Annotated in this window: 42 protein-coding genes (2 of these 42 cut by a window edge); 24 read left to right on the plus strand and 18 right to left on the minus strand. The window is 44.7% G+C overall.

Annotated features, from left to right (window positions below):
• The 4 genes from QUA24_RS01580 to QUA24_RS01595 form a co-directional block, all read left to right on the plus strand.
• Nucleotides 1-1,025, plus strand: partial view of an ABC-ATPase domain-containing protein gene (locus tag QUA24_RS01580; protein WP_333226668.1) — the 3' portion only. It extends 715 nt beyond the left edge of the window; the window shows 1,025 of its 1,740 coding nt (coding positions 716-1,740); its start codon lies beyond the left edge, outside the window; it ends in the stop codon at nucleotides 1,023-1,025.
• Between the two features lie 75 nt (nucleotides 1,026-1,100).
• Nucleotides 1,101-3,461: an FHA domain-containing protein gene (locus QUA24_RS01585; RefSeq protein WP_333226670.1), complete on the plus strand. Its 2,361-nt coding sequence runs from the start codon at nucleotides 1,101-1,103 to the stop codon at nucleotides 3,459-3,461.
• Nucleotides 3,462-3,520: 59 nt separating this feature from the next.
• On the plus strand, nucleotides 3,521-4,003 hold the full coding sequence (locus QUA24_RS01590; RefSeq protein WP_333210796.1) for an SRPBCC family protein: 483 nt from the start codon (nucleotides 3,521-3,523) through the stop codon (nucleotides 4,001-4,003).
• Nucleotides 4,004-4,008: 5 nt separating this feature from the next.
• Nucleotides 4,009-4,458: an EVE domain-containing protein gene (locus QUA24_RS01595; RefSeq protein WP_333210795.1), complete on the plus strand. Its 450-nt coding sequence runs from the start codon at nucleotides 4,009-4,011 to the stop codon at nucleotides 4,456-4,458.
• Between the two features lie 84 nt (nucleotides 4,459-4,542).
• Here the strand turns inward: QUA24_RS01595 and QUA24_RS01600 are convergent, their stop codons facing one another.
• Both QUA24_RS01600 and QUA24_RS01605 read right to left on the minus strand, forming a co-directional pair.
• On the minus strand, nucleotides 4,543-5,583 hold the full coding sequence (locus tag QUA24_RS01600; protein WP_333226672.1) for a glucokinase: 1,041 nt from the start codon (nucleotides 5,581-5,583) through the stop codon (nucleotides 4,543-4,545).
• A gap of 35 nt (nucleotides 5,584-5,618) precedes the next feature.
• On the minus strand, nucleotides 5,619-7,679 hold the full coding sequence (locus QUA24_RS01605) for an amylo-alpha-1,6-glucosidase (protein ID WP_333226674.1): 2,061 nt from the start codon (nucleotides 7,677-7,679) through the stop codon (nucleotides 5,619-5,621).
• A gap of 316 nt (nucleotides 7,680-7,995) precedes the next feature.
• Between QUA24_RS01605 and treZ the strand changes: the two genes are divergently transcribed.
• The 8 genes from treZ to QUA24_RS01645 all read left to right on the plus strand — a co-directional run bounded on the left by treZ (nucleotide 7,996) and on the right by QUA24_RS01645 (nucleotide 23,562).
• Nucleotides 7,996-9,819 (plus strand): malto-oligosyltrehalose trehalohydrolase, encoded by a 1,824-nt coding sequence (gene treZ / locus QUA24_RS01610; protein WP_333226676.1) that lies wholly within the window; start codon nucleotides 7,996-7,998, stop codon nucleotides 9,817-9,819.
• Between the two features lie 233 nt (nucleotides 9,820-10,052).
• Nucleotides 10,053-12,848 (plus strand): malto-oligosyltrehalose synthase, encoded by a 2,796-nt coding sequence (treY, locus tag QUA24_RS01615; protein ID WP_333226894.1) that lies wholly within the window; start codon nucleotides 10,053-10,055, stop codon nucleotides 12,846-12,848.
• A gap of 677 nt (nucleotides 12,849-13,525) precedes the next feature.
• Complete coding sequence (dnaK, locus tag QUA24_RS01620; RefSeq protein WP_333226678.1) at nucleotides 13,526-15,433, plus strand: molecular chaperone DnaK; 1,908 nt, start codon at nucleotides 13,526-13,528, stop codon at nucleotides 15,431-15,433.
• A gap of 197 nt (nucleotides 15,434-15,630) precedes the next feature.
• The gene (locus QUA24_RS01625) at nucleotides 15,631-16,143 is read left to right on the plus strand and encodes a DUF4112 domain-containing protein (protein WP_333226680.1); all 513 of its coding nucleotides are present in this window, start codon (nucleotides 15,631-15,633) and stop codon (nucleotides 16,141-16,143) included.
• Between the two features lie 609 nt (nucleotides 16,144-16,752).
• Nucleotides 16,753-17,355, plus strand: coding sequence for a PadR family transcriptional regulator (locus QUA24_RS01630; protein ID WP_333226683.1), 603 nt, complete (start codon nucleotides 16,753-16,755; stop codon nucleotides 17,353-17,355).
• Between the two features lie 277 nt (nucleotides 17,356-17,632).
• Nucleotides 17,633-19,498 carry an efflux RND transporter periplasmic adaptor subunit gene (locus QUA24_RS01635; RefSeq protein ID WP_333226684.1) on the plus strand — a complete coding sequence of 622 codons (1,866 nt, stop codon included), beginning with the start codon at nucleotides 17,633-17,635 and terminating at the stop codon, nucleotides 19,496-19,498.
• Between the two features lie 187 nt (nucleotides 19,499-19,685).
• Nucleotides 19,686-22,889 carry an efflux RND transporter permease subunit gene (locus tag QUA24_RS01640; protein WP_333226686.1) on the plus strand — a complete coding sequence of 1,068 codons (3,204 nt, stop codon included), beginning with the start codon at nucleotides 19,686-19,688 and terminating at the stop codon, nucleotides 22,887-22,889.
• 403 nt (nucleotides 22,890-23,292) lie between these two features.
• A complete protein-coding gene (locus QUA24_RS01645) occupies nucleotides 23,293-23,562 on the plus strand; it encodes a hypothetical protein (RefSeq protein ID WP_333226688.1) in 270 nt (89 codons plus the stop codon).
• 98 nt (nucleotides 23,563-23,660) lie between these two features.
• Here the strand turns inward: QUA24_RS01645 and QUA24_RS01650 are convergent, their stop codons facing one another.
• The 4 genes from QUA24_RS01650 to QUA24_RS01665 form a co-directional block, all read right to left on the minus strand.
• On the minus strand, nucleotides 23,661-24,080 hold the full coding sequence (locus QUA24_RS01650) for a hypothetical protein (RefSeq protein ID WP_333226690.1): 420 nt from the start codon (nucleotides 24,078-24,080) through the stop codon (nucleotides 23,661-23,663).
• Nucleotides 24,081-24,323: 243 nt separating this feature from the next.
• Nucleotides 24,324-24,863 carry a hypothetical protein gene (locus tag QUA24_RS01655; RefSeq protein ID WP_333226692.1) on the minus strand — a complete coding sequence of 180 codons (540 nt, stop codon included), beginning with the start codon at nucleotides 24,861-24,863 and terminating at the stop codon, nucleotides 24,324-24,326.
• A 57-nt stretch (nucleotides 24,864-24,920) separates the two neighbouring features.
• The gene (locus QUA24_RS01660) at nucleotides 24,921-26,873 is read right to left on the minus strand and encodes a pentapeptide repeat-containing protein (protein WP_333226694.1); all 1,953 of its coding nucleotides are present in this window, start codon (nucleotides 26,871-26,873) and stop codon (nucleotides 24,921-24,923) included.
• Between the two features lie 132 nt (nucleotides 26,874-27,005).
• Nucleotides 27,006-27,203 carry a DUF433 domain-containing protein gene (locus tag QUA24_RS01665; RefSeq protein WP_333226696.1) on the minus strand — a complete coding sequence of 66 codons (198 nt, stop codon included), beginning with the start codon at nucleotides 27,201-27,203 and terminating at the stop codon, nucleotides 27,006-27,008.
• Nucleotides 27,204-27,552: 349 nt separating this feature from the next.
• On the opposite strand from QUA24_RS01665, the gene QUA24_RS01670 reads away from it, so the two are divergent.
• A complete protein-coding gene (locus QUA24_RS01670) occupies nucleotides 27,553-28,581 on the plus strand; it encodes a hypothetical protein (protein WP_333226698.1) in 1,029 nt (342 codons plus the stop codon).
• Nucleotides 28,582-28,641: 60 nt separating this feature from the next.
• Here the strand turns inward: QUA24_RS01670 and QUA24_RS01675 are convergent, their stop codons facing one another.
• Complete coding sequence (locus QUA24_RS01675; protein ID WP_333226700.1) at nucleotides 28,642-28,998, minus strand: transporter suffix domain-containing protein; 357 nt, start codon at nucleotides 28,996-28,998, stop codon at nucleotides 28,642-28,644.
• 135 nt (nucleotides 28,999-29,133) lie between these two features.
• Complete coding sequence (locus QUA24_RS01680; RefSeq protein WP_333226702.1) at nucleotides 29,134-29,952, minus strand: carbohydrate ABC transporter permease; 819 nt, start codon at nucleotides 29,950-29,952, stop codon at nucleotides 29,134-29,136.
• A gap of 495 nt (nucleotides 29,953-30,447) precedes the next feature.
• On the opposite strand from QUA24_RS01680, the gene QUA24_RS01685 reads away from it, so the two are divergent.
• The 8 genes from QUA24_RS01685 (at nucleotide 30,448) to rdgB (ending at nucleotide 38,957) form a co-directional block, all read left to right on the plus strand.
• Complete coding sequence (locus QUA24_RS01685; protein ID WP_333073769.1) at nucleotides 30,448-31,140, plus strand: aldehyde oxygenase (deformylating); 693 nt, start codon at nucleotides 30,448-30,450, stop codon at nucleotides 31,138-31,140.
• A 156-nt stretch (nucleotides 31,141-31,296) separates the two neighbouring features.
• Nucleotides 31,297-32,322: a long-chain acyl-[acyl-carrier-protein] reductase gene (locus tag QUA24_RS01690; RefSeq protein ID WP_333080458.1), complete on the plus strand. Its 1,026-nt coding sequence runs from the start codon at nucleotides 31,297-31,299 to the stop codon at nucleotides 32,320-32,322.
• A 558-nt stretch (nucleotides 32,323-32,880) separates the two neighbouring features.
• Complete coding sequence (accA, locus tag QUA24_RS01695) at nucleotides 32,881-33,861, plus strand: acetyl-CoA carboxylase carboxyl transferase subunit alpha (RefSeq protein ID WP_333080460.1); 981 nt, start codon at nucleotides 32,881-32,883, stop codon at nucleotides 33,859-33,861.
• Nucleotides 33,862-34,110: 249 nt separating this feature from the next.
• Nucleotides 34,111-34,836, plus strand: coding sequence for an SDR family oxidoreductase (locus QUA24_RS01700; RefSeq protein ID WP_333226704.1), 726 nt, complete (start codon nucleotides 34,111-34,113; stop codon nucleotides 34,834-34,836).
• A 218-nt stretch (nucleotides 34,837-35,054) separates the two neighbouring features.
• A complete protein-coding gene (gene folE / locus QUA24_RS01705) occupies nucleotides 35,055-35,789 on the plus strand; it encodes a GTP cyclohydrolase I FolE (RefSeq protein WP_333214387.1) in 735 nt (244 codons plus the stop codon).
• Nucleotides 35,790-36,008: 219 nt separating this feature from the next.
• Nucleotides 36,009-37,433 carry a phosphoglucomutase/phosphomannomutase family protein gene (locus QUA24_RS01710; protein ID WP_333226706.1) on the plus strand — a complete coding sequence of 475 codons (1,425 nt, stop codon included), beginning with the start codon at nucleotides 36,009-36,011 and terminating at the stop codon, nucleotides 37,431-37,433.
• A 515-nt stretch (nucleotides 37,434-37,948) separates the two neighbouring features.
• Nucleotides 37,949-38,341 (plus strand): hypothetical protein, encoded by a 393-nt coding sequence (locus QUA24_RS01715; RefSeq protein WP_333214393.1) that lies wholly within the window; start codon nucleotides 37,949-37,951, stop codon nucleotides 38,339-38,341.
• Nucleotides 38,342-38,369: 28 nt separating this feature from the next.
• On the plus strand, nucleotides 38,370-38,957 hold the full coding sequence (gene rdgB, locus QUA24_RS01720; RefSeq protein ID WP_333226708.1) for an RdgB/HAM1 family non-canonical purine NTP pyrophosphatase: 588 nt from the start codon (nucleotides 38,370-38,372) through the stop codon (nucleotides 38,955-38,957).
• Nucleotides 38,958-39,113: 156 nt separating this feature from the next.
• Here the strand turns inward: rdgB and QUA24_RS01725 are convergent, their stop codons facing one another.
• Entirely contained in the window at nucleotides 39,114-39,452 is a 339-nt protein-coding gene (locus QUA24_RS01725) for a P-II family nitrogen regulator (protein WP_006633346.1), read from the minus strand.
• A 354-nt stretch (nucleotides 39,453-39,806) separates the two neighbouring features.
• On the opposite strand from QUA24_RS01725, the gene QUA24_RS01730 reads away from it, so the two are divergent.
• A complete protein-coding gene (locus tag QUA24_RS01730; protein WP_333214397.1) occupies nucleotides 39,807-41,105 on the plus strand; it encodes an MFS transporter in 1,299 nt (432 codons plus the stop codon).
• A 634-nt stretch (nucleotides 41,106-41,739) separates the two neighbouring features.
• Nucleotides 41,740-43,575, plus strand: a complete 1,836-nt coding sequence (gene ilvB / locus QUA24_RS01735; RefSeq protein WP_333226710.1) for a biosynthetic-type acetolactate synthase large subunit — start codon at nucleotides 41,740-41,742, stop codon at nucleotides 43,573-43,575.
• A gap of 385 nt (nucleotides 43,576-43,960) precedes the next feature.
• Here the strand turns inward: ilvB and QUA24_RS01740 are convergent, their stop codons facing one another.
• A complete protein-coding gene (locus QUA24_RS01740; RefSeq protein WP_333226712.1) occupies nucleotides 43,961-45,076 on the minus strand; it encodes a hypothetical protein in 1,116 nt (371 codons plus the stop codon).
• A 58-nt stretch (nucleotides 45,077-45,134) separates the two neighbouring features.
• Entirely contained in the window at nucleotides 45,135-45,542 is a 408-nt protein-coding gene (locus QUA24_RS01745; protein WP_333226714.1) for a hypothetical protein, read from the minus strand.
• Between the two features lie 629 nt (nucleotides 45,543-46,171).
• Between QUA24_RS01745 and QUA24_RS01750 the strand changes: the two genes are divergently transcribed.
• A complete protein-coding gene (locus tag QUA24_RS01750) occupies nucleotides 46,172-47,446 on the plus strand; it encodes an FGGY-family carbohydrate kinase (RefSeq protein ID WP_333226716.1) in 1,275 nt (424 codons plus the stop codon).
• 89 nt (nucleotides 47,447-47,535) lie between these two features.
• On the opposite strand, the gene pcrA is transcribed toward QUA24_RS01750, so the two are convergent.
• From pcrA to QUA24_RS01785, 7 genes are all read right to left on the minus strand, one after another.
• Nucleotides 47,536-49,902 carry a DNA helicase PcrA gene (gene pcrA, locus QUA24_RS01755; protein ID WP_333226718.1) on the minus strand — a complete coding sequence of 789 codons (2,367 nt, stop codon included), beginning with the start codon at nucleotides 49,900-49,902 and terminating at the stop codon, nucleotides 47,536-47,538.
• A 211-nt stretch (nucleotides 49,903-50,113) separates the two neighbouring features.
• Nucleotides 50,114-50,497, minus strand: a complete 384-nt coding sequence (locus tag QUA24_RS01760; RefSeq protein ID WP_333226720.1) for a YkvA family protein — start codon at nucleotides 50,495-50,497, stop codon at nucleotides 50,114-50,116.
• Between the two features lie 533 nt (nucleotides 50,498-51,030).
• Nucleotides 51,031-53,142, minus strand: a complete 2,112-nt coding sequence (locus tag QUA24_RS01765; protein WP_333226722.1) for a hypothetical protein — start codon at nucleotides 53,140-53,142, stop codon at nucleotides 51,031-51,033.
• A 21-nt stretch (nucleotides 53,143-53,163) separates the two neighbouring features.
• The gene (locus QUA24_RS01770) at nucleotides 53,164-56,172 is read right to left on the minus strand and encodes a DUF6603 domain-containing protein (protein WP_333226724.1); all 3,009 of its coding nucleotides are present in this window, start codon (nucleotides 56,170-56,172) and stop codon (nucleotides 53,164-53,166) included.
• Nucleotides 56,173-56,359: 187 nt separating this feature from the next.
• Complete coding sequence (locus QUA24_RS01775) at nucleotides 56,360-56,869, minus strand: hypothetical protein (RefSeq protein WP_333226726.1); 510 nt, start codon at nucleotides 56,867-56,869, stop codon at nucleotides 56,360-56,362.
• A 52-nt stretch (nucleotides 56,870-56,921) separates the two neighbouring features.
• Nucleotides 56,922-57,191 (minus strand): hypothetical protein, encoded by a 270-nt coding sequence (locus QUA24_RS01780; protein ID WP_333226728.1) that lies wholly within the window; start codon nucleotides 57,189-57,191, stop codon nucleotides 56,922-56,924.
• 47 nt (nucleotides 57,192-57,238) lie between these two features.
• A protein-coding gene (locus QUA24_RS01785) for a tail fiber domain-containing protein (protein ID WP_333226730.1) crosses the window boundary here: on the minus strand, nucleotides 57,239-57,671 show its final stretch. The gene runs 2,471 nt beyond the window's last position; 433 of the gene's 2,904 nt are visible here — the last part of the coding sequence; the start codon falls outside the window, past its right edge — the gene reads right to left on this strand; its stop codon occupies nucleotides 57,239-57,241.

The raw sequence follows: 57,671 nt of genomic DNA on the forward strand, positions 1-57,671 counted from the left end.
TTGAGTTTAATTGTCCGAATCGCGGTTTGATGTCCGGTATGGGTATTCCCGCTGGCATTACTTTGATTGTTGGGGGCGGCTATCACGGCAAATCAACTTTACTCAGGGCGATCGAGTTGGGAGTTTACAACCGAATTCCGGGAGATGGTCGGGAATTTGTGGTGACTAATCCGGCGGCGGTTAAAATTAGGGCGGAAGATGGCCGAAGTGTGGCAGGAGTTGATATTTCGCCTTTTATTAACCATTTACCACAAGGTAGAGATACTGCACAATTTTATACTGGAAATGCAAGCGGTAGCACGTCGCAAGCTGCTAATATTATTGAGACTTTGGAAGTGGGTAGAATGCCTGTTTTATTGGTGGATGAGGATACGGCGGCGACGAATTTTATGATTCGCGATCGCCGAATGCAGGAACTCATCGCTAAGGATAAGGAACCGATTACACCGTTTATTGATAAAGTTAAACTGTTGTACGCAGATTGCGGCGTATCGACTATTTTAGTCATGGGAGGAAGTGGCGATTATTTTGATGTGGCAGATACTGTGATTGCAATAGAAAATTTTCAAGCAGATGATGTGACGGGAAAAGCTAAAGAAATTGCTAAAAATTACTCTACTACCCGTGCTGATGAAGGGGGAAAATTTTTTGGTAAAATTACTCAAAGAGTGCCAATTCCTGCTAGTTTAGATCCGAGTCGGGGACGGCGAGATGTGCGGGTGAAGGTGCGGGATGTTGATGAATTGGCTTTCGGAACTGAGGAGATTGATTTGGGTGCTGTTGAGCAAATTGTCGACAGCGGACAGTTAAGGGCGATCGCTGCGGCAATGGTTTATGCTAAGCAGCAATACATGGACGGAAAACGCACTTTGTCAGAAATCATAGATTTGGTAATGGCGGATATTGAGGCGCAGGGGATGGATATTTTATCGCCTTTTCCTGAAGGGGATTTTGCGATGTTTCGGCGGTTTGAATTAGCGGCAGCAATTAATCGGCTTCGTAGTTTGTCCGTTGTTCCTAAGTAGACTTGCTTAATATAAGTATTGTTGTCCTACTTTTGATATGCTGACGAAAGTGAGTGCAAAAACCGCGATTGAAGTATGACAGGCAATATAGGACAACTGACTGCTTTAAGCGATCGACCGTATTTAGTATTAAGCAATCAAGGCGAGGTTTTACAGTTAGAGTTAAAACAGCAGCAGCACGTATTGGGGCGCGATCGCACTCGTGCTGATTTAGTCATTCCCGAACCCTGGCGCGCAGTTTCGGGCGTTCACGCTGTTTTGCGCCAAATTGGGGATAATTACTGGATTTACGACGGTGACGGGCAGCGGCCGAGCACTAATGGCTTATTTGTCGATCGCACTCGCATCACTCCCAATGACGGTTATTGTCTGAAAAACGGCACAGAAATTAAAATCGGTCTCGATCCTCAAAATCAAGTTTTGCTGAGTTATTTTAATCCGCTGGCGAATCAGGTTGCTGTCCCTAGCAAGCAGTCAATTCCTCTTAAGAATCGGTCGGTTTTGTTGGGCCGCGATCCAAACGCTTCCCTGCAATTAGATGCGCCGCTTGTTTCTAGACGCCACGCCACAATCGACCAAGACAGCCGCGGTAATTATATTTTGCGAGACCACAGCGTTAACGGGGTTTTTGTTAACGGTCAGCGAGTGACAAATTCTGTACAGTTGTCCGAGGGAGATGCAATTCGGATCGGCCCGTTTACTCTAATTTACCGCAGCGGTGAGTTGCAGATGCAAGACTCCGGCCATCAAATTCGTTTGGATGCTGACAGTCTGGTGATTCCGAAGCGTTTGGATAACATCACTTTGGCGATCGAACCGGGGCAGTTTGTGGCTTTAGTCGGCGGTAGCGGTGCGGGTAAATCTACTTTAATGCGGACGCTTTTAGGCATCGAAAAAACTACTAACGGCGCTGTGTTTCTCAACGGTGACAACCTGCGCCAAAACTTCAATATTTACCGCAATCAAATCGGTTACGTGCCTCAAGATGATATTGTACACGCCGATTTGACAGTAGAAGAAGTCTTGAGTTATGCAGCTAAATTGCGCTTACCTCCCGATACAGATGTCAAGCAGGTAGTCGCCAAAACTTTAGAAGATATTGAAATGACTCACCGTCGCAAGGCTTTGGTAAAACTGCTTAGCGGCGGACAGCGGAAGCGGGTCAGCATCGGAGTTGAACTGTTAGCAGACCCGAAACTTTTCTTTTTAGACGAACCGACTTCAGGACTCGATCCGGGTTTGGATAAGAAGATGATGCAACTGCTGCGAAAGTTAGCAAATCAAGGCCGGACGGTGATTCTGGTGACTCACGCGACGGCAAATATCACGATGTGCGATCGGATTGTGTTTATGGGTCGCGGCGGACGCCTTTGTTACTTCGGCCCGCCTAGGGAAGCCCTCGATTTTTTCGATATCAAAACTGGCGATTTTGCCGACATTTACAACGAATTAGAAACAGGAGAAACCAACGTTCAAAGCTGGGCAGAAAAGTTTAATAAATCTCCATACTATCAGCGCTATATTGTCAACCATTTCAGCACAGGCAAGGCTAATGCAAAAATCCCTCCTGCACCTTCTGCACCAAAATCTCAATCTTTTGTAAAACAACTCGTTTTGCTCGCCCAGCGCTATTTTCAGCTTATTTCGCGCGACTTAGTTAACTTGAGTTTAGCTCTTTTAACGGCTCCGATCGGCATTAGTTTGCTGCGGCTAGCCGTCAGAGATAAAGACCCGTTAATTGGAGTGCCGGAGGCAACTTTAGCACCTTTGGCGTTGCGAATTTTGTTTGTATTTACCTGTGCGGCGATTTGGGTAGGGCTGGCAACTTCTCTGCAAGAAATTGTTAAAGAATCTGCTATTTATCTGCGCGAACGTTTGGTCAATTTAGGATTGTTTGCTTATTTAGGTTCAAAAATTTTTATACTTTCTGGTTTGGCCGTATTGCAAACACTGTTAATGGTAGGAGTTATTCTGATTGCTTTTAAATCCCCCGAACCGAGTTTTATTTCCTGGCCTGTGGGAGCAAGTATTACCACCTTCCTAACTTTAATGAGCTGCATAAGCTTTGGATTAGTCGTTTCCGCGATTGTTAAAAATAGCTCCCAAGCTAATAGCGCTTTGCCTCTATTATTGCTGCCTCAGATTATTTTTTCTGGAGTTTTGTTTAAGATCGAAGGCGCGGCGAGCAAGTTTTCTTGGCTGATGTTAAGCCGCTGGTCTGTGGGTGCTTACGGCTCTTTAGTTAATGTGAATGGGATGGTTCCCGCGCCTACTACATTACCGGACGGGAGTACGCTTCCTCAGCCGTTTGAGCCTACTCCTGTTTACGATCCAACGTGGGAAAATTTGGGTTTAAATTGGGGTATTTTGTGCGTGCATATTTTCGTTTATTTGATGTTGACTCTGTGGTTGCAGAAGCGCAAGGATATTTTATAATTATAATTACGCCTTTTTAACTCACAGTTCCTTATCAAATCAGATAGTTGGAGAGATAAATGTTAGTTAAAACCAACGCAGTAGTAGAAATTGCTGCATCGCCTGAAGTAGTCTTTGATTTTGTTACGTCCCTGTCAAATCTGCCCAAAGTCTTTCGCGGATATGGCCCAATTCCAGCAATTATTAAAGCTGAGATGGCAGATGGTGGAGAAATGCGTGAAGGCGGCGTGCGGCGGATAGAAAATGCTGACACTTCGGTGATTGATGAAGAAATCATTACTTTCAAAAAGCCAGAAAGACAAGCCTACCGACTGGTTAGAGGGTTTAAGTTTCCGATTTCTCTACTCATTGAGTCTGGTGGCGGAGATTGGAATTTCACTGCCACAGCAAAGGGAACTCGGATTGATTGGGAGTTTTATTTTATGCTGACTTCTCCGGTATTCTATCCCGTTGGGTTGTTGCTCGTTCAGATTTTTATGCAAAAAGCTATGCAGCAGTGTTTAGAGAAAATTAAAGAATATTTGGCTAACCCAAGCGAATAGATTGTATGAATTATTGGCTGATGAAGTCGGAACCGGATGTTTATAGTATTGCGGATTTGAAGGGCGATCGCACTTCCATTTGGGATGGCGTTCGCAACTATCAAGCGCGCAATTTTATGCGAGAAATGAGTCGGGGAGATTTAGTATTTTTTTACCATTCTAATACTCAAATACCGGGAATTGCCGGGTTAATGCGCGTCATTGAATCTGGGATTGCTGATCCGAGTCAGTTTGATATGAATAGCGGATATTATGACCCTAAATCGCAGTTTGATGCTCCTCGCTGGCAAACTGTGAAAGTGGAGTTTGTTGAAGAGTTTGCTAAGTTAATATCTTTGGATGAACTGAAACAAAAGTTTAGTGCTGATGAGATTTTGCTGGTGAGGAAAGGCAATCGGTTATCGGTGATGCCGGTATCTGAAAGTGCGGCTGAGAAGATTTTGAAGATGACATAACTCTACCTAAATATGGTGCGCCAGCAGAGCGTTATTTCTTCAACAATCTAGAAGCTTAAAGCTGACGCACCATACCATTATTAACTAAAGACCGGCCGCACAAACTGCGGCTCCAATTAACCCTACATTATCATTTAAAACCAATCTCACCGGCATCATTTCTAACAGCGAATCCATCCGGCCTTTGTGGGTAAAAGCTCGCATAAAACCCCCTTCTTGAATCAGCGGCAAAATTTTAGGAGCGATGCCGCCAGCTATGTACAAACCACCGTAAGGTAAAAGTGTCACAGCCATATTTCCTGCGACAGCGCCGTAAGCTTCTACAAACATTTGCATTGTTTGTTCGGAAAGCCGATCGCACTTTTTGAGTGCCGCCTGTGCAATTGTCGCCCCCGGATCGACAGTCTTCTCCGTTTTCCCGACTTCTGACTCCCATTGTTTGATAATTTCTCCTACCTCCGCTGATTCCGGGGCAAATTTTCTGTCCCGCAAAAACTGGTAAATTGCCACAATTCCCTGTCCCGAAACGACTCGCTCGATCGATATTCTGGGAATGTCGTGTTTTGCCAACAAATAATTCAGCAATTCAAACTCTAACTCCGATCGCGGCGCAAAATCACCGTGTCCCCCTTCCGAAGAAAAAACCCTCACCCCATTTACGTCGGGAATTGCAAAACAATTTCCCAAACCAGTACCTGCACCAATCACAGCAATTGGAGCATCTTGTCGGGGTTTTCCAACTTGCAAAGTCTGCAAATCTGTAGCATCCAAACCGCACACGCCGTAGCCAACAGCGACAAAATCATTAATTAAACTAACGTGTGATATTCCTAATTCCTGTTCCAGACGTTTCGCATCCAGCCTCCAAGGCAAATTAGTCAGTTTTGCAGTGTTATTAACCACCGGGCCTGCGATCGCAAAACAAGCTTTTTCAGGCAATGGCGCAAAATCCAATTTCATAGCAGCTTCCGTCAAAAACTGCTGCACCATCGGTACTAAATCGGGAAACTCCCCGCTCGGATAGCGAAACTCGTAAAGAGCATTCATTTCACCGTTAACAGTCCTTTCCACTAAGCGCAAAATAGTCTTAGTTCCGCCAATATCGCCCGCTAATAATAATGCCATAAATCTCTTTTTCCACCAAAGATAACATTCCCCATTTAAACACCCACAGTATTAATTGCCAACCAAGACCGCAGCACCTCAGCCACAGTCCAAGCTTGAGCCGTGCAACCCCGATGCGAGTGGGGGGCGTCGCCCTCAAAAATTTCGCCCAGACTGCCAACTCCGCCGGCTCTTATATGATGTACCATCGGTTCTAGGAATTCGCTCGCTTGTGCTGGGTTTTTGTATACGTGCAAGTGCGCCAAGACAAACGGGCCAATCAGCCAGCCCCAAACTGTGCCCTGGTGGTAGGCGCTGTCGCGCTGCAATTGGTCGCCTCCGTATGCGCCGCGATACTGGGGGTGCTGCGGCGAGAGGCTGCGGAGGCCCACAGAAGTCAGAAGCTGTTGAGCGCAGCCGTCCACCACGCCGCGCTGCTGGATGGGCGTCAGTAACGGTGTATAGCGGGTTTCTTGGCGCATCCCCGCTGACAAGGAGTTGGCGGAGTGAGGAGGAATCGAGTCTAGGGGCAGGGAAATGGCGAATATCTGGTTGGGCCGCAGGGAGCTATCGTGTCCGTCGGGGCCGTCCAGAACGTCGTAACAGTAACCGGTTGAGGCGTTCCAGAAGCGAGGAAATCCGGCGGCCGTTCGATCGCCCAATTGCTGGTATTCGTTGTGAGGCTTGCCGAGTTTTCGAGCAAAACTTGCCATAGCTTGTATAGCATTGTACCAAAGCGCGCTGAGTTCGATCGGCTTACCAATCCGGGGTGTCACCACCCAATCGCCGATTTTCGCATCCATCCAAGTCAGTTGCACGCCGATTTCGCCCGCGTAGACTAAACCGTCATCGGGATCGACGCGGATGTTATACCGAGTACCCTGCAAGTGCCAGTCAACAATCTCACATAACACCGGCCAGAGTTCGGTCAAAAGTTCGTCGTCGCCCGTGGCATCGATATAAGCGCGAATTGCCTCAAAGTACCACAGAGTAGCATCTGCGGTGTTGTATTCCGGTGCGCCGCCCGCATCCGGGAAGCGGTTCGGCAGCATTCCCCGATCGACATACCGCGCAAATGTCCGCAAAATCGATCGCGCAATTTCCCATCGCCCGGTACAGATTGTGAGGCCGGGTAGGGCGATCGTCGTGTCGCGCCCCCAGTCGCTGAACCAGGGATATCCGGCGATGATCGTTTTGCCTTCGGGTTCCTCCGGTAGGGGGCGGCTAACGATAAATTGGTCGGCGGCGAGCACTAAGTGATTGATCCAGTCGGGAGACTCGCTCACTTTTGACCAGTTTTGCAGCAGTTGTTGGTCATAAGTGCGACGAACTTCTAAAGCTGTACCGCCGTTGAGTTCGGTATTTTTCTCCGTGCTGGCTATCAATGTGAGAGAACTTCCCGGTGCGATCGTCATGTGAAAAGTCGCCGGGTGCAAGTGATCCTCGCAGTAGTCCAATCCGCGCCGCTTTTCGGCTGCTAGGTCAAATCCGTAATGCCAATTGTATAAAGGCGTAGAAACTCGAAAATTCGCCTCTGGTTCGGCATCCGTCAGCAGGTACAGGGGTACAGACTTGGGAAATGCAGTCACGCAAACCCCGCGTTCTAAGGTCTGTAAGCTCATCTGCCAGTCGCCGACGCTCGTTGTGTGGTGGTAGTCGCGGTAGTTGACTAGGGCTTTGACAGCGAGGGCGATCGGTTGTGAGGCGCGGTGCAGGCGGTATTGAATATATGTTGTGTTAGCACCTTGCTGCATCCAAATCCGCTTTTCCAGGATAGCGTCGGCGAGAGCAAACCTCCAAACAGGCGTCGTGCCTTCGAGGTGAAAGCTTTCGATGTATTTGTAGCCGTGGGGTTCCATCGTCGCGTCGGCCCAGCGGTTTGTATAAAGCGGATATGCGCGATCGTGATACACAGCCGTCTCGTCCAGCTTGGCGAGCATCAAAGTGCGTCCCAGCGGGGGTTTGAGGGCGGCTACCAGCAAGCCGTGATAGCGGCGGGTGAGAAGATTTGCGATCGTCCCGCTAGCGTAACCGCCGATCCCGTTTGTGACCAACCACTCGCGAGATTCCGCCGAGTCGAGATTGCAGCAGATTTCCCGTCCAAAAGCCATAACCATAAAATCCACACTCGCGCTGATTTTTGACCTATCTTTAGGTAGATTTTCGACATGATATCAACCAGAAATATTAACGATTTCAGACCGTTAATTTGGCGATCGACCCCGTGCCGATTCCTGTTCTAATTTCGACATCACCAACCGCTAATTTTGCCGCTTACCCAATTTTCCCCTTTGATGCCTCTGTCTAAAGTTAGTTGTTTGTTATATTAAGTAATATTACCGTCTAAACAGGCGCTGAACGTTAAGGGCAAGCATTTGATAGCGCGTCGGGCGATCTGACTACAAACCTATTTTATAAGGAGAACAGCTCAAAGTGAAGATAGGAGCAAATTACCTCGGCAATAACCAATGTGAATTTACCGTTTGGGCGCCCACCCTCAAACAAATCGCAGTCCAAATTGTTTCCCCAAAAAAACGCCTGATACCCCTGCAACAATCCGCAGAAGGTTATTGGCAAACCACAGCTACAGACATCGAACCAGGAACCCTTTACACTTATCAAATCGAAGGAAAAACCGACCGACCAGACCCAGCCTCAAAATATCAACCCCAAGGCGTGCACGCTCCGTCGCAAGTAATAGATGAAAATATTTTTACTTGGACTGACACAAATTGGCAAGGCGTGCCGCTAGCCGAAATGATTATTTACGAACTGCACGTCGGCACATTCACCCAAGCCGGAACATTTGAAGCAATAATTTCCCAGCTAAAACAACTTAAAGAATTGGGAATCAACGCCATCGAAATTATGCCAGTAGCCCAATTTCCTGGCGCTCGAAACTGGGGATATGACGGCGTATATCCCTACGCCGTTCAAAACTCCTACGGCGGCCCCGAAGGCTTCAAAACACTCGTCAACGCCTGCCACGAACACGGCATTTCAGTAATTCTCGATGTAGTTTACAACCACCTCGGCCCCGAAGGAAATTATCTCAGGGACTTCGGCCCCTACTTTACCTCAAAATACGGATCAATTTGGGGAGATCCCCTCAACTTCGACGACGCCTACAGCGACGGCGTGCGTAACTACTTTCTTGAAAATGCTCTATACTGGTTTCGAGACTATCACATTGATGCCCTGAGATTAGATGCAATTCAAGCAATATTTGAAGTAGGTGCAAGACCTTTTTTACAAGAACTATCCGATGCCACAGCCGATATTTCCCAAGAACTAGGACGGCAACTTTACTTAATAGCCGAAAGTGACTTAAATGATGTCCGCACTGTACGTCCCAAAGAACTCGGTGGCTTCGGACTAGACGCCCAATGGTGCGATGATTTCCACCACGCACTTCACGCCTTGCTCACCGGAGAAAACGACCGATACTACCAAGATTTCGGCAAGTGCGAACACTTAGAAAAAGCATTCAAAGAAAGCTTTGTTTACTCCGGCCAGTACGCCCCCCACAGAAAGCGGAGACACGGCAATTCTGTTAAGGATGAACCGGGTCATAAATTTCTGGTTTTTGCCCAAACCCACGACCAAATCGGCAACCGCATTTTGGGAGACAGACTATCCAAAATAGTTGACTTTGAAGGATTGAAACTCGCAGCCGGCACTGTTTTAATTTCTCCCTACATTCCCTTCTTTTTTATGGGAGAAGAATACGGAGAAGAAGCACCGTTTTTTTACTTCGTTTCCCACTCGGACGAAAACTTAATTGAAGCTATCCGCAAAGACAAACAACAAGAATTTAAAATCTTTGAAGGCCGAGGCGAGTTTCACGACCCCCAGAGTCCTGAGACTTTCGATAAGTGTAAGTTAAACTGGGAAAAACAAACCGGAGGCAAACACAAAATCCTTTGGGAATGGCACCAACATTTGATTCAACTGCGGCGGACAATACCAGCGCTTAAAAAACTCGACAAAAACAGTCTAGAAGTGTCCAGCATTGAAGCGGAAAAAATCTTATTTCTACGTCGCTGGACAGATGACAGCCAGATATTCTGCATTCTAAACTTCAACACGCAAGATGTTGCTTTTACGGCTGCACTGCCCCAAGGCAACGGTCACAAAATTTTAGACTCTGCTGATGAAAAATGGATGGGTTCAGGTTCTAGCTTGCCTGAAAAGATAACTTCAGAGCAAAAAATGACCATTAAACCGCATAGTTTTGCACTCTATGAATTAGAGTAATTAAAACGGGAGGCAGAGCTTCAAATACAGGCGTTCCCAGGCAGAGCCTAGGAACAAGCAACAGGAGGCAGAACCTCTCTCGTTCTCAGCCTCTGTCGCGGAATCTAGTCCCACAAGAAACGGGAGGCAGAGCCTATCTCGTTCCCAGCCTCTGCCGGGGAATGCAGTCGAGGAGGCTCTGCCTCATATATTAAAAAAGAAAACCCTAAACAAGCAGGAGTAAAATTAACATGATGAGAATTCCCACAACAACTTATCGGATTCAATTTCATGGAGGTTTTAACTTTGAAGCCGCCAAACAAATCCTTAGCTATCTAGAAGATTTAGGAATTACCGACCTTTACGCTTCACCGATATTTAAAGCCAGAAAAGGCAGCTCTCACGGATACGATGTCGTTGACTCAAATCAGCTCAATCCCGATTTGGGAACATCAGAAAATTTTGAAGCCCTCACATACGAAATCAAGAAACGGAACATGGGATGGCTGCAAGATATTGTCCCGAACCACATGGCTTACGACACTCAAAATTTGTTGCTGTTAGACGTATTGGAACACGGGCCAGATTCCGACTATTTCGATTACTTTGATATTGAATGGAATCATGCTTACGAACATCTCAGAGGTCGAGTGCTGGCTCCGCTGCTGGGCAATTTTTATGGAGAGTGTTTGGAAAATGGCGAGATTCAACTCAAATACAGCGAAAATGGGCTGAGCATCAATTATTATAGCTTAAAATTGCCCGTAAGAATTGAATCTTATGCTAAATTTATTAGTCATAATTTGGGGCATTTAGCCAGAGAATTAGGCAGACGCCATCCAGATTTTATCAAGTTTTTAGGAATTCTTTATTTGATTAAAAATACACCTTCAGAAACTAAAGGTAAAACCCGATACGATCAGATAGCTTTTGTCAAAGGGCTGCTGTGGGAACTCTACAACCAAAATCCCCTTGTACAGGAATTCATTGATGAAAATATCAAAGTTTTTAACGGAGAAAAGGGGAATGCCGAAAGCTTTAATCTGCTAGACGATTTGCTTTCCGAGCAGTTTTACCGTCTGTCTTTCTGGAAAGTGGGGGCAGAAGAAATTAACTACCGAAGGTTTTTTACGGTCAACGAGCTTATTTCGGTAAAAGTTGAAGAGATTAAAGTTTTTCACAAAAACCATGCTCTGATATTCGACATGGTTGATGAGGGAAAGTTTACCGGATTGAGAATCGACCACATCGACGGACTTTACGACCCCACAGAATATTTGAAACGGCTCCGGGAGAAAGTCGGAGATACTTACATTACTGTTGAAAAAATTCTGGAACACGAAGAAGATTTGCCGTCATATTGGCCGATTGAGGGAACGAGCGGCTACGACTTTTTGAATTACGTAAACGGCGTTTTTTGTCGGTGCGATCGCGAACAGCAATTTAGCGAAATATATCAGAGATTTACTCGCTTGAATGTTCCCTATGAACAGTTATTTTTAGATAAAAAAGGACTGATTGTTGAGAAAAACTTGGCGGGAGATGTAGACAATCTAGCTCAACTTTTGAAGAATATCTCCGGTCAGTCGAGACAGGGAAATGACTTTACTCGTCCCGGTTTGGAAAAAGCATTGGCGGCTGTTTTGACAATTTTTCCAGTCTACCGAACTTACATCAATCAAGACGGTTTGAGAGAGTCCGATCGCACTTACGTACAATATGCGATCGCCCATGCCAAACAACAAGCACCCAGACTCCTCAAGGAACTTAAATTTATCGAAACGGTGCTGTTACTGGAAGAAGAAGAAACTCTAACACCAGAACAAAAAGAGCAGCGTCGGCACTTTGTAATGAAACTCCAGCAGTTGACGGGCCCATTAATGGCAAAAGGCGTTGAAGACACGCTTTTATACGTCTACTATCGGCTTTTATCCCTCAACGAAGTGGGAGGAAATCCCAGTCAGTTCGGCGTGTCGCTGGGAGATTTTCACGAGTTCAACAAACAACAGCAAGTCGCTTGGCCGCACAAAATGAATGCTACAGCTACCCACGATACCAAACGCGGCGAAGATGTGCGAGCCAGAATAAACGTTTTGTCAGAAATTCCCGATGAATGGGAACAGCAAGTCAGGTCTTGGAGAGAGGTAAACTCTTCTAAGAAAGTCAACTTTGCGAATCGAATGGTTCCAGATACTAATGACGAATACTTCCTGTACCAAACTCTGCTTGGCAGTTTTCCCTTTGAGGGAATTGAAAACACTGATTATGTCGATCGCCTGAAAGATTATGTGATTAAAGCTGTCCGCGAAGCAAAAGTTTATACGGCTTGGCTGAGACCGGATAACGATTACGAAGCTGGTTTTATGACCTTTGTCGATACCGTTCTCGAACCTTCGGAACAAAATCAGTTTCTCAACAAATTTACACCTTTCTGTAAAAAAGTAGCTAATTACGGAATTTTCAATTCTTTATCTCAAACGCTGCTGAAAATCACGGCTCCGGGCGTTCCCGACATTTATCAAGGGACGGAATTCTGGGATTTAAGCCACGTCGATCCGGATAACCGCCGTCCCGTGGATTTTGAGCGCAGAATCGAGGTTTTGCGGGAAATTAAAGAGCAAGCTCAGACGGATATTTTGCAACTGGTTGAAGATTTGATTGCGACGCGAGAAGACGCGAGAATTAAGTTGTTTTTGACGGCAAGAGCCCTAGAAGCGAGAAAAAAATACTTGCAAGTTTTTCAATCTGGCGATTATCTGCCCCTGGAAGCAGTTGGCACGTTTAAAGATAATGTTGTTGCCTTTGCCAGAAGCTTTGGAGAGACTACAGTTATTGTCATTGCTCCCCGGTTTTTGACGGGAATTGTCAAACCGGAAGAAATGCCGATCGGCAAACAAGTCTGGAAAGATACTAATTTGAAATTATCCGAGCAAATGCCGTCGGTTTGGAAAGATGCAATTACAAATCAGGCGGTAGAAAGTAACGGTACTTTGGCAATTGGTGACGCTCTTACTTACTTTCCTGCAGCTCTGCTGATCGGTAAAAAATAGCAATGAAAAGCTGGAAAATTTACTAACTTTCCGAGATTCCCAGGAGGCAGACTTGAGGCTCTCCCTCAATAAAATATTGCTTCCCCGGCACAGCCTGGAAGTAAACGGGTAGGGACAGGGCAATGCCCTGTCCCTTTTTAGAATTGATGTTATATCAAATCCGTTAGCATCGGAATAGTAAATTCAAGTTCGCTGTTGACGGTTGACGGTTGACTGTTTACTGTTCACTGTTGACTGTCAACCGTCAACCGTCAACATCATAAGGAGTGTAACCGGAAATGATATTAAACCTGATTTGAAGCCAAAAAACGGATCGGCCCTACCAACCAAACAAAATTTATATACATAAGACGGCAAACACAACACAACCTATACGGTTTGCCACAATACCCGAATCGCTCCAACCCCGTACATTAGGAAGAGTAAAGAAAAGCAGTCAACAACTGTAGCGGTGCAAACCTCATGAATGCAACCGTCCCCCAAAAGGTTCGGTAAACACGCCTTCATCGCCTGGTCTAACCACCCGCAGTATAGAGATAAGCACCTATCTAAGACTGTATTAAAGCAGGACTCACTATCCGTACACCCCCCACAGGTGAAATCGCAGTCCTGAATAACCAGACTATCACACAGATAGAAAACCAAAATTTTGTAGAGATTGGAGCCGGAACACCCCTATGGGAAAAGTAGTTGGAATTGACTTAGGTACAACAAACTCCTGCGTCGCAGTTATGGAAGGCGGCAAACCCACCGTCATAGCCAACGCCGAAGGGGGTCGCACCACACCTTCTGTAGTAGCATACGCTAAAAATGGGGATCAACTTGTCGGACAAATCGCCAAGCGTCAAGCCGTGATGAACGCCGAAAACACCTTTTACTCAGTAAAACGGTTTATCGGGCGTCGGGTTGATGAAGTAACCCACGAAACCACTGAAGTTTCCTACAAAGTTCTCAAAGTCGGCAACAGCCTCAAACTAGACTGTCCCGCCCGTGGCAAGCAATTTGCCCCAGAAGAAATTTCTGCACAAGTTCTCCGCAAACTCGTAGAAGACGCCAGCAAATACCTCGGCGAAACTGTTACCCAAGCGGTAATTACTGTTCCCGCTTACTTTAACGACTCCCAGCGCCAAGCTACGAAAGACGCGGGAAAAATTGCTGGTATAGAAGTGCTGCGGATTATTAACGAACCTACAGCAGCAGCTTTAGCTTACGGGTTAGATAAAAAGAGCAACGAAACCATCCTCGTATTTGACTTAGGTGGCGGTACTTTCGACGTATCTATTCTCGAAGTAGGCGACGGCGTGTTTGAAGTGTTAGCAACTTCTGGAGACACTCACCTCGGCGGTGACGATTTCGATAAAAAAATTGTTGATTTCATCGCTAATGAATTCCAAAGAGCCGAAGGCATTGACCTCCGCAAAGACAAACAAGCACTGCAACGCCTGACGGAAGCAGCAGAAAAAGCCAAGATTGAGCTTTCAAGCGTTACCCAAGCAGAAATCAACCTGCCGTTTATTACCGCGACTCAAGACGGGCCAAAACACTTGGACACGACTTTGACGCGGGGCAAGTTTGAAGAACTGTGCTCGGATTTGATCGATCGCTCCCGCATCCCTGTTGAAAATGCGATCCGCGACGCCAAATTAGACAAATCTGCAATTAATGAAGTCGTCTTAGTTGGTGGTTCTACGCGCATTCCTGCGGTGCAAGAACTGGTTAAAAAACTTCTTGGCAAAGACCCCAACCAAACGGTAAACCCGGATGAAGTGGTCGCAGTCGGTGCAGCAATTCAAGCCGGCGTACTCTCCGGCGAAGTCAAAGACATCTTGTTGCTCGACGTTACTCCGCTGTCTCTCGGCGTCGAAACCTTGGGTGGCGTGATGACCAAAATCATTCCCCGCAACACCACTATTCCTACCAAGAAGTCGGAAACTTTCTCGACTGCTGTAGATGGCCAAACAAACGTGGAAATTCACGTTTTGCAAGGCGAACGGGAAATGGCGAATGATAACAAGGATTTGGGAACCTTCCGCTTAGATGGAGTTCCACCAGCCCCCCGTGGCGTACCTCAAATTGAAGTTACTTTCGATATCGATGCTAACGGTATTTTGAATGTAGCTGCTAAGGATAAAGGTACTGGCAAGGAGCAATCGATTAGCATTACTGGTGCTTCTACTTTGCCCAGCAATGAAGTCGAGCGCATGGTGAAGGAAGCCGAATCGAATGCTTCTGCTGACAAAGAGCGTCGCGAAAAGATCGATCGCAAAAACCAAGCTGATTCTCAAGCCTATCAAATCGAGAAGCAGTTAGCAGAATTGGGCGATAAAGTTCCCGCTGATGACAAAACTAAGATTGAAGGGTTGCTCAAAGACTTGCGCGAGGCCATTGGTAGTGAAGATGACGATCGCATCAAAACCCTAACAACAGAGTTGCAGCAAGCATTCTACGCTGTCAGCAGCAACCTTTACCAGCAAGCAGGCGGCCCAACTGACGGCCCTGGTGGCCCCGGCGGCTACGGAGACGGTGGCCCGACAGGTGGCGGCGACGACGTGATTGACGCCGACTTCACTGAAGGCAACAAATAACAGGCTAAATTAAAAGCCCCCAGCTAGAAGCAAGAAACCCGGTTTTGAACAGAAACCGGGTTTCTGTTCATTCAAAAACAAACAAAAGGCGATCGCCCAAAATCAGTAAAAATCTGCTTGAGGCATAGTGAAAAAAATTGAATATGCTTCAATAAATATCATAAACTAGCAGTAATATCGCAATCGAGAGCCATTAAATGTCACGTTCTCCTATACAAAGTTCCTCCCCAAATAACCCCAGCCCATCTCATGTAGCATCCTTGCGCCGACTGCGCCGGATCAGCCATTTACTAGACAATGCAATTCCGATTCCCGGCACAAAGTACCGCATCGGACTCGATCCTATACTGGGACTGATACCGGGCGGCGGCGATGTAATCAGTTCAATTTTTGCAGGATATGTTGTCTTCAAATCCGCTCAAATGGGAGTGCCTCAAGAGACATTAGTAAAAATGGCAGCTAATATCGTATTTGATACAGTAGCTGGTACTGTACCGGTAGCCGGAGATTTGTTGGATGTTGCTTGGAAAGCTAATGTCAAAAATATAGAATTGCTGGATGCTCATTTAGGTTCCCCTGAACAAGGCAAAAAAGCCGATTGGCTATTTGTGGCAGCGTTGCTGTTGGGTTTGATATTAATTGTCGGAGGCGTGATTTTCTTGAGTGTGATGCTTTTTGGATGGCTCTTTCAAGTAATTATAGGGCGTTAATTGGGGTTTGATGAGGAAGATAAATCACTTTCTTTGTGTCATATTAATAGCATATAATCGGGAAAAATTTTCCTGAAAAATCATCTTTGAGGATGATTACGGGAATGAAAAAACATCTGGGTCAAACTACCCATATGGTGCGTTGCTTTTTTTATGCCTCAACAAAGAGCTAACATCTCACTGATCCGTACATTACAAACAGGGCGAGTGGAAACAAACCCAACACTTTTTTTACTGCAATACTTGAGAAAAATAATAGGAGTATTAGCTACAAAAAAAACAGTGGCTGCAATCAATCTTCAATAAATAATAAAGTGTGTCAGGGTTGAAAAATTCAACCAAATCTTACCAATAAAAGTTCTGATTCTCTTGCCAAGAAGAGATATGTGGCAGAAATCTGAGATCTTGCACCATTCTCAAGAACAGGCTTTCCGGCCTGTTCCACAAGAAAAATCCCTCTGGATATTAAAAAGTATATCTTAAGTGTATTGACAAATATTATTTAATTTGCATATAGCTGTAAATATTCTTTGAAACTAGGGATTGACCCGATCGCCCTTGAGTCCGATATAGTGATATAATCCAGACTATAATATCAAATTGATATAAATGCTTGAATTATCAGCCCTTGGACTGCTACAGTTGCAACCCATGCACGGCTATCGGCTAAAGCAAAAACTGGAGCTGTTTATGAGCAGTTGCATCAGCGTCAACTATGGAGCGATTTACCCACTCCTGAAGCGCTTGGAAGAGCGAGGCCAGATTGCGACAATTGCCGAAGAAGCCGGAGATGCGGGCTGTCCGCGCAAAATCTACGGAATTACCGCCCAAGGGCGCGAACTCTGGCGGCAAAAAATGCTCGAACACCCTCAAGAAAGCTGGGTTAACAGTGGTTCCCGGTTCCAAATCAAGTTTTTCTTTTTTGGCGACTTAGAACCTGCTGAACGGCTGAAGCTATTGGAACACCGCTTGCGAGCCTGCTACACCCGGCAAGACTACATCGAAAGTCTCAAGAGCGAATATCCACTAACAGATGACTATCAATTTGCCTCTCGCGATCGCTGCAAGTCAGTGCTGGCGTCAGAGATAGAGTGGTTAACCGAGCAACTAGCCAAGGAAAAAAGTGCGATCGCCGGAGTGCGTGACTCCCCTATCTCCGCTGAATCCGCCGACTCCCAGGGAAAAATCCTTCTAACTCACCCACTCAGGTGAGTCATAAGAAGGATGTGTAATCTTCCCTGCCTATCGTAACTTTTGAGAAATAACAAAAAGCTTTCCTAAAAATAATCACTCCCTGGCTTGGCTACCTGCGATCGGACTAAAGCGCTTCACATACCCCAACCCATTAAAAAGGGACTTTCCAGATTCCATCCTGTTTAAAAGCGCTTGTCCTTATTCCCCCTCTATTTGAGGGGACACCGGAGGAATCAAAGATTCGGCCAAAGTCTCAGTAAGTCAGAAGTTAAAAAAAATCTAAGTGGTGCTGCCCATGAGTTATTCTAAATCCCCAGAATCCGTCGTTGAAGCCCAAGAGCAAAAATCTCCCACACCGGAACTGCACCCAATGGATGCAGACAGCGAGCAACGGCAGGATTCTGCAGCCATTGCCGATCGCCCCCAACCTGTTGCTAAACCCGAACTGCACCCAACCGATGCAGACAGCGATCAACCAGAAGATTTTGCAGCCGTTGCCGATCGCCCCGAACGTGCTGCTAAACCACGATCGCGCTGGCCCCTAATTGCCGCGATCGCGATCGCCACAGGCGCAGCAGGTTTCGGCTGGTACTCGTGGCAATCGGGTCATAATCGCGCACAGCAACCGGCAGCAGCAGCCCAACCCCCAGGCATACCAGTCAAGCTCGCAGCCGTACAAACCAGCTCAGTCCAAGAAGCCTCCGAATTTGTCAGCAGCTTAGAGGCCAAGCGTTCGGTAGAAATCAAACCCGAAGCAGAAGGGCTAGTCACCGAGATTTTTGTCAAATCCGGGGACTTCATAAACAAAGGACAAGCCATCGCCCGCATGAAAAGCGACAGCGCCCAAGCTGACTTGAGGCAATCTCAAGCCAACCTGATCCGCGCTCAATCCCACTTAGCCGAGTTGCAAGCAGGAACCAGGCCCGAAGAAATCGCCCAAGCTCAAGCCCAAGTCGCGCAAGCCCAAGCCAACCTCGCCCAACTGCGATCGGGCTCTCGGCCAGAAGAAATTGGTCAAGCCCAAGCCCGCGTTAGCCAAGCTGAAGCTGACCTCGCCGATGCCCAAACAGGTAGCCTCTTAGAAGACATCGCCCAAGCAAGAGCGCAAATAGAAGCAAGCACAGCCGAAGCAAAATTAGCCACCCAGCAGCTTGCCAGATATCAGGCATTGGCAAGAGAAGGTGCAGAATCTGCCAACACTCTTGAGCAATACACCCAAAAAGAAGGCAGCGCCAAAGCCAACCTCCGAGAAGCTCAAAGGCGGTTTGAGCAGCGACAAAAGAACAGACAAGCCGAGATCGAGCGCCGGACAGCAGCCTTGCAACAGCAGCGGCAAGCTTTGCGGCAATTGCAAAACGGTTCGCGCCCAGAGGAAATAGCCAAAGCCGAAGCAGAAGTTGCACAAGCCAAGAGCAGATTAGCGCAGTTAGCCAACGGCACTCGCCAAGAACAGCTCGATCAAGCTGAAGCGCAAGTTGCCGAGGCCGCCGCTCAAGTGCGCGGCTTTGAAGTACAACTACAAGAAACTGCCGTCATCGCGCCCTTCGCAGGAGTCATCGGCGACATACCAGTGAAAGTAGGTGATTACTTGCAAAAAGGTGATGCCCTTGCCACCCTGACTGAGAACCAATTGCTAGATTTGCGGTTATCAATTCCTTTGGAACGGCAGCCTCAATTACGCTTAGGGCTGCCAGTACAAATGCTCGACGCTCAAGGTAAGGCGATCGCCCAAGGTCAAATCAGCTTTATCTCCCCCAACGTCAGCGCCAATTCCCAAACAATTTTAGCTAAAGCCACCTTTCCCAACCCCACCGGCGAACTGCTTAATCTCCAGTTTGTAAAAGCTAAAGTCATCTGGAAACAGAACCCCGGAATTTTAGTTCCAGTAACAGCAGTCACTCGCTTAGGTGGGGAAACTTTTGTCTTCACAGCTCAAAAGCCGGAACAGCCAAAACCTGGGATGCCACCTTTAGTAGCGCGACAAAAATCCGTGAAATTGGGAGCCATTGAGGGGAATAATTATCAAGTTATTCAAGGTTTGAAAGCCGGGGAAAAAATTGTTACCGCAGGCATCCTTAACCTGACAGACGGTGTTCCGATTATGGCTCAAGAGGAAGGGGGAAAAGCTGGGGAAAAATTACCAGTAGGAAGCAAAAAATAAGGTATGTTGTTGCGCTTTAGCACTCTTAATTCACTTCTTAAGAGCGCACAAGCGCAACTACGTACTGTATGTGAAACTACTTGATTGCTCAGCTATTAAAAAAGGGGAAATTTTAATTTTTGACGTAAGTCTAATTAGGAATTAGAAATTACGAATTATCAACTAACAACTACCCATTACCCAAATAATGTTTGCAGATTTCTTTATTAAACGACCAGTCTTTGCTAGCGTCTGCGCCTTAATTATTATCTTGGTAGGGGCAATCAGCATCCCCAGCATACCTATCGAGCGCTTCCCCGACATTAGCCCTACCCAAATCAACGTCACAGCTAACTATAGCGGGGCGAGTGCTGAAATTGTCGAAAATGCCGTTACCAACATCCTAGAAAGGCAAATCAACGGGGTTGAAGGACTAAAATATCTAACTTCCAGTAGTAGTAACGATGGCACCAGCACCATTACAGCTACCTTTGATTCCTCGCGCAACAAAGACATTGCCGGCGTCGATGTTCAAAATCGAGTTGCAGTTGCTCAACCACAACTACCAGATGCCGTACAACGCACAGGAGTTAGAGTTACAAAACAATCTACAAGTCTCCTATTAGCGATCGGTTTATTTACAGAAAATAAAGAATACGACACCATCTTTTTAAGCAACTACGCTGACCTATATTTAGCAGATGCCTTAAAACGGGTAAAAGGTGTGGGCGACGTGCGAATTTTTGGGGAAAGACGCTATGCAATGCGTTTGTGGATAGACCCTAATAAATTAGCAGCTCGCCGTCTCACAATGCAAGATGTAACGAGAGCTCTCAACGAACAAAACTTGCAAGTTGGTGCTGGGAGAGTTGGTCAAGAACCTGCTCCACAGGGACAAATGTATCAAATTGACTTGCGTGCTGAAAGTCGCCTGAAAGAACCAGCAGAATTTGAAGAAATCGTCCTCAAAACCGAGACAAATGGAACCTTAGTTAAATTAAAAGATGTGGGTAGAGCAGAACTAGGGGCAGAAAATTACAGCTCATTTCTGCGATTTCGAGGCAATGATGCAGTAGGTTTAGGGATTTACCAACTGCCTGGAAGTAATGCTTTGAATGTTGCCCATGCCGTCAAGACAGAAATGGAAAAACTAGCTGTTGCTTTCCCTCCGGGGCTGATACATAGAGTAGCACTGGACACGACTTTGTTTGTAGAAGAGTCGATGGCAGAAGTAGTCAAGACCTTATTTGAAGCTGTCTTGCTAGTTGTTATAGTTATTTTTGTTTTCTTGCAAGACTGGCGCACAACTATTATTCCTATCATCACAATTCCAATTTCTTTGATTGGGACGTTTGCCTTTATCAAAGTTTTCGGATTTACGATTAACAGTTTATCTCTTTTTGGTCTGACATTAGCGACGGGATTAGTGGTTGATGACGCTATCATTGTAGTAGAAAATATTGACCGCCTGATCCGCCAAGGCATGAATGCCCGCGAAGCGGCTTTTGAGTCAATGCGGGAGCTTTTTAGCGCTGTAATTGCGACTTCTTTAGTGTTGATGGCGGTGTTCGTGCCAGTGGCATTTTTCCCCGGAACTACGGGAGCGCTTTATAAACAATTTGCGCTGACGATTGCTTTTTCAGTATTGCTTTCTACCTTTATTGCTATTACTCTAACGCCCTCACTTTCAGCTATATTACTGCGTCGGGGGCCGAAGTTTGGGGGCCCGTTAGGTTGGGTTTTTGACCGTTTTAATGGAGTTCTCAATTGGGTACAGCGGCAATATCGGAAATCCTTAATATTTCTAACAGGAATTAAAACTATTGTCACCCTCGTGTTCATCGCTTCTCTAGGAGTAACAGCTTGGCTTTATTTATCAGTCCCCACAGCATTCATCCCGGAAGAAGACCAGGGCTATTTTATGACAATTATTCAAGGGCCCCAGGGTGTTTCGCTGCAATACACTCAGAAAGTAATGGATCAAGTAGAACAAGAAATCCTCAAACTTCCTGAAGTTGTCGGGACTTTTTCAGTGGGTGGATTTGGTTTTAGCGGTAGCACTTCTAATCAAGGCATTATATTTACTACACTGAAATCCTGGGAAGAACGTCACGGAGAAGATCAAACTGTACAAGCGATTATTGGTAAGTTGCGGGGTCAGTTTTTCTCGATTCCCGAAGCTAGAATTTTTCCTGTGAATCCGCCGGCTATTCAAGGTTTAGGTCAATTTGGGGGTTTCCAATTTCAATTGCAAGATCGCAAAGGTAACAGCGGTTTAGATGGCTTAGTCCAGACTATGGGCGGGATTTTGAAGCAGGCAAATCAGACACCGGGATTGCAAGCGGTATTTAGTACGTTTGCTGCGAATACGCCTCAGTTAATTGTGGAGGTTGACCGCAATCGAGCTAAGGCTCTAGATATTCCCATTAATGATGTTTTCAGTACGTTACAAACGGCTCTGGGTGCTCAGTATGTGAACGATTTTAACCTCCAGCAGCGCAATTATCGGGTTTATGTTCAGGCGGATAAACAGTTTCGTGATAACCCTGAAGATATTGGGAAATTGTATGTGCGTTCTGGAAAGAATGAAATGGTTTCTTTGAGCAATTTGGTGAAGATCACTCCGGTGGTGGGGGCTCAAACTGTTAACCACTACAATTTGTATAGGTCAATTGAAATTACTGGCTCTCCTGCTCCGGGAGCGAGTTCTGGACAGGCGCTAAAATCGATGGAAAAGGTGTCGGCTCAAGTGTTGCCATCGGGTTTTGGCTATGAATGGTCGGGGAGTTCTTTAGAAGAAATTGAATCGGGGGGTCAAGCACCGATTATTTTTGGTTTGGGGCTGATTTTTGTGTTCTTGGTGTTGGCGGCTCAATACGAAAATTATGTCGATCCTTTCATTATTTTGCTATCGGTGCCTCTGGCGATTTTGGGTGCACTTTTAGCTCAGTCGTTGCGGGGTTTGGCGAATGATGTTTATTGCCAGATTGGTTTGGTGATGTTGATTGGATTGTCGAGTAAAAATGCGATTTTAATCGTGGAGTTTGCGAACCAGTTACGGGAGCAGGGATATTCAATTGCTAAGGCGGCAGTTGAGGCTTCTCAAGAGCGTTTACGACCGATTTTGATGACTTCTCTGGCTTTCATTTTGGGTATTGCTCCTCTGGTTAACCCAGAAGGTGCGGGTGCAGCGAGCCGCCGATCGCTAGGGAATGCGATCGCGGGGGGAATGGTTGTTTCTACTGTGTTGAGTTTGTTTATAGTGCCGGTTCTGTATGTGGTGGTTGTCTCGGCTCGCGATCGCTTTAAGAAGCGCGATCGCCCGCAAAATCCGCCCGAGGATGGCACAATTTTGAACGGGAAAACAACTCACCACGAGGAGATTGAACGCGATAAAGTATCGCCGTTGTAGTTGGTAAGTTGAAAAGGCGATCGTTTTGTGAGTCTCATTGGTGCGATCACCCAAAACCCCCCAATCCCGCATCAAAACCCCCAAAGTCCCCAGATTAGTCCGGGGATCAATTCTTCAATCCAAAATCCAAAATGGATTGACGGCGGCCCCCATCTGCGGCTACGCTTTGAAGTTAGAGGTTGCTTGCTTGTAGAGGAGGCAGCCCGCGTCGCCCAAAAATCTAGTTGCACTGCCCAAAGCTGCTCGTAACAGCAATGGACAGCTAACCGCCAAACTGATCACAGCAGTCTGGAGGCTAACGGAGTATCTTAACATCCTCTGTAGCCGCCCTGCTATGTGTTGAAATGCGGGGCGGCTGGGTTTTTGGGTTTTTCTAGAAAACCCAAAACCAGGAGAACATATTATGTCACAGGAATTCTTGCCTGACGACAACAAGTCCGATCGCCCAAATGACGACTCAGCAGCAGTATGCGAACAGGAAGTGGTGCTGTTAACGGTTGTCGGTTCGCCCAAGGGTGTCAGGGAAACAATACTCACTTTGTACCGACTGGGATTTGCCGAAGTCGGCGATTGGAGTCCCCTACAACGTGCGGCTAATCCGAAGCAGGTGATGAGCGTACTGATCCGTCGTTCGCGGGCTAACCGTACACCGCCGAGAAAATCTGGACGGTAAGCTGCGCTGTCCTTTTGATTGAAGCGAAAAATCTTCGTGGGGTGGGCGTCTCGCCCGCCCTAAAAATACAATTACTTACTGGGCGTTGATATTGGATTTCAGGGTAAAAGTAAGAGACTGGCGATCGCAGGCAACAATTTACTGCAAGCTTCTACCAACGTCGCCGCACTAGGTAAACCAGCAATTGTCCCTTTCAAAATTTTCATTGCCGTTTTCCCCGTCTTTTGCATTGTGCTTTCTTGGGGATTTTTCCCGACTTCTGCCAAAGTTTTTACCTGGTCCAATGCTTCAGCTTTATCATCATCAGATAAATCCGTTTCAGCCTCGATCGCTGTTTGTAACTCAGTCAATAATTCTTTGATTCCCGGTTCATCTGGTTTAGCAGAATCAGATAATTGATTAATTGTATTGGCAACAGTACCGCTGATATCACCTAAACTTAAGGCTCCTGCACCACTAGCGTTAACGGTTCCGCCTGTAATTTCTATTTTGCGACTTTGGTCGATTTGGTCACTCATAGCTTTACTCATCGATCTAGATTTCACTTCATTAGTAATCTTAACATTAACAGGTCGCCTAGCCAACAACTTTATAAGTTCATTTAGCTCCGAACTTTTCTGACGGTAAAATTATATTTCTCTACCTTTAGCTTGCAGTTCAGATTTGTACTTGGCTTCTAAATTTTTGATAATTTGCTCATAGGCCTGGATAATTCGAGTAAGACTTTCGTCATTTTGCATGGTTTGGCTCAGAGTTTATGCTTACTTATCCTCCTGAATAATATTAATCGACAGCGGTTGTTTAGCTAACATCTCTGTTAGTTCTCTCATTTCAGCTATTTGCTGGCGATATAAAGCGATTTCCTCATCTTTATATTTTAAGTCTGCCTTGTATTTTTGGGCGATCGCCCTTAGTGACGCAACATCCTCTGATTCGGATATCGACTCATCTTCTTGACTGGGATTAGCAGCGGTTTCAAGCTCTGTTAAACTTTTAGAAACTGCTTCGGAAATAGCGATATCTTGACGGTACATGGCAATCTCGCAATCTTTGGTTCGCAATTCAGCTTGATATTTATCTTCAATAGCCTTTAACAGTAGTTCGTAGTTTTGCTTTAACTCGTGATAAATTATAGCTTGCTTATCATCTGTAAAAGCATTGACAAAGATTGCAATTACTCCCTTTTCGGAATTTTCTATACTCTGGATTGACAATTCTGTGTTTTCATTCGCAATGGCAGCTTGCAATTGCAGCAGTAATTCTTTAAATTCCGGCTTTTCTGAACTTACTGATACGCTCATAGCTTTGATTTCCACTGTTATCAGAGTTTGACTAAAATTATAGCATTACTCACTTTGTCAGGAACGGCGCTCGTCTTCGAGGGCTGCGCTAACGGCTGGAGCGGGCAACTCCTCGATCGTGTTGGCTGTTGTACCGCCATTATCTCCTAAACTTAACGAACTTGCACCGGTAGCGTTAACTGTTCCACCTGAAATTTCAGCTTTGCGACTTTGGTCGATGTTGTCGCTGGCGACTTTATTCTCTGCTGTAGATTGATTGTTAATGTTAATTATAGGGTTCGATGGCTGAGGCACGGTTGAAGGATTTTCCAAATATTGACTAAACACTCCTCTCACAAAGTCTTGAAAGACACGGTAGTGATGTCTTTCTATTGCAATAATTTCATCTTTAGATTTTAATTGATCGGCTTGCCTTTGAGCTTCTAACCTTGCTTGATAAACTTCGTCCCAAGTTTGCTCGATTTTTCCCTTATCCGTTCCTTCAGGAACCTTGAGAGTCAGTAAAACATCGTTTTCTTTCTTTTCAACTCCTTGAATTGACTCCGGTGTAATGTCTGGAAATTCTCGCATTAACTTCTGAAAAGCAGCGACAAAAGCTTCGGGGTTAATCCCATCTTTGAGGAGGATTTGCACGGTTTCCATAATCTTTTTATAGAGTTTCTCGAAATCCCCCGGTTCAAAACATTTGTTGATGTGGTGAGGGCGGCGATCGCGATCGCCAGTTCCCGGTTGGGGATATTCTAGAAGATAAACAAACCGACAGTCAACGCGATCGAGATTTGTATTAGCGTCAATGTTCCAAGCTTCCAAACAAGCACCTGTAAAATAAGCCTCTGTAAAATTTGTTGCCAAGGCTTGAGTTTCAGTGAGGTTTGCCGATTCCAAATTAGCTAGATGTAAAGTTGCTTCGCTGAGGTTAGCCTGCTTGAGATTAGCCTCGTTGAAATTAACTCCTGTCAGGTTTGCTCCTTGGAGAGCCGCACCAACATAGGATTTTTTGTAGCCATTGCGAGTGATCAGTAATTCTCGGACGCGAGTATCAGCTAATATCGAATTACCGACTCGCGCGCGATCGAGTTTTTCTGTATTGCGGAAGCAAGTGCGAGTGAGATTAGCTGTTCTAAAATCTGTACTTTTGAGGGTTGCCTCAGTGAAATTGGCATCAGTTAGATCGGCATTGCGAAAGCTAGTGCCACCTGTAGTGGCAAAGGCAATGGCGATGCTGCGAATCAAGGCCTGTTTTTCATCCCCAGCCAGGGCACGCCAAGCAACGTAAATACCTAGTCCTGCTGCTGTCGCTGCCACTGCCACTGCCCCTGCCACTGCCCCTGCCACTGCCCCTGCCCCTGCTGCCCCTGCCCCTGCTGCTGCCCCTGCCGCTACCACTGCGACTACCCCTGCCACTGCCACGGCCCCTGCCCCTGCGACTACCGCTGCGACTGCCCCTGCTGCTGCGACTGCCGCTGCCCCTGCCGCTGCCCCTGCCGCTGCGACTGCCGCTGCCCCTGCCCCTGCAACTGCCGCTGCCACTGACCCTGCCGCTGCCCCTGTCCCTGTCACTGCCCTTGCGAATGCCGCTGTCGCTGCCGCTGTCACTGTCGCTGCTGCTGCGGCTGCCCCTGCCCCTGCGGCTGCCCCTGCGGCTGCCCCTCCCCCTAGACCTTGGCGGATAGTAACTATAAAGAAGATTGCCAAAACTATCAACACAACCACACCGGGAATAATGGTGTACTGTTTGATGTTACCTGGAGTGAAAAAAACTGCTACCCACAAACTAGCAAAGCCTGACATCAATCCCGATATTAACGATAGAAATAGCGAGATAGTTACTAGAAAAATTGTCCAGCGACGTTGCAGTCCGGCTTTGGCACCAGTGAAGTCAGCTTCTCTGAGGATGGCATTGGTGAAGTTTGCGCCTCGGATGTCGGCACCGATGAATTTTGCACCTGTGAGGTTTTCACCTTTGAAGTTGCAGCCTCGGAGATTTTTACCGGAAAAGTCTTTGGGCATGATTTCACGCAGGGAGATAATATTATGTCCGGTCAATTAATGACGACTACAGTGCGAGCTTCTAGCTCGCGAGCCTTACCCTTTTTCTACACAATCATTATTAGCGATTACCGAACCTAATATGATAACTATTTAATAAAAACTCAAACCATCCCAAATATCCTCTTGGGTAAGATAGGGAAAATCATCTAAAATTTCTTGATAACTCATCCCAGAGGCGAGATATTCCAACACCTCATAAACCGTAATTTTCATACCTCGAATACAAGGTTTCCCACATCGCTTACCCGGTTCGATCGTAATGATATTAGCGATGTCTTGTTCTGACATGGCGCTTTTCCTTTAGCTTATTTTCTAAATTCTAGCTTAACAAAGGGATAGAGCGCTCCTAACGTTTGGTAGTTTCCAGCATTTTATTAGTTCCTTTAATTTCCTAATTCACTTTAACTCAATCTCCCCCCAGCCAGCACTCGCCTCAAGTCCCATCAGGGGCGTGCCCGGAGTCTTTTTGAGTATCTTTTCGCCGATCGCACCTCATCGTGCAATAATGATATGACTTGCACAAAAACTCTATTAGTAGGTAAATCTTGCCTACCTTACCGCTACATATAGCGTCTCAACTGTCAACCCATGCAAGTTACCAATTAAACCGGCTGTTGCACTACACAAATTTTTCCTAATGGCTGAAGTCCCCCTAAATCCCGCAGAACTTGCAGAAGCCCTCAACGGCTTTACCGATATCAATTTCCAATTGCCAGACCCCGAAGACGAACAAATACCAGAATTTGATTTTGAAAATCAGGTTGACAATGCCTGGAAAGTGTGCGATCGCTTCGACTTGCAAACCGACATTTGGCGGGGACGCATTCTCCGAACAGTTAGAGACAGAGAAAAAAAAGGCGGCGAAGGACGTGGCACAGGGTTTTTGAACTGGCTCAAAGAAAGAGAAATTGGCAAAAGTCAAGCCTATTCTTTGATAGAATTAGCTAATAGTGCCGACACTCTGATCCAGCAAGGAGATTTAGACCCAGATTCCATTAGAAACTTCAGCAAAAGAGCCTTTGTAGAAACCGCCAAAGCATCTCCCGAAGTCCAGCAAATGGTAACAGATGCTGCAGCAAGTGGCGATCGCATCACCCGCCGCGAAGTCAAACAACTCTCCGACGAATGGATGGCAATGAACTCAGATTTATTGCCAGAAGAAGTCAAAGAAAAAGCATCTACAGGTTCTCTACCTTCCCGCTACCTCGCTCCTTTAGTCAAAGAAATGGAGAAACTTTCCCCATCTCACCAAAGCGAAATTCAAAAAGAAGTAGCAGAAAATCCCGACGTAGATACTGTCAAACAGCTAACATCCGACGCCAAGAACTTATCAAAATATCTCGACGCCGCCGCCCAAGTGCAAGCTCTCAATCAGTCTCACTTAGACATGGAAATGGCATTAGAAGAGTCTTTGCGAGTAGGCTGTTTGGGAACCACCGCCGACGTTGTAAAACAAGCCGCACAGCTAGAACAAACAGTAGTCAAACTCTACACAATTTGGAAGCGTTTAGGCAGTTTGGCAGATAGATTGTACGTGGATACAGGAGCAAGCACACCCAATTTGCGGTTGCTTTTGGGATGCTTGGACAGTCTTTCGGGAGAAAAGATAGAAGTGGATTTCGGAGACGGAGAACGCTCTATTCGCTTGCAAATTTTTAGCGAATAGCTCAACCTTGACCGCAGATAAAAGCCAACATCCCGGCTCATTATCTGCGTCGAACCCTATTCATCTGCGGTTAAAATTTCTGATTTTTTTCCAAAGATATCGGGGATGCAAATAACGCCGATATTTGGTAACTACTTCTTTCCCCAACAGCAATACGCTAATCCAAAAACAAACTTCTGCCCCAACAGCCAGAACGAAAGATAAAGTAGTTTTTTGGGTAATGTCCAGCGGCAGGAATGGCACAACAAAAAAGACTGCCAACCACGGTAGAAAAGATACGATAAATAAAAATAAACCGAGTTTTTGCATAGATTCACATAATACAGCTTTGATATCCCCTTTATCTCTTAGTCCGCTTGGAGTGAACTTCGTTTGTATAGTAGCGATTTCAATCGCCGAGTGACTACAAACTCGCATCTTGCACCAATGTCAGCAACAGGCTTTCCGGCCTGTTCCACAAGAACATTTAGTATTTGTGGAACAGGCCGGAAAGCCTGTTCTTGAGAATGGTTCAACATCTGACTACAAACTTAATTGTCAAGCATCTCCAACTCAATTCTTAATCCCCGTCGCCGCAATCCCGCGTATAAACTGTCGTTGACCGGCCAAAAACAGCAACACCACCGGCACTGTGCCAATTACCACCGCCGCCATCAACAACTGCCAACTGCTAGTAAACTGTTCCTGAAACTCAGCCAGAACCAACTGCACAGTCCGCAACTCCGGCCGCGTCGTAAACACCAGCGGCTTAAACAAATCGTTCCACTCCCCGATAAACGTAAACAAAAACAGCGTCACCAAAGCAGGGCGGGCCAAAGGTAACATCACCTGCCATAAAACCTGCCAGCGGTTAGCCCCATCCAGCATTGCCGCCTCCTCTAACTCCACGGGAACCGTCATAAAATACTGGCGCAGCAGAAAAATCCCAAAACCATTAGCAGCCGTCGGCAAAATCAGCGCCCCGTAAGTATTCAGCAGATGACCCCACTTCAAAACCAAGAAAATGGGAATCACCAAAAGCTGAAACGGAATTACCAGCGTTGCCAAAACCCCCAACACAATCGCCTGTCGCCCGCGAAACTTCAGCCTGGCCAAAGCATAACCGGCCAAAGCAGAAGTCACAATCTGAAAACCCGTCACTGCGATCGCCACTAGAGTAGAATTAAGGAATGCCAACAAAAAATTGCCCCGTCGCCAAGCCTCCTGATAGTTCGCAAAAGTCAGGCCTGTGGTCTTGACACCGACACCAGATGGTGATATTGAAACCAAGAATACAGCAGCCAGTGGCAGCAGCACCAGCGCAGCACCCGCCAGCAACAAAATAAAACTCAGCAGTTCCAGCGCTTGAGACCTGTCAAAGGATTTACCCATAAATTTGTGAATTAACCTAAAATAATAAGCCTGTGAGGTTCTCCAACCCGATCGCCTCCCTGATTCCCATACAACAACATAATAGTCGTAGAAGGAAAGAAGGAGTACCTAGGGAGGAAGTTGTGATTAGGATATAATGTTATAGATAGAGTTGGTACTGTAAAACCCTGAAAGGTGGAGACATAGACCGTATTTCTATCATCTATTTCCGGGCAAAAGATCGACTAACGACTAATTCAAGTAATTAGTAAATAGATAGCATTCTAGCGATAGTCTTTCTGGAGTGTTCGACGGCAAAAGTCCGCCAAACACGCACGCTTGACGCCAGTTTTTCCCGGAACGTCAAAGAAAAGTTCTTTGTCGAAAGCATCCTCAGCTATAATCTGTGATTTAGATGGGGTGCGTTCAAAATAGGTAAAGTGTACTGTCACTGACCCCCCATTTTAAAGGGGTTTCCAAACATCCCGGAAGCTTATATAAGGAGACTACATATCTATGCCCCAGCTTGAGGCCAGCCCAACAATTGACTTTCAAACCGAAACTTACAAAGATGCTTACAGCCGCATCAACGCCATTGTGATTGAAGGCGAACAAGAAGCTCACGACAATTACCTGACACTGGCCGAACTGTTGGCTGACAAAAAAGCAGAGTTAGTTGGCTTGTCCAAGATGGAGAACCGCCACATGAAAGGCTTCCAAGCTTGTGGCCGGAATCTTAAAGTCACGCCGGACATGGCATTTGCCAAGCAGTTCTTTTCAGAATTGCACAAAAACTTCCAGACGGCCGCGGCCCAAGGTCAGATTGTAACTTGCTTGTTGATTCAATCGCTAATTATCGAGTGTTTTGCGATCGCAGCTTACAACATCTACATCCCCGTCGCCGATGACTTTGCTCGCAAAATCACCGAAGGCGTCGTCAAAGAAGAATACAGCCACCTCAACTTTGGGGAAGTCTGGCTGCAGGCTCACTTTGAGGAATCAAAAGCCGAACTCGAAGCTGCCAACCGCCAAAACCTGCCCATCATCTGGAGACTGCTAAACTCTGTTGCAGACGATGCCCGCGTTTTGGGAATGGAAAAAGACGCTTTAATTGAAGACTTTATGATTGCCTACGGGGAAGCCCTAGGTAACATAGGCTTTAACAACCGTGATATCATGCGGATGTCAGCGCAAGGCCTCGCAGCCTAGTTAATTTGGAAATAAGGAATGGGAAAAAAATTAAAAATTAAAAATTAAAAATGGGATACCTCATTTTAAAATATAAATTTTTAATCTTCCCATCTTCCATCTTCCATCTTCCATCTTCTATCCTCCATTTTCAATCTTCCTTCATTTGACAACTTAATGTTTGGTCTAATCGGTCACTTAACCAGCTTAGAACACGCCCAATCAGTAGCTAACGAGCTGGGCTATCCAGAATATGCCGATCAAGGTCTCGATTTTTGGTGCAGCGCACCGCCCCAAATAGTTGATCAGATCACGGTAACAAGCATCACTGGACAAAAAATAGAAGGCCGCTATGTGGAGTCCTGTTTTCTGCCAGAAATGCTAGCTACTCGCCGGATTAAAGCAGCCACTCGCAAAATCCTTAATGCGATGGCACACGCTCAAAAAAACGGGATTAACATCACTGCTTTGGGCGGCTTTTCTTCGATCATTTTTGAGACTTTCAACTTGCAGCAAATTAAGCAAATTCGCAATCTCAAGTTGGAATTTGAACGCTTCACCACCGGTAACACTCATACAGCTTACATCCTCTGCCGCCAAGTAGAAGAAGCAGCCCCTAAATTGGGGATTGAACTTTCAAAAGCCACGGTAGCCGTTTGTGGTGCTACTGGCGATATTGGCAGTGCTGTGTGTCGCTGGCTGAATGTTAAAACAAATGTAGCAGAATTGTTGCTCATTGCCCGCGACAAAGAACGATTACAAGATTTGCAATCGGAATTGGGCCGAGGCAAAATTATGGACTTGGAAGAAGCCCTCCCCCAAGCGGATATTGTAGTCTGGGTAGCCAGTATGCCCAAGGGAGTAGAAATTGACCCTAAGACATTGAAGCAACCATGTTTATTGATTGACGGTGGCTATCCGAAAAATCTGGCAACTCAGGTTCAGCATCCAGAAATTTACGTACTCAATGGCGGTATTGTGGAGCATTCCCTCGATATTGAGTGGAAAATTATGAAGATTGTCAATATGGATGTGCCGGGTCGACAGTTGTTTGCCTGTTTTGCTGAATCAATGCTGCTGGAATTTGAAAAAATGTATACCAATTTTTCTTGGGGACGGAATCAAATTACAGTGGAGAAGATGGAACAAATCGGTCATATTTCTGTCAAGCACGGTTTCAGACCTTTATTAATGTCAGTTTGATGTGATTTGTTGTGGTTATTGGTTATTGAGGAAAGTTTTTCTGATAATAACCAGTAACTTTTTTTATACAGTTAATAGTGAATTTTTAACAGTTAACTATTAACATTAGATCCGATCGCACAACCCAAAAAAAAGTAGTGGGCAGTTCGGAACCAGCCGATGTGATTGGTGGCAATAGTTTGTCTTCAAGTCTTCTGATCTTTGAATTTTGGCGACAAAAGGTAATATAGACAGGGCTGTTACAGCTTCCGAATGGGTGAGTTCGATCGCGCTGGTGTCGCTTTTTGGACTGGGAACAGTTCAGCAGGGTTAGGCCTTTTGTGGCGGTGGGGAACCCAGGGCCGGGGGGAAAGAGGGGCGTAAAAATCAGCAGCAAGCAAAAATAGTGTAGCAAAAAACGAGGCTCCAGCCTCTGGTTTTCAACAAGCTTAGTAAGCCAAGCATAATTCAAAATTTAAAACTTCCAAATTTCCCCTCTTTTTCAGCATCCCCTGACAGGGTAGGATCTGGAAATAGTCGATCGACAAAACCTGACAAAACCTTATAGAAATTATCAGCGTGCCAAACCCAGACCGTAAACCCTTACTCTTAGATTTTGAAAAGCCCCTGGCCGAACTCGAAACCCGAATTCACCAGATTCGCGAACTCGCCGCAGAAAACAGCGTCGATGTCACCGACGAAATTCGCAAACTCGAAGCTCGCTCAGCCCAACTGCGACAAGAAATCTTCAGCAGCTTGTCCCCCATGCAGCGGCTGCAACTGGCCCGTCACCCGCGCCGCCCCAGCACCCTCGATTACATTCAGGCAATTAGCGACGAGTGGATCGAGCTTCACGGCGATCGGCGCGGCGGAGACGACCCGGCCCTCGTCGGCGGAATTGCCCGCATAGACGGGCGTCCCACAGTCATCATCGGCCATCAAAAAGGGCGCGACACAAAAGACAATATCGCCCGCAACTTCGGCATGGCTGCTCCCGGTGGCTACCGCAAAGCCCTGCGGTTGATGGAACACGCCGATCGCTTCGGAATGCCAATTTTCACCTTTATCGACACTCCGGGGGCTTGGGCGGGGTTAGAAGCAGAACAGCTCGGACAGGGAGAGGCGATCGCCTGTAACCTCCGAGAAATGTTTCGCCTCGACGTTCCCATTATTTGCACCGTCATCGGCGAAGGCGGTTCCGGCGGCGCATTGGGTATCGGTGTCGGCGAGCGGCTGTTGATGCTGGAACATTCCGTCTACACCGTCGCCACTCCCGAAGCTTGCGCGGCGATTCTCTGGAAAGACTCTGGCAAAGCGAACTTGGCTGCAGAAGCCCTGAAAATCACTTCCTGGGATTTGAAAAACCTCGGCGTCCTCGATCAAATAGTACCAGAGCCGATCGGCGGCGCTCACTCGAATCCCCTCAAAGCTGCGTCCATACTCAAACAAGCTTTGTTAGAAAACTTAGCAGAACTAACCCAGCTTACGGGTCAGCAGCGACGCGATCTCCGGTATCAAAAGTTTCGCCACATCGGTGTATTCACTGAAATTGCGGCTTGAGCCGATCGATTCAGAGTTATCGGTTATGAGTGAAAATCTCTTAACTTCCAACTCATAAGTGATAACTCACCAGTCACTATTCTGCGAATCAGTCAGCAGTGTTATAATTTCTCAGGTGACACCGGCTTAACAGTTCTTAATGTTGATCTCATAATTAACTGTGATCACCCGCAGCAGACAGCTTTCTAATTTGGCGAAGAAGGCTGCAACGCTTGAGGGACTTGCCGAGCGAAAGTATTAGGACACTGAATGAACCATCCCACAACAAAGCAGGCTCTGATTACCGGAGCCAGCAGCGGTATTGGCAAAGCGACGGCTCTAGCGTTCGCCGCCGAGGGCATAAATCTGGCCTTAGTTAGCCGAGAGTCGGAAAACTTAGAAGCCGTTGCCGCAGCAGCCCGAGCAGTCGGAGTGAAAGCAGAAGCTTATCCCTTAGACTTGGCAAAAATTGAGCAAGTGCAAAGCAGCATCAGCGCGATCGCAGCTCAATTGGGTTCCGTAGATATCCTGGTCAACAGCGCTGGCATGGGCTACACCGGCTCTTTGACGGAAACGCCGCTAGCCGAGTGGCAGAGCGTTCTAGACCTCAATCTAACTAGCGTTTGGCAGTGCATTTTAGGAGTTTTGCCCTCCATGCGCGATCGCCGATCGGGAATCATCATCAACGTTTCCTCGATCGCCGGCACCCAAGCCTTCCCCAACTGGGGAGCCTACTGCGTTAGCAAATTCGGTCTCATGGCTTTGTCTAAAACCTTAGCAGCCGAAGAACGAGCTCACGGAATTCGCGTAACAGCAATCTGTCCGGGTTCTGTCAACACTCCCCTGTGGGACACAGACACCGTAGACGCCGACTTCGACCGCAGCGCCATGTTAACCCCAGAAATCGTCGCCCAATCAATTCTGCACGCAGTTCAGTTGCCAGCAAGTGCAGTAATTGAAGAAATCACCCTCATGTCCAACGCAGGAGTTTTGTGAACTTGAGATTTTAGACTGCTGGATTTTTCTCGAATTCAACAATCTTTGAATCTCTATCTATAGCGGTTCTCCGATAAATGAGGTATACAGAAACCCTGTAATGTCAAGCTTTCCAGGTCAAAATTCGTACCTCACCTTTTTGAGAAAGGCTATATATCCCCCAATCGAAAATCTAAAATCGAAAATCGAAAATCGATTCACCCTCACACCAACTTGTTATGACAATTGCATCTTCCGCCGATTCCAATGGCTCGAACTCACTCTCGACTGACAGCATGAAACTGTTACAAACCGCAGAGAACAACTCCCCGCGCATCCCCACTCGACCCGATCGCAATTCCTCGCACGGTCAAGAATCCCACATACCCGTACCCTCAGAAGTAGGCCAAGAAGAAATGATGGCCGCCGTTCGGACAATTCTGCTGGGAGTAGGAGAAGATCCTGAACGGGAAGGATTGCTCAAAACCCCGAAGCGGGTAGCAGAAGCAATGCGGTTTCTCACCAGCGGCTACAGTCAATCCCTCGAAGAACTTCTTAACGGCGCTATCTTTGACGAAGGTCACAACGAAATGGTACTGGTGCGAGACATCAGCGTATTCAGTATGTGCGAACACCATATGCTGCCGTTTATGGGCCGAGTTCACATCGCTTACATTCCCAACCAAAAAGTAGTGGGACTGAGCAAATTAGCCCGAATTGCCGAGATGTACAGCCGCCGATTGCAGGTGCAAGAACGTTTGACGCGCCAAATTGCCGAAGCAGTTGAGACAATATTGGAACCGCAGGGAGTAGCTGTAGTAATGGAAGCCAGCCATATGTGCATGACGATGCGGGGTGTGCAAAAACCCGGTTCTTGGACAGTTACGAGTGCCATGTTGGGCGTGTTTCAAGAAGAACAGAAAACTCGCGAAGAATTCCTGAATTTGATCCGCCACCAACCGGCTTTCTTTTAGTCATTAGTCATTAGTCATTAGTCATTAGTCATTAGTCATTAGTCATTAGTCATTAGTCATTAGTCAATCACTTTTTGGGTGGTGGCTAGCAATTAAGCAATTTGGTCACTAGCCCCCAGATTCATCCGCAGTCGCAATCTAAAATCTAAAATCTAAAATCAGATGACGATCGACTGATAAACCCATAAAATAGACGGGTGACTCATGACTTGTGACTAAATGAATCCTATTAAATTCGGTACAGATGGCTGGCGCGGTATCATTGCTGACGACTTTACATTCGATCGCGTAGCGTTAGTCGCTCCCCTAGCGGCACAAGTTCTCGCACAAACTGGTGGTAGCGATGGCAGCAGCGGTACCGTAATTGTCGGTCACGACCGCCGATTTCTGGCTGAAGAATTTGCCCAAACAGCGGCTATTGCCATCCAAAACGCAGGATTTGACGTGCTACTTAGCGAATCCTACGCCCCCACTCCAGCTTTCAGTTTAGCTGCCAAACAATTAAATGCTTTGGGTGCGATCGTCCTGACAGCCAGCCACAATCCCGGCGCATATTTAGGGTTAAAAGTCAAGGGCGGATTTGGCGGTTCAGTTTCGCCCGAAGTTACTCAACAGATAGAAGCAAAACTCGAAAATCCGGCGGCAATTTCAGCAACTCCCGCCAAATTAGAGAATTTCAATCCTTGGCCGGCTTACTGCAAAACCTTGCGGGAAATGGTAGATATTGATGCGATTAAAGAAGCGATCGCCAGCGGCAAAATTACAGTATTTGTAGATGTAATGCACGGTGCCGCCGCCGGAGGATTAGCTCAAATTTTAGAAGAAACGGTACATGAAGTCAACAGCGATCGAGATCCGCTGTTTGGCGGCGGTGCACCGGAACCTTTGCCGCGCTACCTGTCGCAGTTATTTCGGGTGATGCGTACTCACCAGCGAAAAAGTTCTGGTTTGTCAATCGGATTTGTATTTGACGGAGATAGCGATCGAATTGCAGCCGTTGACTCTAGCGGCAACTTTCTCAGTTCACAAATCCTAGTTCCCATATTAATCGAACATTTAGCAAAGCGGCGCGGCTTGACCGGGGAAGTCATCAAAACAGTCAGCGGTTCAGACATAATTCCCAAAATTGCCAAGCTGTACAACTTGCCATTATTTGAAACGCCGATCGGTTACAAGTATATAGCCGATCGAATGTTAACCACCCAAGTCTTAGTCGGCGGCGAAGAATCGGGAGGAATTGGCTACGGTACACACATCCCCGAACGAGATGCTTTACTGTCAGCGCTGTACTTATTAGAAGCAGTTGTCAAATCCGGGGAAGACTTAAGCGAAATTTACAGCCGACTGCAACAAGAAACAAGCTTTACTTCAGCTTATGACAGAATCGACTTGCACTTAGCAAACATGGAAGAAAGGTCGCGTTTGCTGTCCCTGCTGCAAAATCAACCCTTAACAGAAATCGCCGGCAAAGCAGTTGTAGATTGCAACAAAGTTGACGGATATAAATTCCGTTTAGCCGACGGAAGTTGGCTGTTAATTCGCTTTAGCGGAACCGAACCTGTGTTGCGGCTGTATTCAGAAGCCGCGACATTGAAAGAAGTTATGCAAAACTTAAACTGGGCGAAAGCTTGGGCGCATAATTAATCGAAGTTTTCAGCCGCAGATAAACGCAGACAAATGCGGATAAATTGATATCAAATCTCTATTTCTCTGTGTCCTCTGCGCCCTCTGCGGTAAAAAAAATATTCTTCATAAATAAAATCGTATTGCCGTAGCAATCCTCCCATCAATTGTGAACTCTTTCTCTTCTCTTATCTTCTCTTACTTCGCGTCCTAGCGCTTACGCGCGGCTTCGCCTAACGCACCTTCGCGGTTCGTAAAAAAAGTCTTACTCCCCAATGAAACACTATTGCTATATCAGATAAATTTTAGGATAAAAGCAAATGGCATACAGCGATTTAAGCCTTGCGAGAGTCAAAAAAGATTTTGGATTAACTTTAGATGAAAGTCGCAATTTGTTTGCCGAGACAAAACCAGTTTCACCCTCAGAAATTTTAACAACAATCCTGATTTATTATGTACTGCTAGCCACTTTTATTTCCACAGGAAAAGCTCGCTCATGATTTTTAATTGCCCCGATATTAGCAGAAGTTCGGCGATTGTCAAACAAACGAGTTTCTCTTTTTTCCGGTAAGGATTTTACTGTCGATCCAGAAAAAGGTTTGCAAGGATTTTGCGATTATATTATTAGCGGTTCTTCAGAACAATTGTTCATCAGTGCTCCGGTTATAACAATTTTTGAGGCAAAAAAGGAAGATATCATTGAGGGTTTGGGTCAATGCGTAGCGGCAATGGTAGCGGCACAATGTTTCAATCAAGACCAAGACACTGAGGTCGATCGCATTTACGGTTCAGTGACGACTGGCACTAACTGGAAGTTCTTAATTTTGGAGGAAACTATTGTTTATATCGATCCGATTGAATACTATATTCAAGATGTTGATAAGATTTTGGGAATTTTGTTGCAACCATTTTCCCAATATGTTTGTTAATATGAAGCCGTAAGTTTTAAGAGAAATAATGACTGATCGCAAATTGCTAGTTGTAGCTACTGGAAATCCGGGTAAACTCAAGGAAATGCAAGTTTATCTTCAGGATTTGGGATGGGAATTGGAACTCAAACCGGAAGAGTTGGAAATCGAGGAAACAGGCGAAACTTTTATTGCTAATGCTTGCTTGAAGGCCTCTGAAGTGGCAAAAGCAACGGGCAAATGGTCGATCGCCGATGATTCTGGTTTAATGGTAGATGCACTCGACGGTCAACCGGGCATTTACTCCGCACGGTACGGTAAAACCGATGCTGACAGGATATCTCGACTTCTCAAAGAATTGGGAAACGAACAAAACCGGGAAGCACAATTTGTTTGCGCGATCGCGATCGCCCATCCCGACGGTACAATTGCCTTGCAAGTAGAAGGAATTTGCCGCGGCGAAATCCTCCACACCCCTCGCGGTACGGGAGGTTTCGGATATGACCCCATTTTCTACGTAGCCGCACAGCAACAGACGTTTGCCGAAATGACACCGGATATCAAGCGATCGCACTCTCACCGCGGCCGAGCATTCCAGGCTCTTTTACCACAAATGGCGAACCTTGTCATCCGATAATGAAGAAAAAAGCCAAAATATCGGGTAACTGTGGCATTGGATATTGACACTTAGGTATCACAACTAAACAGGAAAGAGGTTTTTCGTTGGCAATGATTAGTTACCGATGACCCATTACCTGTTTGGCCAATGCCCAATGCCCAATGCCCCAGTATCTTAGATTGCCTCCAAGTTCTTTTCCCCAGTCCGAATCCGAATAATTTGTTCTACAGGGGAGATGAAAATCTTGCCGTCGCCAATCTCGCCCGTGCGGGAAGCCGCGATAATTTTATCAACCACCATGTCAACCTGATCGTTTTCCACAACAATCTCCACCTTGAGCTTTTGCAAGAACTCAACGGTGTACTCAGAACCGCGATAGCGTTCTGTCATGCCCTTCTGACGGCCAAAACCTCTAACTTCAGAAACAGTCATCCCCACAATACCAGCATTGACGAGTGCGATTTTCACTTCGTCTAGTTTAAATGGGCGAATAATAGCTTCAACCTTTTTCAAGTTTTTCACTCCTAACAGTTAGTACCTTCGTTATATTACTTAATCGGCGTGACATCTTTTAATATCACGGCCAACAGCAAGTATTTTGTCAAGTATATTACCCTATCTTGTACTCGCGATGAAATGCACGCCAACCTTTAACAATATTCTCGAATTTTCCAGGGGCGCGGGTTCTCGGCTCCGGCCGATCGCGGTAGAGTTAAGAAAGACAGCAGCAGGCGTCCCCCGCCGATCTGCTAAAACAGAAAAAGAACGCAGGAGACAGGAGTTTTCCGAGTTTCCGCTTTGCTATGTCAGATTTGCACATATTGCTGAAAACTATAATTGCCAGAGGCGGTCAGTTAAACTATTCCTATGCACCCAGCCAGCCCTCCCCCTGACCGCAGCGGGCTTGATGCCCTACTGAGAAATCGCCCCTTCCTCGCCTTGTGGACGGGCCAGTTATTGGCCCAAGTGGCGGATAAAATTTTTTATGTATTGCTGATTATTCTGCTGAAAACCGGCGACTACCGACCCTGGCCAGTTTCTTGGCAACATTCGGAAAATTCAATGCTGTCAGCAGTGATGATCGCCTACACCGTGCCAGCGATCGTCTTTGGTTCCGTAGCCGGTATCGTGGTAGACCGCTTTTCCAAAAAGCAAATGCTGATCGCCTGCAACGTGATTCGAGCCGGGTTGATTATAGCTTTGCCGTTTTTGCCCAAAGCTTTTGTGGTTTTGCTGACGATGACGTTTTTGATCTCTACCGTAACGCAATTTTTTGCTCCGGCAGAGCAGGCGGCAATCCCCCTGGCCGTGGGGCGAGAGGGACTGATGTCAGCAAATGCGCTGTTCGCCTCGTCCACAATGGGCGGGATTATTGTCGGGATGACGATCGGCGAACCGCTGTTTAGTTGGGTCAAACACAGTTTTGGAGCAGCTTCTCAAGAGTTTTTGCTGGGCGGGTTGTACCTGATATCTGCAGGTTTGATCTATGCCATGCGGATCAAAGAAAGTCATGCCGGCAGCAGTGGCAAAAACGTCCATCCTTGGCAAGATCTCAAAGAAGGTTTGCGCTATTTGAAACACAATCACCTTGTCAGCAACGCGATGGTGCAGTTGACGATTTTGTATTCGGTGTTTGCAGCGCTTCAGGTGCTGGCGATCGCACTTTCAGGCAAAATAGGTCTCAAAGAAACTCAATTTGGCTTTTTGCTCGCTGCTGCGGGAATTGGAATGGTCTTCGGTGCAGCCTTTTTGGGACACTGGGGTCATCGAATGCACCACAAACCTCTGCCTTTAATCGGTTTCTTGATGATGGGTTTTGTATTAGCAATGTTTGCCTTTACTCGACAGTTATGGGTGGGATTCGGATTGAGCGCTTTGTTCGGTTTTGGTGCTTCCTTAATTAACGGCCCGATGCAAGCTCTGATTCAAGAAAAAACTCCAGAATCTATGCGGGGCAAAGTCTTTGGATTTGAGAACAATGCGATTAATATTGCTCTGAGCCTGCCTTTAGCGATTACTGGCCCTCTGACGGATGCTGTCAGCAAAGCAGTCGGCTCGGATGACGTCGGCTTGCGGATCGTGTTGCTGAGTTTGGGCTTTTTGGTTTCGGTGATGGGAATGGCAGCTTGGAAACATACTCGCAAAGTCTTGCAGGATGTTCTGTAAACTTTGCAAAGAAGGAAGTTCGGCAACGGATTGTGTAACGGATGTAACGGATGTCAGGAATAAGGAATAAAGAATAAGGAAGAAGGAAGATAGAAGAGGGGAGGGGTGTCAACTTAACGTCAAATGTAGTACCGATCTACTGTTTGACGATGATTGTCCAGATCCCCTGAGAGTTGGGGGAACCGGAGCATTCTCTTTAGTTTCCCTTCCTAACGGGAATGGGAGGGGGAGCGATACTCGCGTCTAAACAAGATTTATCAACGGTTTTAGGCTAGTGTTGACACCTATGGTAAGAGGGAAGATGGCTTTCTTTTCGCGATCGATCGATAACATAGCAACCGCCCTGATGATTAGGACGTTCTTAATTGCTGAAACGATGGTTTTTCTTGTCGAAGGCCGCAGAACGAATGCTATACAAGCGTCATATAGCGGTACACCGACATAGAGGCCGCTATTTCCTCTGTTTCTTTTCTTCCTCTGCTGTTCCACAATGTCTCGATCGGGCGAACCCTCTGCGATCGCGAAATCTTTTGTAAAATCTCACCACTTAAATTTTCATAGTTTCATTAATTGAGATTAAAGTAGTATAAAAGCTTTCATTAAAAATCATAATTAGTTTAAGGAAGGAAATTCTGTGCAACTAAAAACTAAAGTGACCATCAGACGTGCAACTGGTGGATTTGCTCTGATTGACAGCTTGATCCGCCACGGCGTCAAGCATATTTTTGGTTATCCGGGCGGCGCAATTCTGCCGCTTTACGACGAACTCTACCGCGCTGAAGAAACCGGCGTTATCAAACATATTCTGGTGCGGCACGAGCAAGGTGCTGCTCACGCGGCCGACGGATACGCCCGCGCTACCGGACAAGTTGGGGTTTGTTTTGCTACTTCGGGCCCCGGCGCAACTAATTTGGTAACGGGGATTGCGACAGCCCACATGGATTCGATCCCGATGGTAATTATTACCGGTCAGGTGGCCCGTCCAGCGATCGGCACTGATGCGTTTCAGGAAACAGATATTTACGGGATTACCCTGCCAATTGTCAAGCATTCCTATGTAGTGCGCGACCCCAGAGATATGGCGCGAATTGTGGCAGAAGCTTTCCACATCGCCAGTACAGGGCGACCGGGGCCTGTGTTGGTTGATGTACCCAAGGATGTGGGTTTAGAAGAATTTGACTATCTGCCCGTGGAACCCGGAGCAGTGAGAATTCCGGGCTACCGGCCGACGGTGAAGGGAAATCCCCGCCAGATTAATCAAGCGATTCATTTGCTGAAGGAAGCAAAACGTCCTTTGCTTTATGTGGGCGGCGGGGCGATCGCGGCGGGGGCCCACGAAGAAATTAAGGAACTGGCCGAACTTTTCCAATTGCCGGTCACGACAACGCTGATGGGCAAAGGTTCCTTTGACGAAAACCATCCTTTGTCGGTGAAAATGCTGGGGATGCACGGCACTGCTTACGCTAATTTTGCCGTTACCGAGTGCGATTTGCTGATTGCTGTGGGGGCCAGGTTTGACGATCGCGTGACGGGCAAATTAGACGAGTTTGCCGCGCGGGCTAAGGTGATTCACATCGATATCGACCCGGCGGAAGTAGGCAAAACTCGCGGCCCTGACGTGCCGATTGTCGGAGATGTCCGGCAAGTTTTGATTGATTTGCTGCGTCGCTGTCGGGAAACAGGAGTTTCGGGGAAGGCCGGACAGACTGCGGAATGGCTGCACAGGATCGATCGGTGGAAACAGGACTATCCGTTAGTTGTGCCTCATTACCCAGACATCTTGTCTCCGCAAGAGGTGATTTCGGAGTTGGCTACTCAAGCGCCGGATGCTTACTACACAACAGATGTCGGTCAACATCAAATGTGGTCGGCTCAATTTTTGAACAACGGGCCGCGTCGCTGGATTTCGAGCGCTGGTTTGGGCACGATGGGTTACGGGGTGCCGGCTGCTATGGGCGCGAAAATGGCGCTACCCGATGAGCAAGTGATTTGTATTGCTGGCGATGCTAGCGTGCAAATGAATATTCAAGAATTGGGAACACTAGCGCAATACGGCATTAATGTCAAGATTGTGATTGTAAATAATGGCTGGCAAGGCATGGTGCGGCAGTGGCAGCAGGCGTTCTACGGCGAGCGTTATTCTTCCTCGAATATGACTGTGGGGATGCCGGATTTTGTGATGCTGGCTGAAGCTTACGGGGTGAGAGGGATGCTGGTTTCGCGGCCGGAGGAACTCAAAGATGCGATCGCTCAAATGCTCGCTCACGACGGCCCGGTGCTGATGAACGTGAAGGTGACGAGGGACGAAAACTGCTATCCGATGGTTGTTCCAGGTAAGAGCAACGCTCAAATGGTTGGTTTGCCCGATCGTAGCAAGTTGCAATCTGCGGAGTTGGTTTATTGTCCGAGTTGCGGCGCTAAGAATGTTTCGACGAATAACTTTTGTCCTGAGTGCGGGACAAAAGTTTAACTAGGGACACGGCAATGCCTTGTTTGGCAGGGGTTTAAACCCCTGCCGATGTTTCGGGTTAAGCGGTTTTTCGGGTTAAGTTGACACGATGAAAGGCAAGGCCATGTCGTTACCCGGCTCTGCTGTTGGGCGTTACTAATTTACGCTATGAAAGCCTAAATATGCAAGTCATAGAAACCAGTATCCACAAAGCTTCTGGATTTTTAACTGATTTTTTTCATACCCTGATTAAGCAAAGTCCAATATTTGGTCTTTGGCTGTGTTGCTTCACGATAAACTCAATACGTTGGCGATCGTAGTCGTTGAGTGCGAGCGTCACCTGAATAAATCTGCGAGCACATCCTTAGACTGCAGACTGTCAATACCATTGAATCACCTTTCGCTTTCAAGTCGAGTATAAATTTGCGTTAAGTAAACGTCTTTTTAATCCCGTGCGACTACTATATTGAGCATAAAGTTGTTTCAGCCGTGTTGAAAAATTAGCTTGTTGGTTTTGATAATCCGCTAAGTCTCGGAGTTTTAAAAGTAACGGCACTACTTCATCGTAAGATTTAGAAGTTCCTTTTTGAATAAGAGCCTCTACATCTTCCCAAGCAGCCGTTTCTCGCTGAGCCAAAGCTTCCAATTCTTTGACTCGTAAAGCTTCAGTTGCCTGTTCTTTTTTGCGATCGCTCTTTTTTTGTTCCTGTTCAGCGCTTTCTAAAAGTTGTCTAATTGTTCGTTCTCCTATACTTACATCTTGCATAACCTCCATCATTTGTGATAATTTTTTACGCAATTCAAAGGACAGATTAGCTTCTCCTTTGGCTAACCGCAGTAAAAAGGTATCGCTTTCCGAACGATCGAGTTTTTTTATAGCTGCTTTTAGGCTCTTTTCTGAAATAGAAGGTTTAGCAGCACTCGCAGTTGTTGCCACCTTTAGCAGATGCTCATTCAATTCAAAAGCACTTATAAAAGCCTCTAACGATGAAGATAACTTACCCAATCCAGGAGGAACAGGTGGCTCTAAGTCTTCTTCATTGAGTTCATCAATATCAAGATAGCTAATCGCTTTCAGCCAAGCCAGATAAAGTAAACGATGATCTCCCTGCAAAATTTCCTGGCGCAAACCTATCAAAGAGGATAGATTTCCTTCTCCCTCTATCCACCCAAAACCTTCTTCGTCCTCCATAGAAATTTCTAAAATGACAAAATTATTAATTTCAGAAACAACAATCATATCTTCAATGCAATATTTCTGCATCCGTTCAACATCAATCAGACTTTTGGGAAAACGAAACATTAGTTGTAATGTTCCCCAATTAGCCATGTAAAACATGGCATCGAAGTATTGGACTAATAGGTCTTTTGGGTTGCCTCGAAAATCTCCATAGCTATAAGTAAATATCGCCCTAGCAGAACTTAGTTGTACGCGACTAGAGAGTAGGCTGACTGCTTCTTGTTCAGCTTTAGTCAACGGTCGATCGATGGTTTGAAACTCGTAGTATTGATATTCGCTCATAAAAATACATGGTAAGTGGGAAACTTCCAGTTTTTAGACCTGAGAGGGTCATTTTGGGTTACTGCAAATACATGGCAGAAATGGCAAAAGCTTGTTCAGGAGTACCGTAGAAACTGCCATTATTGAACATACAAAGCTCATATTTTTCATTGCTGTAGGTGTAAAAACCCAGACTCCAAGATTCTGCATCGCCAAAGTAGCGCAGCCGACACAGATGAATGGGACTATTTCGCATTCGTTCTAGATATTCCTCGCGAGATACGGGAAAGTCTTTGGGTGGAAAATCTGGAGGGCAATCAGGTTCTTTATAGGCATCAATGTAACAAAACTGACTGCGAAAGCGGATCTCTAGGCGAGTGTACTTGCCAGCGTAGTTAGCTGCAGCATAATCGAGAACACGCTGCTTTACCTGTTGTTGAACGGCTGGAGGGATTTTAACTCCGCCTGAATTTGGATCATTTTTCACCCAAGGGGACATTTAACTGCTCCGATACGCTACTGACAGAGTTAGTCTAATTGACTTGCCACGTTTAGTTGCTAACATTTAATTAAACTTTAGATTTAAGTTGCTCAAGCTATAGCTTGAGCTAACTCCAACGAACCTGTACCTGTAACTAAAACCGATCAATATACCTCTCGCGCTTATCTATCGACTCGACTAAGCCAACTAGCGCGAAAAACCGAATCTTTATTACCCGCTGCCTCCACTTCAAATAATCTTGCCGATGCCGTTCATTCAAAGCTATTGCCAAAGATTTGGCATCAGAACAAATCCCGGTGTTGCTTAATCAGAGGATGAAAAAAATCCGTTTAAAATCTAGAAGCTTTGTGGATACTGGTTTCTACGACTTGTATCTTGAGCTTTTATTACTCTAAATCAGCAACGCCAATAGAGTTTACGATGGAATCTGTAGAATACCTAAAACTTCTCAGACTTAGCGATCGCACCTTAGACAATTATCCATTATTTAAATAATAAGCCAAAGAGCAGATAAATCCTGAGATTGTCGCCGCAGAAGATGAATTAGAAATAACCATAAGATGCAAATAAACTTTGTGGTTTACTCAAAATAGGAAAATTCGCGGGAGTTGCAAATGAATCTTTTTTTGGGAATAGATTTCGGCACCACGGGCGCGCGATCGACTGTCATAGACTCCCAGGGTAGAATACATTGTGAGACTGAATATACTTTTGCTAACAAGGGGCAACAACAGCCTGAATTGCCCTCGGTTTGGCAAAATGCGCTGTGGGATGTGATCGAGCAAATTCCCCCAACAATCCGCAATCAGGTAAGGGCGATCGCCATTGACGGTACATCCTCCACTGTCATGCTGTGCAATACCGACGGTATACCAGTATGCGAGCCGATTTTATACAATGATGGGCGCGGTGCAGCGGTGACAGAGAAGTTGCGGGCGATCGCGCCGGATAACCACACAGTATTGAGCGCTACATCGAGTCTGGCAAAACTCCTGTGGTTGCAGGAGGGCGGGCAGGGGGGCACCGCCCCTACAGTTTTCCTGCATCAAGCTGACTGGCTGGCATTTCTCCTGCACGGAAAATTGGGAATTAGCGACTATCACAATGCTTTGAAACTCGGTTTCGATGTTGATACTTTGTGCTATCCGAATTGGCTGGTAGAGGGAATTGCGGGCGCTGCAACGCCTGAATTGCCGCAAGTTGTCGCACCGGGAACGCCTGTGGGGGAAGTGAGATCTCAAGTGGGCGATCGCTTCGGTTTTCCCCGCGATTGTATAATCTGTGCTGGTACAACTGATAGCATTGCAGCATTTTTAGCAAGCGGTGTGAATTTACCAGGGGAAGCAGTAACTTCTCTCGGTTCTACACTAGCAGTCAAACTGTTAAGTCATACCCGCGTAGATGATTCTAGATACGGGATTTACAGTCACAAATTAGGGGATTTGTGGTTAGTTGGAGGTGCTTCTAATACCGGAGGTGCCGTGCTGCGACACTTTTTTACTGATGTGGAGTTGGAGAATTATAGCACACAAATTGATCCAGAACAAGAGAGTTTGCTGGATTATTACCCATTGTTGAAAAAGGGCGATCGCTTTCCGATTAATGACCCGAATTTGCCGCCCCGACTCGAACCGCGTCCTACTGATTCACTGGAATTTCTGCACGGTTTGCTAGAAAGCATAGCGCGGATTGAAGCGTGGGGATATCAATTATTGCAAGAATTGGGTGCAACTCCTTTGACAAAAGTTTATACTGCTGGCGGCGGGGCGAAAAATTCGGTTTGGAGTGCGATTAGAAAGCGTTATTTAAAAGTGTCTGTATTAACGCCGATTCATACTGCGGCTGCTTATGGGGCGGCGTTATTAGCAATGCGAAGTTTAACTGATTAGAGTTATTGCATAAATCTTGGATGGATAGGGAAACCGCAGATGTGTGCAGATTAACGCAGATTAACGCAGATGCTTAGCTATATTTTTACTTAAACTCGCTGCAACTTAGCTGTTCTCGGATCGATGATTTTTCTGCCCAAACCTGAAAACTTAATTGCCAGATTAGTTTTATCGCCTTCTCCCAAAACGTGGGTAATTTCTCCAACTCCAAAAGCATGATGAAAAACCCGATCGCCCGTTTGCCAATCCACCGATTGTCCATTGTTTCCCGCTTTAGAACTCGCAGAATTTGCTGCTGAATTATTAGTTTTTCCTTTAGATGCAGCCGTTTTCCCGGCTTTAGTTTTCTTCGCACTTCCAGCCAGCAAATGCGGCGGCAATTCTCCTAAGAATAGCGAAGGGGTGCAGTGTTCCCGGAAACCTCCCCAGAGGCGACGTTCGCGAGTGTGGGTGAGAAATAGCAATTCCTGGGCGCGAGTGATGCCGACGTAGCACAAACGGCGTTCTTCTTCGATCGCTTTTGGGTCGTCCAAACTGCGGAAATTGGGAAATAAACCCTGTTCCATCCCGACTAGAAATACCACGGGAAATTCTAATCCTTTTGCTGAGTGCAGCGTCATCAGCGACACGCGGGAATCTTCTTCCTGCAAGTCATCTAAATCGGATGCTAAAGATGCTTTTGCTAAAAATGATGTTAGCGTTGGTTCTTCGTTTTGTTCTTCAAATTGTAGCACCGCATTGTACAATTCTCTGACGTTTTCGATCCGATTTTCGGCTTCCTCTGTTCCTTGATTTTTCAAATCTTCAATGTAGCCTGAATCTTGGATAATTCCTTGGACAATTTGCGAAGCGGGCAGGGTTTCAACTTGCGATTGCCAACGACCAATCATTTCGGCAAACTTAATAATAGCTTTTGCCGATCGCCCTGCTAGAGTATTGACAGAAGATTCATCGCTGAGGATTTCCCACAACGGAATGCCTAACTGAGTTGCAGCGTCTTCGATTTTGGAAAATGTGGTATCCCCAATGCCGCGACGGGGAGTATTGATGATGCGTTTGAGGCTGACGCTATCGTCGGGATTGGCGAGCGCCCGCAGGTATGCTAGGATATCTTTGATTTCTTTGCGATCGTAAAACTTTAGACCGCCGACAATATTGTAGGCAATGTCTAAAAGCATTAACGCTTCTTCAAAGGATCGAGATTGAGCGTTTGTGCGGTAGAGAATCGCAAAGTTACTGCCGTTTTCGTATTCGGAGTTTTGGCGCTTCAAGGAATGAATTTGACCTGCTACAAATTCCGCTTCATCTAATTCGTTGTCGGCGCGCCAGACAACAATCGGAGCTCCCGGTTCGCGAGTCGGGCGCAGAATTTTTTCTATCCGTTCGGTATTGTGTTCGATCAAGTGGTTCGCGACTTGCAGGATGTTTTCGCGCGATCGATAATTTTCCTCTAATTTTACCATTGTTCGAGTTTTTTCGTCAGATAAACCATCTCCGAAATCCTCTTGAAATTCCAGCAAGATGGTATAATCTGCCATCCGAAAGCTGTAAATTGATTGATCGACATCGCCAACGACAAAAATCGAGCGGTTTTGCCATTTATTGAAGCTTTTCGGGTCGGCGTTATTTGTCACCAACATCCGAATCAAATCGTATTGAGTGCGGTTAGTATCTTGGTACTCGTCAACTAAAATATGGCAAAACTTTTTATGCCAGTAACTTAATACTTGATCGTTTTGGCTCAAAAGTTTAACTGGAACGAGGATTAAATCGTCAAAATCTAGGGCATTGTTTGCTGCTAAAGCGTCTTGGTATCGACTGTAAACATCGGCAATCACGCGACCTCGATAATCCGGTTCTGCGGCGTGGTATTCTTGAGGCGACAACCCTTTATTTTTAGCGTTGCTGATGACATAGCGGACTTTTCGTGGGTCAAATTTCTTGTCGTCGAGGTTCAGGGTTTTGGTAACAATTTGTTTGACGAGACTTTGAGCATCTGACTCATCAAAAATCGAAAAGTTTTTCTTCCACTGGCGGCCTTTTTCGTCTTGGTATTTTTCTATATCGTAGCGGAGAATGCGGCCGCACAAAGAGTGAAAAGTCCCCATCCAAATGTGTTTGGTAATTCTTTGGTAAATTTGCGATCGCAATTTCGTCTGCACATCCGGGGCTAAGTCTACCAAAGGTTTGCCATATTCCGCTTCAGCTTGCTGAGTTGCCAGCAATTTCTCAATTCTTTCTTTCATCTCCCTGGCGGCTTTATTTGTAAATGTCACCGCCAGAATATTTTCGGGATCGACTCGATGGGTGCGAACTAAGTTAGCAACTCGGTAAGTTAGAGCTCGGGTTTTGCCGGAACCAGCGCCGGCTACTACTAACAGCGGCCCGTTATAATGGGCGACTGCTTGGCGCTGAGATGGGTTGAGGTGGCTGAGGAAATCAGTGGTTTGAGTCATAGCTAGAAAGTTAGTTTAATTTTTTAAGGGGGGTAAATAATACTTGGTATGCGATACCGCGAGTTTTTTTAACGTAAGGTGCGCTAGGCGCACCCTATATTATAACTAGATAGGTGATTTTTTAAACTTTAAATATTTTGTGCCCAAGCGAGTTGTTTAAGTTAAGGTGCTTGGCGCGCACCCTACACAATAACTAGATAGGTGATTTTTTTTAACGTTTAAATATCCGTGTCAGCCAAATTGCTGCTAATAATCCCAAGCCAATCCAGATGGCAATAATCACAACAGCGGCAGCCCTATTTATCGGTTTTCCTCGCTCTATTTCTGCGGCTGCTTTTTCCCGACACTCGGCTAAAACCTGTGGCGGAATCATCTTCAGTACCAGCCAAATTCCCAAAGGTACAATTATCAAATCGTCCAAGTAGCCAAGAATCGGTATGAAGTCAGGAATTAAGTCGATCGGACTAAAAGCGTAGGCCACCGTAAGCCCTGCTAAAATTCTGGCGTACCTTGGTACTCTCTGGTCTGTACTGGCTAAATAAACAGCGTAAGTCTCTTTTTTTAGTCGGCGGGCAACTTGTTTTAACGATTGCATATTTTAAATTTTTACACGATTCAATAGTCCAGACAATTTTTAAGCAGCGAAAGTACCATAATACATGACTGAAGGAAGGTTAGGATGATTTAAAATAAAATTCCGATCTCAATTTAACTTGTCAATAAAGGTACAAAGTAGATGCTTATTACCAAGGGGAAGCCGTAAGAAATTCACAAATGATTTAGGATTGCTATATGCTATTATAAAGGTAAGCTTTCCCCACAGTTTTTTGCCACTTTTCCTTAAAAAAGAAGACTCAATGACGGCAATAATTGTCGGCTCAGGATTCAATTGCTTGAGAAATTATGGCTCAAAAAGTTCTCGATCGCTTCCTCTATGAACTAAACCGTTCAGTGTAAACACAGGGGGATTCGCAAACGGTATCCGCATCCTGTCGTCATCTCATGTATGAAGTTCGGACGCCAGCAGGATTGACCCAACAGCAACTTGCAGACGCATTGGGGCAAAACAGTCGGCGAGCGCGCGGAAGGTTGGGAAAGAAAGAGATATGTAGTCAAAAAAGAACCGTCTTACTCTATTAACTTAAATCTAACTTTTTCTGCTCCTTGAACCATCTGTAAAGCAAACTCAGCCGAAGTAAAAGAAGGAACTTTTTCCTTTCCTTCTTCTTGTTCCAGCTTTCTTTGAAATTTATCTGCTAATTCACTAATATTAATCACCTTTTTAATAGCATCTATCTCTTCAATTTTCAAATCACTCCTTTCTGTGCCATCTAATTGTCTCAACTCTCGTGACAGCGTGCCTGTCTTCTCATTAAAATTAAAACCAAAATGCAATCCTTCTGGTTTTAGAGAAATATCTACCGTCTTAATTTCTCCATCAAATAAACAAATTAAGACATCTTCAGAAAGGCGATCGCACCGTAAAACATCTAACTTTACTTCCATAGATGAATCATCATTTATTAAAGAACTAGAACCATCTATTTGTAAGTCAGGCCAACCTGAAACAACTTCTGATCGCATTAAAAACCCTGTAATTACTTTTGCTTCACCGGCAATAGGTTTTTCCTGTACATTAGATTCTTGTACTCCTCCAATACTAAATGCACCATCAAGTAGAGATTCTACCCAAAACCAATCGAGGCAAAAGAAACGAATTGATTCTATTGGTAACATTGTTTCATCTGGCACTAAGTAATTAAAAGGAATATTGTAGAGTAATCCTAAACGTTCTAACCAAGTTTTAACATCTTTTGGAAATTCACTATTGTTATCTCGATTTTCCTTATTTTTAGCAAAAAGATGAGGATAGAGTGCTTGTTGATTATCTTTCGCTAAATTTTGAGCATTAGTCCGTTTCCAGTTAAATAAACTAACTGCAAATTTTTTATCTTGCAAAGCTAATAATTGCCCCAGTTGCCAAGCTGCTGCGTAGGAAATATCAAATAAACCATTAGTAGAATCATAGGCAATTAGTTGATCTGCACAGCGAATGCTTAATTGAGATAATTGTAATGCTGTCGGATTTTCTCCAGGTAGTAAAGGGCTATGATACCAAGAGTAAGTTTTACCGCCCTGTCGCAGATAATGGGGTAAAGGAATATATCCTTTAGCAAGATATTTGTCTGCTTCTTGATTATTCAGTTTAGGCAAATTTAAGGTATTTTTGTTAAGATTTTTAAGTAAACCTTTAAAATTATGCTCAGGTTCAATACAAGAAAAGCTCCAAGTTTTGAGAGTGACTAAACGAATATAATCTGTATCATTGGCATTTTGATAATTAAATTCACCTTTTTCATTAAACAGTTCCTCGAAAGATACTAAATAAGCTGTACTCCTTCCATTTTTTTTCGGAATACGATTACTAATAATTACAGCTAGAGGTTCGTTATTCTCTTCATCTCCTGTAACTTGACGAACATGAGCTAAATATTCTAAATTTTTTGTAGTAGGTAATATTTCAGATAAAAATTTTTTGTTAATGTCAATAACTGATACATTATCATCTTCATGTTGTCCGATTTCTAAGGTTATAGCATTCCATTTAATAGTCTTTGTATAACTCTGTTTTAAACTTTTCAGAGTAATAACTTTAGTATTTTTAACTTGAGCTAATATTGCTTCAACTTGTTCCTCAAATTTAGCAAAATCACCTTGAAGCTTTTCTGTTTTTCTATTCTTTTTATCAAGTATTATTGCTTCATTGTCATTTATAGATTTGAGCCAAGCTATATTTTTAGATAAAAGATGTTCCCATAATTTGGTGCTTATTTTGTCTATATTTTCTTTAAGAATGGTTTTTAAAAGGTTTTCTTCTTCTTCATAAATAACAATTAATGCTAACCAGGGTACATATTGATTTCCTGATTGTGCTAATCTTTCCCAGGGTAAGGTGCTACGTTTGAGGACAATATGAGGTAATACATGAGAATGATCTCCTGAACTTCCTGCTGGTGGAAATACTGAATGAATGTCTTGAGGATTTAATTCAAAGCGACTTCCTTGAACAATAAAAGTAAAGGACGAGTCAAAAGAAGCACTAAAATTATTATTTTTATAGTCTGTTCCCTTGACAGTTTGTTCAAACTTAATTTGATATTTTCCAGCACCTAAAGCTGTTTGATGATTTTGAATAAATTGAATTTGACCTTGGGCTGTTGAATCTGTTTGAGTATTCATAGTTTTAGTTAGATAATTGGGTTAAATTGAGGATTGTAAGCAAGGAGAAATTATGAATGCTTCTTCTATATTTTCTTGGTTAAAATCTCCTAAATCAATATCACTAATAGACAATCCTAAACTTTGTAGTAAGGTGTTTCTTGCCTTCTCCACAGGTTCAAAAATTATACTTGCACCAATTTTTTCTTGCCGAGTATTCTCATCTTTTACTTCATTTTCTAAAAATTTAAGAAATGAATTATTCCATTGATATGCACTTTCTATTGATTCTATATCATAAGCTAAGTTTTTTCGGTCAATAGCTTTAGTTTTTCCAGGCTTAGCAGATTTAGCAGGTTTAATTTTAAACCCAGATAATACATTTTTAATAAGTTCTCCGTTAATATTAACTTCTGTTGATTGTCCCCATAACCCTGCGGGAATATTTTTATAAATAGGTTCCAAAGAAAATTTCTCATAATTTGTAATTCTAATATTATATCTTGATTGAGTAAAATTACTTGTATTAAGATTCATTGGTGCAATACCAAATGAATTTAATTGATATTTTGTATCAATTTTTTCTTCTATATAAATATTGAGATTGAGAATGTCTTTGATTTCTTTATCTTTATTGTCTTTATTGTTACTACCTTTTTCTATAAACAAAAAATACTTGTTAATACCATCAGTAATCATCCAGGTTTCATTTTCTTTGATTGCTTCAGAACTTGCTGCTGATGATAGAAATTTATTGCTTTTTCTAAACTTATTTTTCAAATTATCTGATATATGATTTTTATTTAATTCTGTTTTAATAGAAGATAAATCTTCAGATTCAGTTATACTAAAGCAAAAAATATTAGCATTAGCTGTTTTAATCGGAATTACGGAAGAAGTAGCAATAACTAATTCTTTGGAATTAACAATAAAGATTGCAGACTTCCCTTCCCCTACTTTTCGCAGCAATCCACTTTCTATTCCAATGGTACAAACTTGTTCAGGCAAGAAAGACTCTTTGAATTTTTCCCAACTGAGAGGTTTTGGTTTTGTGAAAGACCGGCTACCAAAAGCAATAGTAAAGGAAATAATTTGAAGGTCAATCGTAGCCGTTCCCGAAAACTCTGGTCCCCAAATATGTAAGTTTGCTCCTAAATCAACAGAAATTGTCTTACGAACACCAACTATCTTAAAAGTGTAGGATGCTCCCATTCTCAGACTAATCTCAGCTTCATAAAAATAGGGTTGCCAAGCAACGATAAAATGAGCATTGGCTATAAACCACGCTTTTTTATTACCCGATTCCCAAATGGCTTCGAGTCGTCCTCCTGCCATAATCGCTGAAGCAGTGAGGGCAAAATAAACACTACCTTTAACGTTTAATTCAGGACTAATTTGCCAGTTTAAGGCAACGGGATCTACTCTAGGGTAATGGGGAGGAATATTGAATTTAGGATGATAACCGCCAACTGTTAGGACAAAATCACCTTCATGTGGATCTTTAAACCAACTATAAAAAGCAAATCCACCACTAATCGTGCATTTTTTGTCAAAAATATAGGAATCCGGTAAGATTTTACCATCAACTTTGAGAGTTCCCTCGGCAGGGACAAAACGGGCGAGGAGAGCAAAGCGAACTTTTGCTAGAATTAGTTGATCTTCTACTAAAAGAGGAGGGGAAATAAGGGTAGAAATGCCAATTAAGTTGAGTGTAAATTGATCACCAAAGGTGGCGACAAAGAGGGCAAAGGAATCAATAATTTTAAAGGAGGTAAATTTAATGCCTACTGCTAAAAATATTTCCCCTGTTTTGGGGGGAATGTAAGGTGTTAACTCTTTTTGAATTGCCTTTAAACCGTCTACATCTACTTTTGCACTATTTAAAGCAGCTTTGACAAGGGGAAAGTTGGGAATTTGGTCAAGGGTGGGAAGTATTAAACTACGATTGTAGCCGAAACCTAAAGCGAGGCCGGTAATGAAAAAGAAGGGAGGGCCACCGATGGCTTTGTCTAGAATGCCATAGATAAAGAGAGAAGGATGTCCTTCCTCTGTAGTCGTGTATGAGCCAATCGCGGTGAGGGTAAAGGCTTCAGTTTTGACAATCAATGCACCTGAATATTCGTCTTTACCGTTAATAGTGCGTCTCAGAAATGCTCCACCAATAGACACTCCTCCTTTGCTTTCGTAGCTAATGCCAAGTCCTTGCAGGTTAAATTTAGGCTTGAATTGTTTGATGGATGAGCCAACCGATAAGCCATCTAATGTTAGAGTGAGGCCGGCGGAGGAAATTGAAGCATCAAGGAAAAACCAGATTTCTGAGTTTTGGTATTTTACCCCGACTCGCTGGAAATAAACAGGACCAAAGTTCTTTTTGAGGTCAAACCATTTAGTGCCATCAGATGTTTCAATTGCACTTGATTTTTCTTTTTGTGGTTTTGTTGAAGAGTTAGTATTTTCTATAGAAGTTGAAGTATTAGGTGATAATCGAGGAGTTGACGTATTACTAGATTGATTATTTGATGAATTTGATAATTGAGAACTTTTTGGAATTGCAATATCTAAAGTTTTTTGTTGATCACTAAATTTAAGTGAAGCAGATAAAGCCAGTCCTCCAAGAATCTTTTCGGGGGCAAGTTCTGTAATTAGTTGAGTTTTATTATCAAAATCTTGAGAAGCGTAGATTAATTGAAAATCTTGAATCGAAACGGTTTGTTCGGAAGAAAATCGTTTACCAATTAAAGGAAGCTTAGATAAATTAATTTCTGTTCCCAAACCTAGACAAATTAGAATTTTTGTAGTATTTTTTTCTTTGTTGAAAACCAATAAAAGTTTATCAAGACTAATTTCTATATCATCAGGTATTGGCTTTCCTAGCTCAGCATCAAAGGCATCAACAAAATTTCTGATATTGATAGATTCTTCAGAACTAATTTTTCCTTGTAATAAACAACTCTCATCCCGTAATAAACTAACTACAGAAAAATTGATCGGATTTCCTGATGTTTTTAATTTAAAATCTAATTTAATTTTTAGCTTTTGATTTTTAGTCATTTGTAACTTTTATATATTCTTTATTTTTAGTATTCTAAATTTATAGCAAATTTAGAATTTTCTTAATATCTAAAGTTAAGTAAGGTGAGGAAAACTCACCCTACTTTAACGATTAAAAATGCTTTGTAGAATCTAATTTTATTTTATAAAACTAGGTTCTTGAGCAGTTCTATGGGCTTCCTTCTATTTAAGTGTTGGTTTTTTCTATTTCAGTGCTTGTTTCTTCATTGCTGATCTCTAAATAAATTCCAGTAAGAGTTAAGCCTGATAAATCAGTACCTTGATCACTCTTTCCCCAAACTGCTGATAAACCAATTGTATAGAGAGTGGATTTTTCTACTGTGCCCGAACCCGGAATTTTAACATGAAATTTCTCAACAGATAGTTCAGCAGTCATTACTTTATCATAGGTATCTGTGAGGATTTTAAATGCAGGTAATTGCTCTTTGATATTCTTTTTACCTTCTACCACAGAAACACGATAATCAGACTTCAAATTCTCAAGAATACTATTAATTCCATCACCCGCTTTTCCTAATTTAACTTTTTGGGGTAAAGTTAATTCGATTCCCTTTTCTTTAATCTGATCAATAGCTTCTTTTGGTTGTAAAGCGATCGGTTCACCATTCAGATCAAAAGTAACACCAAGTTTTACTTTAGTTGTAGGAGTTTTAGTAATTGTAGGAGTTGTGGCCACGATTTTTGTTTTTCCTTTTTTGCAATTTAGTGAAAAGTAATCAATTGAGTTTTTAGACTGTCGTAGATGTTTTAACCGTGATAATCACCCAAGCAGTTAAATTGGGTTTTTCAAAGTTAAAAGGATCACCCCTAGCCTCATATAAAATACTGTTTCCATCTCCTAGTTCAACTTTAATAGGCATTTGCATCAGTTTTGCTACAGGACTATCGCCAGAAAAATCAGTCGGTAACTTTAACTCATACTTAGCATTTATAGCTTCTAAAAACTCAGAGATGGTTTTTATGGGTTTTTGAGTATCTAGTAAATTGTTGTCAGCCATTTTGGATAAACTCCTGATATAAAAAATTTAATGAACTTTATTGCTTCTCAATTTTTCAATATTTCTAGCCTCCTCTGTAATTCTCGGTTTTCTATCGCTAAATCATTAGATTTTTGCGCTAATTTATCACATTTTAGACTTAATTCTTCAATGGTTTGCGCTACTTCTTTAATAGCAGCGATCGCCAGAACTCCAAAATCGGTATAAGCAAGTCCTTTCAACTCACCCTTCTCATTATTTATAGAAGTAACAAGTTCGGGGAAAATTTGCTCTACTTCTTGGGCTATAAATCCTATATTACAGATTTCGCTATCTTTCCATATAAAGCGAACAGGATTAAGTTGAATTACTTGATTCAAAATATTATTTAAATTGGATACTTCTTTTTTTAATGAAATATCTGAAGATGCGATAAGAGTAATATCATGAAGATAAAGATTGGTATTATTCATGTATATTCCTCTTGAATTACTATTTGGA

The sequence above is a fragment of the Microcoleus sp. Pol12B5 genome, assembly GCF_036701335.1.
Lineage (GTDB): Bacteria > Cyanobacteriota > Cyanobacteriia > Cyanobacteriales > Microcoleaceae > Microcoleus.

Bases quoted from the DNA above. Each gene is read 5' to 3' on its own strand.
- QUA24_RS01585 (WP_333226670.1), top strand. From the start codon at position 1,101: ATGACAGGCAATATAGGACAACTGACTGCTTTAAGCGATCGACCGTAT.
- QUA24_RS01590 (WP_333210796.1), top strand. From the start codon at position 3,521: ATGTTAGTTAAAACCAACGCAGTAGTAGAAATTGCTGCATCGCCTGAA.
- QUA24_RS01595 (WP_333210795.1), top strand. From the start codon at position 4,009: ATGAATTATTGGCTGATGAAGTCGGAACCGGATGTTTATAGTATTGCG.
- QUA24_RS01600 (WP_333226672.1), bottom strand. From the start codon at position 5,583: ATGGCATTATTATTAGCGGGCGATATTGGCGGAACTAAGACTATTTTG.
- QUA24_RS01605 (WP_333226674.1), bottom strand. From the start codon at position 7,679: ATGGTTATGGCTTTTGGACGGGAAATCTGCTGCAATCTCGACTCGGCG.
- treY (WP_333226894.1), top strand. From the start codon at position 10,053: ATGAGAATTCCCACAACAACTTATCGGATTCAATTTCATGGAGGTTTT.
- dnaK (WP_333226678.1), top strand. From the start codon at position 13,526: ATGGGAAAAGTAGTTGGAATTGACTTAGGTACAACAAACTCCTGCGTC.
- QUA24_RS01625 (WP_333226680.1), top strand. From the start codon at position 15,631: ATGTCACGTTCTCCTATACAAAGTTCCTCCCCAAATAACCCCAGCCCA.
- QUA24_RS01630 (WP_333226683.1), top strand. From the start codon at position 16,753: ATGCTTGAATTATCAGCCCTTGGACTGCTACAGTTGCAACCCATGCAC.
- QUA24_RS01635 (WP_333226684.1), top strand. From the start codon at position 17,633: ATGAGTTATTCTAAATCCCCAGAATCCGTCGTTGAAGCCCAAGAGCAA.
- QUA24_RS01640 (WP_333226686.1), top strand. From the start codon at position 19,686: ATGTTTGCAGATTTCTTTATTAAACGACCAGTCTTTGCTAGCGTCTGC.
- QUA24_RS01645 (WP_333226688.1), top strand. From the start codon at position 23,293: ATGTCACAGGAATTCTTGCCTGACGACAACAAGTCCGATCGCCCAAAT.
- QUA24_RS01650 (WP_333226690.1), bottom strand. From the start codon at position 24,080: ATGAGTGACCAAATCGACCAAAGTCGCAAAATAGAAATTACAGGCGGA.
- QUA24_RS01655 (WP_333226692.1), bottom strand. From the start codon at position 24,863: ATGAGCGTATCAGTAAGTTCAGAAAAGCCGGAATTTAAAGAATTACTG.
- QUA24_RS01660 (WP_333226694.1), bottom strand. From the start codon at position 26,873: ATGCCCAAAGACTTTTCCGGTAAAAATCTCCGAGGCTGCAACTTCAAA.
- QUA24_RS01665 (WP_333226696.1), bottom strand. From the start codon at position 27,203: ATGTCAGAACAAGACATCGCTAATATCATTACGATCGAACCGGGTAAG.
- QUA24_RS01670 (WP_333226698.1), top strand. From the start codon at position 27,553: ATGGCTGAAGTCCCCCTAAATCCCGCAGAACTTGCAGAAGCCCTCAAC.
- QUA24_RS01675 (WP_333226700.1), bottom strand. From the start codon at position 28,998: ATGCGAGTTTGTAGTCACTCGGCGATTGAAATCGCTACTATACAAACG.
- QUA24_RS01680 (WP_333226702.1), bottom strand. From the start codon at position 29,952: ATGGGTAAATCCTTTGACAGGTCTCAAGCGCTGGAACTGCTGAGTTTT.
- QUA24_RS01685 (WP_333073769.1), top strand. From the start codon at position 30,448: ATGCCCCAGCTTGAGGCCAGCCCAACAATTGACTTTCAAACCGAAACT.
- QUA24_RS01690 (WP_333080458.1), top strand. From the start codon at position 31,297: ATGTTTGGTCTAATCGGTCACTTAACCAGCTTAGAACACGCCCAATCA.
- QUA24_RS01700 (WP_333226704.1), top strand. From the start codon at position 34,111: ATGAACCATCCCACAACAAAGCAGGCTCTGATTACCGGAGCCAGCAGC.
- folE (WP_333214387.1), top strand. From the start codon at position 35,055: ATGACAATTGCATCTTCCGCCGATTCCAATGGCTCGAACTCACTCTCG.
- QUA24_RS01710 (WP_333226706.1), top strand. From the start codon at position 36,009: ATGAATCCTATTAAATTCGGTACAGATGGCTGGCGCGGTATCATTGCT.
- rdgB (WP_333226708.1), top strand. From the start codon at position 38,370: ATGACTGATCGCAAATTGCTAGTTGTAGCTACTGGAAATCCGGGTAAA.
- QUA24_RS01730 (WP_333214397.1), top strand. From the start codon at position 39,807: ATGCACCCAGCCAGCCCTCCCCCTGACCGCAGCGGGCTTGATGCCCTA.
- QUA24_RS01740 (WP_333226712.1), bottom strand. From the start codon at position 45,076: ATGAGCGAATATCAATACTACGAGTTTCAAACCATCGATCGACCGTTG.
- QUA24_RS01750 (WP_333226716.1), top strand. From the start codon at position 46,172: ATGAATCTTTTTTTGGGAATAGATTTCGGCACCACGGGCGCGCGATCG.
- pcrA (WP_333226718.1), bottom strand. From the start codon at position 49,902: ATGACTCAAACCACTGATTTCCTCAGCCACCTCAACCCATCTCAGCGC.
- QUA24_RS01760 (WP_333226720.1), bottom strand. From the start codon at position 50,497: ATGCAATCGTTAAAACAAGTTGCCCGCCGACTAAAAAAAGAGACTTAC.
- QUA24_RS01765 (WP_333226722.1), bottom strand. From the start codon at position 53,142: ATGAATACTCAAACAGATTCAACAGCCCAAGGTCAAATTCAATTTATT.
- QUA24_RS01770 (WP_333226724.1), bottom strand. From the start codon at position 56,172: ATGACTAAAAATCAAAAGCTAAAAATTAAATTAGATTTTAAATTAAAA.
- QUA24_RS01780 (WP_333226728.1), bottom strand. From the start codon at position 57,191: ATGGCTGACAACAATTTACTAGATACTCAAAAACCCATAAAAACCATC.